This window comes from Halovivax limisalsi (genome assembly GCF_023093535.1).
Classification (GTDB): Archaea; Halobacteriota; Halobacteria; order Halobacteriales; family Natrialbaceae; genus Halovivax; species Halovivax limisalsi.
The window spans coordinates 2336041-2391219 of sequence record NZ_CP095757.1 but is presented as its reverse complement, the minus strand read 5'-3'; the positions used below and the strand labels follow the sequence as shown (position 1 = coordinate 2391219).

At 66.1% G+C, this 55179-nt stretch carries 57 protein-coding genes and 1 pseudogene (1 of these 58 only partly in view); 32 read left to right on the top strand and 26 right to left on the bottom strand.

Annotated features, from left to right (window positions below):
- Nucleotides 1-67, top strand: partial view of a DUF7838 family putative zinc beta-ribbon protein gene (locus MXA07_RS10955; RefSeq protein WP_247728642.1) — the final stretch only. 98 nt of this gene lie to the left of the window's left edge; 67 of the gene's 165 nt are visible here — the last part of the coding sequence; the start codon falls outside the window, past its left edge; its stop codon occupies nucleotides 65-67.
- A 227-nt stretch (nucleotides 68-294) separates the two neighbouring features.
- On the opposite strand, the gene MXA07_RS10950 is transcribed toward MXA07_RS10955, so the two are convergent.
- Together MXA07_RS10950 and MXA07_RS10945 are read right to left on the bottom strand one after the other, a co-directional pair.
- Entirely contained in the window at nucleotides 295-747 is a 453-nt protein-coding gene (locus MXA07_RS10950; protein ID WP_247728641.1) for a response regulator, read from the bottom strand.
- A gap of 80 nt (nucleotides 748-827) precedes the next feature.
- Nucleotides 828-2318, bottom strand: coding sequence for a sensor histidine kinase (locus MXA07_RS10945; RefSeq protein WP_247728640.1), 1491 nt, complete (start codon nucleotides 2316-2318; stop codon nucleotides 828-830).
- 246 nt (nucleotides 2319-2564) lie between these two features.
- Here MXA07_RS10945 and MXA07_RS10940 point away from each other — a divergent pair, with 246 nt between their 5' ends.
- The 7 genes from MXA07_RS10940 to MXA07_RS10910 all read left to right on the top strand — a co-directional run bounded on the left by MXA07_RS10940 (nucleotide 2565) and on the right by MXA07_RS10910 (nucleotide 7917).
- Entirely contained in the window at nucleotides 2565-4376 is a 1812-nt protein-coding gene (locus tag MXA07_RS10940) for an NAD(+)/NADH kinase (RefSeq protein ID WP_247728639.1), read from the top strand.
- A gap of 219 nt (nucleotides 4377-4595) precedes the next feature.
- Nucleotides 4596-5537, top strand: coding sequence for a 1,2-phenylacetyl-CoA epoxidase subunit PaaA (gene paaA / locus MXA07_RS10935; RefSeq protein ID WP_247728638.1), 942 nt, complete (start codon nucleotides 4596-4598; stop codon nucleotides 5535-5537).
- Nucleotides 5538-5539: 2 nt separating this feature from the next.
- Complete coding sequence (gene paaB, locus MXA07_RS10930; RefSeq protein ID WP_247728637.1) at nucleotides 5540-5860, top strand: 1,2-phenylacetyl-CoA epoxidase subunit PaaB; 321 nt, start codon at nucleotides 5540-5542, stop codon at nucleotides 5858-5860.
- Nucleotides 5860-6777, top strand: coding sequence for a 1,2-phenylacetyl-CoA epoxidase subunit PaaC (paaC, locus tag MXA07_RS10925; RefSeq protein ID WP_247728636.1), 918 nt, complete (start codon nucleotides 5860-5862; stop codon nucleotides 6775-6777). The genes paaB and paaC overlap by 1 nt, the downstream gene beginning before the upstream one ends.
- 41 nt (nucleotides 6778-6818) lie before the next feature.
- Entirely contained in the window at nucleotides 6819-7235 is a 417-nt protein-coding gene (paaD, locus tag MXA07_RS10920; RefSeq protein ID WP_247728635.1) for a 1,2-phenylacetyl-CoA epoxidase subunit PaaD, read from the top strand.
- Between the two features lie 2 nt (nucleotides 7236-7237).
- Nucleotides 7238-7405 carry a 1,2-phenylacetyl-CoA epoxidase subunit PaaE gene (gene paaE, locus MXA07_RS10915; RefSeq protein WP_247728634.1) on the top strand — a complete coding sequence of 56 codons (168 nt, stop codon included), beginning with the start codon at nucleotides 7238-7240 and terminating at the stop codon, nucleotides 7403-7405.
- 83 nt (nucleotides 7406-7488) lie between these two features.
- Nucleotides 7489-7917, top strand: a complete 429-nt coding sequence (locus MXA07_RS10910; protein WP_247728633.1) for a PaaI family thioesterase — start codon at nucleotides 7489-7491, stop codon at nucleotides 7915-7917.
- Between the two features lie 97 nt (nucleotides 7918-8014).
- On the opposite strand, the gene MXA07_RS10905 is transcribed toward MXA07_RS10910, so the two are convergent.
- Nucleotides 8015-8332, bottom strand: a complete 318-nt coding sequence (locus MXA07_RS10905) for a DUF7344 domain-containing protein (protein WP_247728632.1) — start codon at nucleotides 8330-8332, stop codon at nucleotides 8015-8017.
- 260 nt (nucleotides 8333-8592) lie between these two features.
- Between MXA07_RS10905 and MXA07_RS10900 the strand changes: the two genes are divergently transcribed.
- The gene (locus MXA07_RS10900; RefSeq protein WP_247728631.1) at nucleotides 8593-11097 is read left to right on the top strand and encodes a GAF domain-containing protein; all 2505 of its coding nucleotides are present in this window, start codon (nucleotides 8593-8595) and stop codon (nucleotides 11095-11097) included.
- A 45-nt stretch (nucleotides 11098-11142) separates the two neighbouring features.
- Nucleotides 11143-11331: a helix-turn-helix domain-containing protein gene (locus MXA07_RS10895; RefSeq protein WP_282102553.1), complete on the top strand. Its 189-nt coding sequence runs from the start codon at nucleotides 11143-11145 to the stop codon at nucleotides 11329-11331.
- A 409-nt stretch (nucleotides 11332-11740) separates the two neighbouring features.
- Here MXA07_RS10895 and MXA07_RS10890 read toward each other — a convergent pair.
- The 3 genes and pseudogenes from MXA07_RS10890 to MXA07_RS10880 form a co-directional block, all read right to left on the bottom strand.
- Nucleotides 11741-12208, bottom strand: a pseudogene (locus tag MXA07_RS10890) (GNAT family N-acetyltransferase); the annotation flags it as partial.
- Between the two features lie 39 nt (nucleotides 12209-12247).
- The gene (locus tag MXA07_RS10885; RefSeq protein ID WP_247728630.1) at nucleotides 12248-13252 is read right to left on the bottom strand and encodes an LLM class flavin-dependent oxidoreductase; all 1005 of its coding nucleotides are present in this window, start codon (nucleotides 13250-13252) and stop codon (nucleotides 12248-12250) included.
- Nucleotides 13253-13378: 126 nt separating this feature from the next.
- On the bottom strand, nucleotides 13379-14653 hold the full coding sequence (locus MXA07_RS10880) for a M24 family metallopeptidase (RefSeq protein WP_247728629.1): 1275 nt from the start codon (nucleotides 14651-14653) through the stop codon (nucleotides 13379-13381).
- 315 nt (nucleotides 14654-14968) lie between these two features.
- Here MXA07_RS10880 and MXA07_RS10875 point away from each other — a divergent pair, with 315 nt between their 5' ends.
- Complete coding sequence (locus MXA07_RS10875; RefSeq protein ID WP_247728628.1) at nucleotides 14969-16681, top strand: thiamine pyrophosphate-binding protein; 1713 nt, start codon at nucleotides 14969-14971, stop codon at nucleotides 16679-16681.
- A 110-nt stretch (nucleotides 16682-16791) separates the two neighbouring features.
- On the top strand, nucleotides 16792-17754 hold the full coding sequence (locus MXA07_RS10870) for an NAD-dependent epimerase/dehydratase family protein (protein WP_247728627.1): 963 nt from the start codon (nucleotides 16792-16794) through the stop codon (nucleotides 17752-17754).
- Nucleotides 17755-17936: 182 nt separating this feature from the next.
- Here the strand turns inward: MXA07_RS10870 and MXA07_RS10865 are convergent, their stop codons facing one another.
- Nucleotides 17937-18125 (bottom strand): hypothetical protein, encoded by a 189-nt coding sequence (locus MXA07_RS10865; protein WP_247728626.1) that lies wholly within the window; start codon nucleotides 18123-18125, stop codon nucleotides 17937-17939.
- Between the two features lie 431 nt (nucleotides 18126-18556).
- Between MXA07_RS10865 and MXA07_RS10860 the strand changes: the two genes are divergently transcribed.
- Nucleotides 18557-19339: a mechanosensitive ion channel family protein gene (locus MXA07_RS10860; RefSeq protein ID WP_247728625.1), complete on the top strand. Its 783-nt coding sequence runs from the start codon at nucleotides 18557-18559 to the stop codon at nucleotides 19337-19339.
- Between the two features lie 39 nt (nucleotides 19340-19378).
- Here the strand turns inward: MXA07_RS10860 and MXA07_RS10855 are convergent, their stop codons facing one another.
- Nucleotides 19379-19816, bottom strand: coding sequence for a hypothetical protein (locus MXA07_RS10855; protein WP_247728624.1), 438 nt, complete (start codon nucleotides 19814-19816; stop codon nucleotides 19379-19381).
- Nucleotides 19817-20094: 278 nt separating this feature from the next.
- On the opposite strand from MXA07_RS10855, the gene MXA07_RS10850 reads away from it, so the two are divergent.
- Nucleotides 20095-20565, top strand: coding sequence for a DUF1467 domain-containing protein (locus MXA07_RS10850; RefSeq protein WP_247728623.1), 471 nt, complete (start codon nucleotides 20095-20097; stop codon nucleotides 20563-20565).
- 111 nt (nucleotides 20566-20676) lie between these two features.
- On the opposite strand, the gene MXA07_RS10845 is transcribed toward MXA07_RS10850, so the two are convergent.
- Both MXA07_RS10845 and MXA07_RS10840 read right to left on the bottom strand, forming a co-directional pair.
- Nucleotides 20677-21264: an HD domain-containing protein gene (locus MXA07_RS10845; RefSeq protein WP_247728622.1), complete on the bottom strand. Its 588-nt coding sequence runs from the start codon at nucleotides 21262-21264 to the stop codon at nucleotides 20677-20679.
- A 5-nt stretch (nucleotides 21265-21269) separates the two neighbouring features.
- Entirely contained in the window at nucleotides 21270-21950 is a 681-nt protein-coding gene (locus tag MXA07_RS10840; protein ID WP_247728621.1) for an EthD domain-containing protein, read from the bottom strand.
- Between the two features lie 326 nt (nucleotides 21951-22276).
- Here MXA07_RS10840 and MXA07_RS10835 point away from each other — a divergent pair, with 326 nt between their 5' ends.
- Nucleotides 22277-23344 carry a hypothetical protein gene (locus MXA07_RS10835; RefSeq protein ID WP_247728620.1) on the top strand — a complete coding sequence of 356 codons (1068 nt, stop codon included), beginning with the start codon at nucleotides 22277-22279 and terminating at the stop codon, nucleotides 23342-23344.
- A gap of 926 nt (nucleotides 23345-24270) precedes the next feature.
- Here the strand turns inward: MXA07_RS10835 and MXA07_RS10825 are convergent.
- Nucleotides 24271-24972, bottom strand: coding sequence for an HAD family hydrolase (locus MXA07_RS10825; RefSeq protein ID WP_247728618.1), 702 nt, complete (start codon nucleotides 24970-24972; stop codon nucleotides 24271-24273).
- Nucleotides 24973-25298: 326 nt separating this feature from the next.
- Here MXA07_RS10825 and MXA07_RS10820 point away from each other — a divergent pair, with 326 nt between their 5' ends.
- Nucleotides 25299-25916, top strand: coding sequence for a hypothetical protein (locus MXA07_RS10820; protein WP_247728617.1), 618 nt, complete (start codon nucleotides 25299-25301; stop codon nucleotides 25914-25916).
- Nucleotides 25917-26206: 290 nt separating this feature from the next.
- Here the strand turns inward: MXA07_RS10820 and MXA07_RS10815 are convergent, their stop codons facing one another.
- From MXA07_RS10815 to MXA07_RS10775, 9 genes are all read right to left on the bottom strand, one after another.
- Nucleotides 26207-26764, bottom strand: coding sequence for a PIN domain-containing protein (locus tag MXA07_RS10815; RefSeq protein ID WP_247728616.1), 558 nt, complete (start codon nucleotides 26762-26764; stop codon nucleotides 26207-26209).
- Nucleotide 26765: 1 nt separating this feature from the next.
- Nucleotides 26766-27155, bottom strand: coding sequence for a hypothetical protein (locus tag MXA07_RS10810; protein ID WP_247728615.1), 390 nt, complete (start codon nucleotides 27153-27155; stop codon nucleotides 26766-26768).
- A gap of 136 nt (nucleotides 27156-27291) precedes the next feature.
- Nucleotides 27292-28833, bottom strand: coding sequence for an aminomethyl-transferring glycine dehydrogenase subunit GcvPB (gcvPB, locus tag MXA07_RS10805; RefSeq protein ID WP_247728614.1), 1542 nt, complete (start codon nucleotides 28831-28833; stop codon nucleotides 27292-27294).
- Nucleotides 28830-30167, bottom strand: a complete 1338-nt coding sequence (gene gcvPA / locus MXA07_RS10800) for an aminomethyl-transferring glycine dehydrogenase subunit GcvPA (protein ID WP_247728613.1) — start codon at nucleotides 30165-30167, stop codon at nucleotides 28830-28832. Before gcvPA ends, gcvPB begins: the two co-directional genes overlap by 4 nt.
- 183 nt (nucleotides 30168-30350) lie before the next feature.
- Nucleotides 30351-31469, bottom strand: coding sequence for an AI-2E family transporter (locus tag MXA07_RS10795; RefSeq protein ID WP_247728612.1), 1119 nt, complete (start codon nucleotides 31467-31469; stop codon nucleotides 30351-30353).
- A gap of 506 nt (nucleotides 31470-31975) precedes the next feature.
- A complete protein-coding gene (hmgB, locus tag MXA07_RS10790) occupies nucleotides 31976-33319 on the bottom strand; it encodes a hydroxymethylglutaryl-CoA synthase (protein WP_247728611.1) in 1344 nt (447 codons plus the stop codon).
- Nucleotides 33320-33399: 80 nt separating this feature from the next.
- The gene (locus MXA07_RS10785; protein ID WP_247728610.1) at nucleotides 33400-35337 is read right to left on the bottom strand and encodes a hypothetical protein; all 1938 of its coding nucleotides are present in this window, start codon (nucleotides 35335-35337) and stop codon (nucleotides 33400-33402) included.
- A gap of 64 nt (nucleotides 35338-35401) precedes the next feature.
- Nucleotides 35402-35983 (bottom strand): DUF2150 family protein, encoded by a 582-nt coding sequence (locus tag MXA07_RS10780; protein WP_247728609.1) that lies wholly within the window; start codon nucleotides 35981-35983, stop codon nucleotides 35402-35404.
- Between the two features lie 56 nt (nucleotides 35984-36039).
- Complete coding sequence (locus MXA07_RS10775) at nucleotides 36040-36894, bottom strand: TatD family hydrolase (protein ID WP_247728608.1); 855 nt, start codon at nucleotides 36892-36894, stop codon at nucleotides 36040-36042.
- 364 nt (nucleotides 36895-37258) lie between these two features.
- On the opposite strand from MXA07_RS10775, the gene MXA07_RS10770 reads away from it, so the two are divergent.
- On the top strand, nucleotides 37259-38827 hold the full coding sequence (locus tag MXA07_RS10770; RefSeq protein WP_247728607.1) for a S8 family serine peptidase: 1569 nt from the start codon (nucleotides 37259-37261) through the stop codon (nucleotides 38825-38827).
- Nucleotides 38828-39010: 183 nt separating this feature from the next.
- On the opposite strand, the gene MXA07_RS10765 is transcribed toward MXA07_RS10770, so the two are convergent.
- Nucleotides 39011-39469 carry an NYN domain-containing protein gene (locus tag MXA07_RS10765; RefSeq protein WP_247728606.1) on the bottom strand — a complete coding sequence of 153 codons (459 nt, stop codon included), beginning with the start codon at nucleotides 39467-39469 and terminating at the stop codon, nucleotides 39011-39013.
- A gap of 146 nt (nucleotides 39470-39615) precedes the next feature.
- Between MXA07_RS10765 and gcvT the strand changes: the two genes are divergently transcribed.
- Both gcvT and gcvH read left to right on the top strand, forming a co-directional pair.
- Nucleotides 39616-40722, top strand: a complete 1107-nt coding sequence (gene gcvT / locus MXA07_RS10760; RefSeq protein WP_247728605.1) for a glycine cleavage system aminomethyltransferase GcvT — start codon at nucleotides 39616-39618, stop codon at nucleotides 40720-40722.
- Complete coding sequence (gcvH, locus tag MXA07_RS10755; protein WP_247728604.1) at nucleotides 40722-41105, top strand: glycine cleavage system protein GcvH; 384 nt, start codon at nucleotides 40722-40724, stop codon at nucleotides 41103-41105. The genes gcvT and gcvH overlap by 1 nt, the downstream gene beginning before the upstream one ends.
- A gap of 84 nt (nucleotides 41106-41189) precedes the next feature.
- Here the strand turns inward: gcvH and MXA07_RS10750 are convergent, their stop codons facing one another.
- Nucleotides 41190-41900, bottom strand: coding sequence for a helix-turn-helix domain-containing protein (locus MXA07_RS10750; protein ID WP_247731740.1), 711 nt, complete (start codon nucleotides 41898-41900; stop codon nucleotides 41190-41192).
- Nucleotides 41901-42021: 121 nt separating this feature from the next.
- Here MXA07_RS10750 and MXA07_RS10745 point away from each other — a divergent pair, with 121 nt between their 5' ends.
- Complete coding sequence (locus MXA07_RS10745) at nucleotides 42022-42678, top strand: metal-dependent hydrolase (RefSeq protein WP_247728603.1); 657 nt, start codon at nucleotides 42022-42024, stop codon at nucleotides 42676-42678.
- Nucleotides 42679-42745: 67 nt separating this feature from the next.
- Nucleotides 42746-43240 carry a GNAT family N-acetyltransferase gene (locus tag MXA07_RS10740; RefSeq protein ID WP_247728602.1) on the top strand — a complete coding sequence of 165 codons (495 nt, stop codon included), beginning with the start codon at nucleotides 42746-42748 and terminating at the stop codon, nucleotides 43238-43240.
- A gap of 29 nt (nucleotides 43241-43269) precedes the next feature.
- On the opposite strand, the gene MXA07_RS10735 is transcribed toward MXA07_RS10740, so the two are convergent.
- The gene (locus MXA07_RS10735) at nucleotides 43270-44022 is read right to left on the bottom strand and encodes a competence/damage-inducible protein A (protein WP_247728601.1); all 753 of its coding nucleotides are present in this window, start codon (nucleotides 44020-44022) and stop codon (nucleotides 43270-43272) included.
- Nucleotides 44023-44291: 269 nt separating this feature from the next.
- On the opposite strand from MXA07_RS10735, the gene MXA07_RS10730 reads away from it, so the two are divergent.
- From MXA07_RS10730 to MXA07_RS10690, 9 genes are all read left to right on the top strand, one after another.
- Nucleotides 44292-44948 (top strand): hypothetical protein, encoded by a 657-nt coding sequence (locus MXA07_RS10730; RefSeq protein WP_247728600.1) that lies wholly within the window; start codon nucleotides 44292-44294, stop codon nucleotides 44946-44948.
- A 99-nt stretch (nucleotides 44949-45047) separates the two neighbouring features.
- Entirely contained in the window at nucleotides 45048-45200 is a 153-nt protein-coding gene (locus MXA07_RS10725; RefSeq protein ID WP_425492153.1) for a hypothetical protein, read from the top strand.
- 42 nt (nucleotides 45201-45242) lie between these two features.
- Complete coding sequence (locus tag MXA07_RS10720; protein WP_247728599.1) at nucleotides 45243-46775, top strand: replication factor C large subunit; 1533 nt, start codon at nucleotides 45243-45245, stop codon at nucleotides 46773-46775.
- A 75-nt stretch (nucleotides 46776-46850) separates the two neighbouring features.
- Nucleotides 46851-47984 (top strand): histidinol-phosphate transaminase, encoded by a 1134-nt coding sequence (hisC, locus tag MXA07_RS10715; protein WP_247728598.1) that lies wholly within the window; start codon nucleotides 46851-46853, stop codon nucleotides 47982-47984.
- The gene (locus MXA07_RS10710) at nucleotides 47981-48499 is read left to right on the top strand and encodes an adenylate kinase family protein (protein WP_247728597.1); all 519 of its coding nucleotides are present in this window, start codon (nucleotides 47981-47983) and stop codon (nucleotides 48497-48499) included. Before hisC ends, MXA07_RS10710 begins: the two co-directional genes overlap by 4 nt.
- Nucleotides 48496-49107 (top strand): CDP-alcohol phosphatidyltransferase family protein, encoded by a 612-nt coding sequence (locus MXA07_RS10705; RefSeq protein WP_247728596.1) that lies wholly within the window; start codon nucleotides 48496-48498, stop codon nucleotides 49105-49107. Before MXA07_RS10710 ends, MXA07_RS10705 begins: the two co-directional genes overlap by 4 nt.
- Before the next feature lie 172 nt (nucleotides 49108-49279).
- A complete protein-coding gene (locus tag MXA07_RS10700; protein WP_247728595.1) occupies nucleotides 49280-49822 on the top strand; it encodes a multiprotein bridging factor aMBF1 in 543 nt (180 codons plus the stop codon).
- A 92-nt stretch (nucleotides 49823-49914) separates the two neighbouring features.
- Nucleotides 49915-50559: a triose-phosphate isomerase gene (gene tpiA, locus MXA07_RS10695; RefSeq protein ID WP_247728594.1), complete on the top strand. Its 645-nt coding sequence runs from the start codon at nucleotides 49915-49917 to the stop codon at nucleotides 50557-50559.
- Nucleotides 50560-50744: 185 nt separating this feature from the next.
- Nucleotides 50745-51404, top strand: coding sequence for a toll/interleukin-1 receptor domain-containing protein (locus MXA07_RS10690; RefSeq protein WP_247728593.1), 660 nt, complete (start codon nucleotides 50745-50747; stop codon nucleotides 51402-51404).
- Here the strand turns inward: MXA07_RS10690 and MXA07_RS10685 are convergent.
- On the bottom strand, nucleotides 51383-52036 hold the full coding sequence (locus MXA07_RS10685; protein WP_247728592.1) for a J domain-containing protein: 654 nt from the start codon (nucleotides 52034-52036) through the stop codon (nucleotides 51383-51385). The genes MXA07_RS10690 and MXA07_RS10685 overlap by 22 nt on opposite strands.
- Nucleotides 52037-52227: 191 nt before the next feature.
- Here MXA07_RS10685 and MXA07_RS10680 point away from each other — a divergent pair, with 191 nt between their 5' ends.
- A complete protein-coding gene (locus tag MXA07_RS10680; protein WP_247728591.1) occupies nucleotides 52228-52659 on the top strand; it encodes a DUF3054 domain-containing protein in 432 nt (143 codons plus the stop codon).
- Between the two features lie 313 nt (nucleotides 52660-52972).
- Nucleotides 52973-53206, top strand: a complete 234-nt coding sequence (locus MXA07_RS10675) for a DUF8015 family protein (RefSeq protein ID WP_247728590.1) — start codon at nucleotides 52973-52975, stop codon at nucleotides 53204-53206.
- Nucleotides 53207-53400: 194 nt separating this feature from the next.
- On the opposite strand, the gene MXA07_RS10670 is transcribed toward MXA07_RS10675, so the two are convergent.
- Nucleotides 53401-54222, bottom strand: a complete 822-nt coding sequence (locus tag MXA07_RS10670; RefSeq protein WP_247728589.1) for an enoyl-CoA hydratase/isomerase family protein — start codon at nucleotides 54220-54222, stop codon at nucleotides 53401-53403.
- The gene (locus MXA07_RS10665) at nucleotides 54215-55120 is read right to left on the bottom strand and encodes a 3-hydroxyacyl-CoA dehydrogenase family protein (protein ID WP_247728588.1); all 906 of its coding nucleotides are present in this window, start codon (nucleotides 55118-55120) and stop codon (nucleotides 54215-54217) included. The genes MXA07_RS10670 and MXA07_RS10665 overlap by 8 nt, the downstream gene beginning before the upstream one ends.
- Nucleotides 55121-55179: the final 59 nt, after the last annotated feature.

Below are 55179 nucleotides of genomic sequence, written 5' to 3'. Positions count from 1 at the left end.
GTGGCACTGCCCGGATTGTGCGTACGGATTCGTCAGGATCGACGGCATCGACTCCTCGACGGCCTGACCCCGAAGGCGGAGTTTCTGCCCGCCCGACTCGTCCCCGGTGTCTTCGATCGAGGCGGGGCAATCGGTCCTCTCGCGGAGCGGCGAAACCGAGCGCGTCCTCGAGGCGTTCGTCGACGACGAAACCGTCACTGACACGCGGTAAGCCCGCGGGCGCGAGATCGGAGACTGGAGTCGATGGCTGTGAGTGGAACACGTCCAGCAGGACCGGCCGGTCCAACCCACCGATCACGTCGGCGACTCGATTTCGGCGTGTTCGCCGGGCGGGACCGTTCCGGAGTCGGCGACAGAGCGGACGACCGATCCGATCAGCGAGATGAACTCCTGGGGATCGACCGGTTTGACGGCGTACCCGTCGGCACCGAGCGCCAGCGTCTCCCGGATGTGCTCGTCCGACCGGGAGCCGGACAGGACGAGCGTCGGCATCGGACACGACGCCGACGCCGCCTGGAGAGCGGCGAGCACGTCTCGACCGGTCCGTTTCGGAATGTTTAGATCCAGCAAGAGGAGGTCCGGTTTCGCGTCGGCCGGCGGATCGAGCAATCGATCGAGGGCCGCTTCTCCGTCGGTGACGACGGTCGGTTCGATCGGTACGTCGCTTTCGTCGAGACCGTTCTCGATCAACCGGACGTCGCCTTCGTTGTCCTCGACGATCAGGACCGAGAGCGGTAGATCACTCATCTAGTATCGGCCGCCAGCAGTTAGTTGGTCGGCTGCACTGATTCGAACGCCGCTGGCGATGGCTGGACCGGCCGTCGACCTCACGGACCGGCCGTCGGGAGGGTGAAGTGAAACGTCGTCCCCTCGCCGGGCTCGGAATCGACCCAGATGTCGCCGCCGTGCGCGTCGACGATCTTGCGACACAGGGTGAGTCCGATGCCGGTCCCCTCGAAGTCGCCGTTCGAGTGGAGGCGATTGAACAGCTGGAAGATCTGGTCCTCGTAGTCGCGGTCGATCCCGATCCCCTCGTCTTCGACCGCGAACACGCACCGGTCGCCCTGCCGTTCGGCCGTCACCGAGACCGACGGCGGGCCGTCGCCGGCGTACTTGATCGCGTTCGAGAGGAGGTTCGAGAACAGTTGCTCGAGTTGCTGGGCGTCGCCCTGGACCACCGGCAGCGTTCCGACGTCGATCGCGGCGTCGGTTTCCTCGATACATACCTGGTGGTCGGTTAGCACGTCACCGACGACGGACGCCGTCTCGACCGGCTCCGCGTTCGCGTCGTCGATGTCGATTCGGGAGTACGCGAGGAGGCCCTCGACCATCTCGCGCATCCGGTCCGCACCGTCGACCGCGAAGTCGATGTACTCGCTCGCGTCCTCGTCGAGCGCGTCGCCGTACTGGCTCTCGAGGAGCCGGAGGTAGCTCGAGACCATCCGCAGGGGCTCTTGCAGGTCGTGCGAGGCGACGTAGGCGAATCGCCTGAGTCGCTCGTTGGACTCCGCGAGTTCCTCGACGGTGTCGCCGAGTTCGGCGCGGGCCTGTGATCGGTCGACGAGCGTGTTGAGCATCCGCTCGACGTCCCGGCTCGGCTCGTCGGGTCCGAAGAACTCCGCCGGCGGCGTGTAGTAGAAGTTGTGACAGACCGTCCCCTCGTAGACGATGTGGGGGTGCGTTCGGATGACGTCGGTGAGAACGTCCGGTGGAATCCGCTCGCGATCGTAGTGACAGAGGGCGATGCAGTCCTCGCCCTCGAAGAGTTCGTTCACGCGGCTCTCGTAGGCCATGAAGTCGTCGACCGTCGCGTAGTCGTCGAGAATGAAGTTCGTGTTCGCGGTGACGCGAAGGCCCGGATACTGGTCTTTGGCCTCCTCGATCGCGTCGCCGTAGACGGAGAGCATATCGTCGGGGTCGAACCGACCCGTGCGGAGGTACGTCTCCTCGAGGGAGTGAAAGGTCAGTTGTCCGGATTCGAGGGCTCCGTCCACGTCCACGTCGCCGCCGCGGAGCTCGGCGAGGATCTCGGCCTTCGAAAGGACGTCGTGGACGTACATGACGCGCTCGCCGCGCTCGATCCCCTGGCGGACGAACGGGGCGACCGTCGCGAACCGTTCCTGGCGGTCCTCGTAGAATAGCGCGATGTGCTCGCAGGTAACCATCTGGTCGAGATCGTCGAGCGGTTCGACGGTCCCGCGGAACTCCGGGCTCTCGCGGAGGGCTTCGAGGCCACTTTCTATGGTGAGCGGGTCCCCGCGCGTCGTTTCGGTGGGGGCCGATTGTAGCGAAGCGGGCGGCGGTGCCTCGTGACTCATCGTCAGGGAACTGGCCGCCGACGGATAAGTAAGCTATGTCGCGAAAGATTACCTGATCGATGTGTGGACATACGCGAATCCCTCCCACTCTGGTCGTCGATTCCCCTTCGCGAGGAGTCGACGGTCGGTTCTCGATCGCGACGGGAGGTCGGCCGATACCCCCACGCAGCCGTCGAAGTCGCCCGACGGCGCGTTGACGCGGGCGACAGTACTTTATTCGACAGCCTCCACACCCAAGACGACAGGATGCAGGGACGCAGGCTGGCGACGACGGACGAGGTGATCGCGATCGTCAGTCCGGACGCCGGCGGCGCGCTCGGACGGCTGGAGGCGTGGTGTACCGACCGGGGAATCGGGCTCTCGACGGTCGACGTCGGTGACGACATCGCGAGGGTCTACGACGAGAACCGCGCGACGCTCGGGGTCACGCTCGGCGGTGACGGCACCTTCCTGGAGGGGATCAAGACGTTCGCGCCGCGGAACGTGCCGTTGCTCGGCATCGACCTGGGGACGCTCTCCTTTCTCGCCAGGGTCGACCCCGACGACATGGAAGCGGCGCTCGACGAGGCGATCCACGGGCGGGCGCGGGTCGAGAGTCGCCAGCAGGTCGCGATCGAGGCGCCGGGGATGGAAAGCACGGGGATAAACGACGTCATGATCGAGCACGTCCCGCCCGAGAGCCCCATCGGACGCAAGGTCACGACGCTCGACGTCGCGGTCGACGACGAGTACGTCGGTACGTTCGAGGGGACCGGCCTCGCCGTCTCCACGCCGACGGGGTCGACCGGCGTCTCGCTGTCGGCCAACGGGCCGCTGCACTACCCGGCGAACAACTACGCGATGCAACTGGTTCCCTTACAGACCCACGCCCTCGGCGTGCGGCCGATCGTCTGCGCGTCGACCGCCGAGATTCACGTCCAGGCTGGCGGCGAGACGAACCTCACCGTCGACGGCGGGCGCGATCACACCGTCCTCGAGCCGAACGACGACGTGCTGATCACGGGCGCGGACACGCGCGCGCACATCGTCCGTACCTCCTACGGGTACGGCTTTTTCACCGCGATCGCGAAGAAACTCGGCTGGTCCATCCGCGACGCGGACGCGGAACCGCCCGCGGGGTTCAGCCGGCGCGCCGAGGCCCGACCGGAGTCCATGCTCGAACGCGCCCGTCGGATCGCGATCGAGGCCGCCCACAGCGCGGCGGAACCGCTGTGTGAACTGCACGGCCGCGTCGAGGATATCACGTACAAATCCGACAAGTCGGACATCGTCACCGAGGCCGACCACCAGGCCGACCGGATCATCTCGACCGTCATCGCCAACGAGTTTCCCGATCACGCCATCGTCTCGGAGGAGAGCGAGGGCAGCGCCGGCGCGGACGAGCGGGCGTCGACGCGATCCGCCGGTGCGGCTGACCTCCCCGACGGGATCGAATCCTATCAGGACGGAACCACCGCCGACACGACCGACCTCGACGAAGCGTTGCCGTCCGACCGGCCGACGTACACCTGGGTCGTCGATCCGCTCGACGGAACGGGCAACTTCGCCCACGGGAACCCGAACTACGCCGTCTCGATCGCGCTCGTGGCCGACGCGGAGCCCGTCCTCGGCGTGGTCCACGTCCCGGAAACGGGCGAGACGTTCAGCGCGATCACGGGCGAGGGCGCCTACGCCGACGGCACGCCGCTGGGGACGACCGACCGGTCCCGCCTCGACGAGAGCATGCTCCTGTCGGGGTACGACCCGGACGGCTCGTTCCTCACCCGGTTCTACCAGGAAGCCCGCGGCGTTCGCCGGCTGGGCTGTGCCGCCTTGCACCTCTGTTACCTCGCCAGCGGCAGCGCGGACGCCATCTGGGAGTACGACACCTACCCCTGGGACGTCGCCGCCGGCATCGTGATCGCGCGCGAGGCGGGGGCGACCATCACCGACGACGCGGGCGACCCCTACCCGTTCACCCTGGAACGCAACGGCCGGGCGCCGCTTCTGGGATCGAACGGCCCGCTCCACGACCACTTGCTCGAGCATCTGGCGGAGGCGCCCGGCACCGACGACTGACCGGCTCACCGACTCGTACTCCGGCGCGCGGTCGGCCGCACCGAAAACTGGTGCAGCGATCTCGTTCCCCCTCGCGTCTGTCGACGGGCCGCGATCGTCACGACGCTCCGGGATCGGCTCGGAACGACAACGGTTCGGTGACCGGCCCCGGTAATATTTAAAACCCGTATATACACGGGAGAATTGCTTACGGGACGGCACCAGTAGCTAGGCCTAGCAATGGACGTCGAAACCGTCAAAGAGCGGGCGGCGCCGCGGGCGTTCTCGCCCGCCGACGACATGCCCGAGGAGTACCGCGAGGCGGCGACGCGGATGATCCAGTTCCACGCCAACAGCGAGATTATGGGGGCGTACCTGGAGAAGCCGTTCATCCGCCAGGCGCCGTCGATCGACCGCAAGCTGGCCTTCTCCGCGAAGGTTCAGGACGAGATCGGCCACGGACAGCTGCTCTACCGCGCGGCGGAGTCGCTGGGCATCAAGACGCGCGAGGAGATGCTGGACGAACTGGCCAACGGGGAGGGCAAGTTCCTCAACTGTTTCCACTATCCGATGGAGTCGTGGGCCGAGGTGCCGATGATCGCCTTCTTCGTCGACGGCGCGGCGATGCGCCGGCAGGCGACGCTGAAGTCCTCGAGCTGGGAACCTTACGCGCACGCGATGGACAAGGTGTGCTTCGAGGAGGGCTTTCACGTCAAGCACGGCGAGGACATCATGGCCCGCATGGCGACGGGTTCGCGCAAGGAACAGCGGATGCTCCAGGACGCGTTCGAGGAGTGGTGGCCCCGCATCATCCAGTTCTTCGGCCCGACCGACGACCAGTCGACCCACCACGACTTCTCGGCCGAAGTCGGACTCAAGCAGAAGACCAACGACGAGCTGCGAGACGCCTTCCTCGACGCCTACGTCCCGAAGGCCAAGGCCTACGGCCTCGAGATTCCGGAGTACCCGCGAATCCGCGAACTCGGCGACGGCAAGTACGACGTCGAGGAAGACGACCTCGACTGGGACGAGTTCTTCACCGTCTCGAAGAACGAGTACGAACCCGGCAAGGGTCAGATCGACGCGCGCAAGGCCGCCCAGGAGGCCGTCGACTGGGTCCGCGACACGATCGACGGCGACGCCAACCTGCCCGGAGGCCAAGCGGCCCCGGCTGCTGACTGACCATGATCTGGGAAGTCTTCCGCCAGGAGAAAGCCGGCGACTACCACACCCACTGCGGGAACGTCCACGCGCCCGACCGCGAGATGGCAAAGCAGTTCGCGGTCATCCAGCACGGCCGGCGCAAGCCGACCGAGAGCCTCTGGGTCGTCCCCCAGGCGGAAGTAGGTGAAGTGGACGCCGACGAGGTCGCCTTCGGCGGCACGACCGACAAATCCTACCGCTGGGCGATGGCCTACACCTCCAGCACCGAACACGCCAAGGAGGTCATCGAGTCCGAGCGCGAACAGTCCGAGGCCGAGAAACGGCGAGGGGGTGACGACTGATGGCGACCGCCGAGACCGAACTGACGGCCGACCAGCGCCTCGCGCTGGAGACCGAACTCCGCGCGCTGGCCGACGACGAGTTCGTCCTCGCCGAGCGCTACACCGAGTGGCAGGTCCACGCGCCCACGCTCGAATCCGACCTCGCGCTCGCGAACATCGCCCAGGACGAACTCGGCCACGCGCGCCTCTGGTACGACCTGCTCGAGGACCTGGGCTACGACGAGACCGACCTCCTATGGGAGCGCGACCCCGCGTCATTCCGCCACGCCGCCCTCGCGGAACTGCCGTTCCCCGAGGGCGAGTGGGCGGACGCGATCGTCCGCTCGTACTGCTTCGACGTCGCGGAGGGGCTTCGTCTCGAAGCCCTCGAGGGGTCGAGCTACCCCGGTATCGCGGACCGAGTGGGCAAGATCCAGCGCGAGGAGGGCTACCACACCGAACACGCCGAGAACTGGCTCGAGCGGCTGGCCGACGGCGAAGCGGGATCCGACCACCTCCAGGCCGCCGTCGACCGGCTCTTTCCGCACGCCCTGGCCCTGTTCGTCCCGGCCGAACCCGTCCCGTTCGGTGCCGAGACCGTCGACGGGGACGGACCGGGAGCCGACTACGCGGACGCCGACGCGCTCCCCGACGCCGCGGCCGTCGAGGAGACGATCGTCGACGAGGGCTACCGCACCGACTCGCTCGCCACGCTCGGCGAACGCTGGCTCGACCGCGTCGTCCCGACGCTCGAATCCCACGGGCTCCGGACGCCGGTGCCGGCCGACGGCGAGATCACAGACGAGCTTCTGCCCGACGCGACCGGCCGCGACGGGACCCACACCGACCACTGGCACGCTCTCTACGAGGAGTTCACCCACACCTACCGCGAACTCGGCCGCGACGACGCCACGACGATCATGGACCGCCCCGAATGACGAACGACCGGCGGCGAACTCGCGCACACGACACTCCGAACATGACACCCGAAACCCACCCCGAGACCGACGCGACGCCCTGCGCCTACACCGAGTACCGCGAGGGCCCCGCAATCGACGACCTGCCCGCGACCGGCGCCGACGCCACCGGGCTCGAAGCCGACGTCTGGGACGCCCTCTACGCGGTCGAAGACCCGGAGATGCCCGTCAGCATCGTCGACCTGGGTTTGATCTACGACGTCGCGGTGGCCGACGGAACCGTCCACGTCGACATGACGCTGACCTACAGCGGCTGTCCCGCGCGCGATATGCTCCAGGACGACGTCAGGGAGGCCGTCGAGTCCGTCGAGGGCGTCGACGACGTCGATCTCCGGCTGGTCTGGAGCCCGGAGTGGTCCGTCGAACTGGTCACGGAATCGGGCACGGAAGCCCTGCGAGAATTCGGACTGAGCGTCTAACCATGAGAGGGTTCGATCCGAGCGTATCGACGAGCGGGGAGGAATCGGGCGCCGAGTGTCCGTACTGCGGTTCGACGGAGACCGAGCGCGAGCACCCGAAGGGGCCGTCGCTCTGTCGCTCCATGCACTTCTGTAACGCCTGCGAGCAGCCCTTCGAAAAGTTCGAGTAGGTCACTCGACGCCGACCACTGATGGCGACGGATTTCGAACCGTTTCTATTCCTTTTATGAGTTAGCCGTCGATACCTGCAAGTATGGACACGCAAGCGTTCTTCGAGGGGATGCCGTTCGCGTCGTTGCTCGGAATCGAGGTCACCGAGTGTGCGGATGGCCACGCCGAAGGCGAACTGGAGATGACCGAGGAACTCTCCTGGAACGAGGATCGGCTGATGGCCCACGGCGGCGTCACGTTCACGCTCGCCGATACAGTCGGCGGCGCGGCGCTGGTCTCGCTGGTCGATCAACCGGTGCCGACGATCGACATGCGCATCGACTACCTGAACGCGGGCACCGGCGACCTCTACGCGGAGGCGGACGTCGTTCGGCAGGGCGGCGACGTCGGCGTCGTCGACGTGGACGTCTATGCGGCGGACGACGGCGAGACTCCATCGGAGTCTCGAGAAGACGGCGCAGCCGTCGGATCGCTCATCGCGGACGCCCGCGGCGTCTACAAGACCGGATAGTCCGTCCGTCTCCACCCACGGAGTCATCTCGAATTCTCTTCACGCGTCCCGTCACCGCTGAACGTGACGGGAGGCCTCGACCGATACCGAGGGTGGCTCAGAGCGACCGGCTTTCGACCAGGGTGGTCGTCGGGTCGTAGTCGACGACGCCGAGTTCGTCCATCACGGGCAAGTGACAGTGGTGGAGCGAGATTCGCACCGTCCGCAGCGCTTCGTCCGGCGGGTCCGCCCGGCCGTGTTCGGCGACGGCGAGCAGGTTCGCCAGTGCCGAACAGGAGATCGGGGCGGTTCGATTCGACAGGATCGCGAGCACGCGACGCCGACGCTCGGAGGAGAGCAGTCGGTGGCGTTCGGATTCGTCGAGGTCGGTCCGTGCAGCGAGTTCGATCGTCGGTTGGGGTTGTGCCTGTGTCATGTCGATGGATCGTCGGTGGGTCGTCTGACAGTACCGTTCGGGTCAATCCGGTGGTACGGGGACCAATTTCGTATTACGAACAACGATGGCGGTGACCCTAAGCGGAAAGCCCCAACGATTGGGGGCGGTTCGCGTGACCGTCGTCGGCACCCCGATCGATTCGGTCGGCACGGGTGTGGCTGAAACGACCGTCCGAATTCGTGACCGTCCCTGCGTCCGCCGGCGGAGGGTTAACGGACGACCCGTTCGTCGGACCGGTCATGAACAACCCGTCGCTTACCGAGGCGCTCCGGGAGACGCTCACCGCGTTCGACGGGAGCACGGAACCGCTGACGACCGTCGAGGTCGCCCAGCGGCTCGACGTCGGTCGCCGGTCGGCCTACGAGCGACTCGAACGCCTCGCGGATCGGGACGTCATCGAGACGAAGAAAGTTGGAGCGAGCGCCCGCGTCTGGTGGTCCACGCCCCGGGAACGGGGCGAGTCGCGCGAATCGACCGACGCCCACCGAAACTGTCAGGTTTCGAATACCGCGACGCAGTTCGACCGGTTCGTCGAGGCCGTTACGGAGTACGCGATCTTTACCCTCGATCCGGACGGCCGCGTCGAGAGTTGGAACGCCGGCGCCGAGCGGATCAAAGGCTACGCCGCGGACGAGATCGTGGGTCGACACATCGAGACCTTCTACACCGACGAGGCCGTCGCCGACGACGTCCCGGAGCGAAACCTGGCGGCAGCTGCCCGCGAGGGATCGATCGAGGACGAGGGCTGGCGCGTCCGCGCCGACGGGAGTCGGTTCTGGGCGAACGTCACGATCACGGCGATTCGAGCGCCGGACGGGACCTTGCAAGGCTATACGAAAGTGACCCGCGATATGACGGACCGACGCAACTACGAACGCGAACTCGAGGATCGGGCCGAACGCTTCCAGCGGCAGCGAGACGAACTCGAGCGCGAACTCGAGGCGGTCTTCTCGCGAATCTCGGACGGCGTCTACGGACTCGACGAGGACCGGCGGTTGACGTACGCGAACGCGCAGGCGAAGTCACTGCTCGACGTGGACGCCGAGGTGCAAGGAGTGCCACTCGAGGAGGCTGTCGACGTGACGGAGACGTTCGACGCGGCCCTCGAACGAGCGCGCGCCCGGCAGGAACCGATCGTCGAGGAAGAGCAGTACGGTCCGTCGGAAACCTGGTTCGAGTACACGATCTACCCGTCCGAATCCGGCGTCTCGGTGTACGTGCGCGACGTCTCGGCGCGAAAACGCCGCGAACGCCGCCTCCGAAAGCGCGTCGAACAGCAGGACGTGATCGCTCGGCTCGGCCAGCGCGCCCTCGACGTACACGACCTGGACGCGTTGCTCGCGGATGCGGCGGAGGCGGTCGCCGAGACCCTCGATAACGAGTACTGCAAGGTTCTGGACCTGCGGGCGGACGACGACGAACTCCTGTTGCGCCAGGGCGTCGGCTGGGACGAGGGGATCGTCGGCGAGGCGACGGTCTCGGCGACGGCGAACGAGTCGCAGGCGGCCTACACGCTCGCGACGGACGAACCGGTCGTGGTCGAATCGCTGGCCGACGAGGAGCGCTTCAGCGGACCCGCCCTGCTCACCGATCACGACGTCGAAAGCGGCATCAGCGTCGTCATCGGCCAGTCGGACGACCCTTGGGGCATTCTCGGCGTGCACGACACCGAGGAGCGATCGATCAGCGAGAACGACGCCAGCTTCGTCCGGGCCGTCGCAGCGATCCTCGCCTCGGCGATCGACCGGAACGGCTACGAGCGCGAACTCCTCGAACGGCGAGAGCGACTGGAAGCGATCAACGGGCTGAACGAGGTCGTCCGCGACCTCACGAACGCCATCATCGACCAGTCGACGCGCGAGGAGATCGAGCGCACGGTCGTCGAACGACTCGCCGACGCGGAGAGTTACGAGTTCGCCTGGGTCGGCGACGCCGATCTCGACACCGGGACGGTAACGATGCGCGCGGAAGCCGGCGTCGAGGATTACCTCGACGGGACGATCATCTCGATCGATCCGGACGACGCGCACAGCGCGGGTCCGACGGGGCGGGCGTTCCGAACGGGGACCGTCCAGGTGACCCGCGACGTCGACGCGGACGAGCGCTACGGCCCGTGGCGCGATCACGCGGCCACGCACGACTTCCGCGCTTCGGCCGCCATCCCGATCGTCCACGAGGAGACGGTCTACGGCGTTCTCAACGTCTACGCCGATCGGCAGCAAGCGTTCGCCGACGAGGAGCGCGCCGTCGTCGAACTGATCGGCGAGGTGATCGGCCACGCGATCGCGGCGACCGAACGAAAGCAGGCGCTCGTGAGCGACGAGGTCGTCGAACTCGAATTTCGCCTCCCGAACGCGTTCCGAACCGTCGACGCCGACATCGACATGGCGGGATCGATCACGGTCGAAAACGTCGTCCAGCGCGCGGCGGACGAGTTCTCGGTCTACGGAACGGTGACGCCGGACGGCGTTTCGTCCCTCGAAGCGCTCGCCGAGTCCGCCCCGGACTGGTACGATCTCACGATTCGGCGATCGGACGAGACGATTCGATTCGGGGTGCGCCTCTCGGAGCCGACGATCCTCTCGACGATCGCCAGCCGGGGCGGGTACGTCGAGGAGGCGGTCGTCGAGGACGGCGCCATCCAGCTGACGGTCCAGCTCTCGCCCCACGTCGACGTCAGGGCGTTCGTGTACGCGATGGAATCCATCCGGCCCGAGATCGAACTCCTGCGTCGAACGCAGTGAACCCGCTCGCCCGACGGTTCGAACGGCACCGGCGCCGGGCCGGGAATCGACCTCACAAAGCAGCAACGACGCAGTCTGGAGACGGCCTACTACGAGGGGTTCTTCGAGTGGCCGCGAGACGTTTCCGGCGAGGAGGTCGCATCGTCGCTCGACATCGCCCCGTCGACGTTCCACCAGCACCTGCGCAAAGCCGAGCGAAAAGTCTTCGACTCGGTACTCCCCGTGAGCGCCTGATCCGGGTAGCAGTGTCCCACGGTGGTCGGAACAGCCGGCTCGGAGGGCGTCGGCCTCAGCAGGGACCGCTCGGACGACGGGACGTCGGGTCGGTCGTTCCACGGCGATCGCGGGACGGTGGGTTCGCAAACGAGGTGTAGTGGAGTGTCTACCGCTGACGTGCCGCGCCGGGTGCGACCCATCAGTTATCTCCACGCCGATCGCCCTAAGGCCACGCTAGAAGATATTGGGCTCGAAACGGGGAGGCATCGACAGCACTCGAGAGTGATCGCTCCCGCTCCGGACTCGAAACCGGCGACGCCGGGAGCCTCCGTCGGTGGAAGAGACCGAGCGGGTCAACCAGTCGATTCGAGGGCGGGCGTCCCCGAACGGCCGGTCGACCGCCGAGGGCCGCTCGGCGACGACCCGGTTACGACGATCGCCCGTCGAGTCGCTTGTCCATCTTGTAGCGTCGGACCTCGTATCCGCACGATTCGTAGCAGGCCCGGGCGGTCCCGTTGCGTTCGTCGACCGAGAGCGTCGCGTACTCGCAGTCCCGGGAGTCGGCCCACGATTCCGCGCGATCCATGAGCGCCGTCGCGATGCCCGACCCGCGGTGGTCTGGGGAGACGTAGACCTCTCCGATCGTCGCTTCGCGGTCACGAGCAAACACCGGCGGCGATTCGTCGACCCGTATCACCGTGGAGCCCGCGAATTCGTCCTCGTCCGTCGCGATGAACGTTGCCGTTTCGGGATCTTCAAGGTTCGACTGTCGGTAGGCGCGGGCGTCCGCCCGGACGTCCTCGGCGAGGGCGTTGTACGGGTCGAGCTCGGCCATTTCACGCGCGAACGGGAGCCAGAGCTCTTCGATCAGCCGGTCGACGTCGGCGGCTCGAAGGGGCCGAAAGCACTCGCGGTCCGTCCGAAACCCCTTCCATCACAGGTTCGGCGCGACGTCCTCACCCAGACGGGTCACGCACTCTGTCAGCGCCTCGGTCCCGGTGCCCGGATGGTACGTCCGGAAAATGAAGTGGATGTCGTCGCCGAGCGCATCCCGGTAGGCCTCGAGTTCCTCGGTCACCTGGTCGGGCGTCCCGAAGATGGCCTGCTCTTTCAGCTCCCGTTTGCGCTCGTCGTCGAGTTCGGCCACGGGTTCGCCGGAGAAAATCTCCGCGTAGCGACGCTGGATGAAGAGATAGCCCTCGCGCATTGCCTCCCAGGCTTCCTCGCGCGAGTCGTCGACCCAGCCGTGCTGGAGGACGTATATCGTGAAGTCGCCCTCGATCCCTTCGTCGTCGCGGACGCTCCTGATGTCCTCGACGCGCTTGCGAACGCCCTCGACCGACAGCGATGAGGGTGCACACCAGCCCTCGGCGGTCCTGGCAGCGCGCCGGACGGCCGGTTTCGAGGCCCCGCCGAGCATCAGCGGGACGTGGCCGTCGTCCGGTTTCGGCGTGATCGAAACGTCAGTCGGCACGTCGTGGAACTCTGACTCGTAGTCGAGTTCGCCCTCGCTCCAGGCGCCACGCAGGAAGGGAACGAGGTCGGCCAGGCGCTCGGCTCGTTCCGCGCGAGGGACGCCGAAGACGTCGAACTCGCGGGGGTTCGATCCGATCGCCAGTCCGAGGGTGCTCCGGCCGCCCGAGAGGAGATCGACCGTCGCGGCGTCCTCGGCCAGGTGGATCGGATCGTACAGCGGCCCGAGCGCGACGCAGGAGCCGATCTCGATCTCGTCGGTGGCCGCGGCCATCGCGCCGAGGGTCGGCAGCGTGCCCGAGAGGTACTCGTCCTCGAGGAAGTGGTGTTCGGAGACCCACGCGCTGTCGAGGCCGACGTCTTCGATCGTCTCCGCGAGGGACAGGATCTCGTCGTAGATCGCACTCGACGGGCGATCGTCGTCCGGTCGGCGCTGTGCGGTAAAGAGCCCGGTGCCGAGTTGCATACGCGAACAAACCGGCGGCGGCCATAATACGTTTCCCATCCGGTGAGCGTCAGCCCGTGGAACCGGTCGACGACCGGACCGAGACGATCCGGACCGCCGACGCCGTGCGTGTCCGGCGCCCGGATCTCAGTAGTCGATCGCCGTGATCTCCTCGACGGGCCACTGGCTGAGGATCTCGACGCCGTTCTCGCGGACGACGACCATCTCCTCGACGCGGACGCCCTGGCGGTCGGCGGGTTCCTGGGTCTCGACGGCCATCGTCATCCCCTCCTCGATCTCGATGGGATGGTCGGGCGAGAGGCCGCGCCAGATGAGCGGCACCTCGTAGAGCTGGAGGCCGAGGCCGTGGGCCCAGTGGTTGGTCGTCAGCTGCCAGTGCTCGTCGGCGTCGTAGAAGTCCGCGTGCTCGCCCGCCATGTCCGGAAACCCCTGCGCGATCTCGTCGGTCGTCGCCCCGGGCTCGATCCGTTCGAGGACGTCGTAGAGGTTATCGCGGGCGGTTTCGTAGGCATCCTGCTGGGCCCGAGTCGGCTCGCCCATGGAGAACGTGCGGTAGTAACACGAGCGGTAGCCGAGGTAGCCGATATTGTACATATCGGCGTAGACCAGGTCGCCCGGGCGGATCATCCGGTCCGTGGTGTTTGCCTGGTGCTTGGGCCAGGTGTTCGGCCCCGAGGTGAGGTAGCCGCCGCCGACGAACGCGCCGTGGCGCCAGAGTTCGGAGACGGCCTCGCCCCAGACTTCCGTCTCGCGCTTCCCCGGACGGGCGGTCTCCGTAATCGTCTGGAACCCCGCCTCGCAGATCGCCGCCACCATCCGCAGACATTCTATCTCGTCCTCGGTTTTCACCTTCCGTGCGTCCTCCATGACGGCGTTGCAGGTCTCGACGTCGACCTCGACGCCCGCGTCTTCGAATCCGGAGACCAGACCCGAGTTGCCGACGTCGAGGCCGAGCGTCTCGTTCGCGACGCCGTACTCGTCCATGGCGGTCGTCACCGTCTCGACCATCTTCGAGAGCAAGAACCGCCGCGCGGAGTCGCTGCCCGACGCCCGCGGGACGTTGCCGAGTCCGGGACAGGCGTACCGGACGTCCTGCAGCCACGGACAGTTCGCACGCTGGTTGCTCGCGTGATCCGCCGTGTCCCAGTGGACGACGTCGCCCTCCTCGGTCAGGAGCGTGTAGTGGTCCGCGCCGCTCCCGCCGGTCATCGCGAGTCCGGTGACGTAGCGGATGTTCGGATCCGAAACCAGCAGCATCGCGCCGAGCTCGGTCTCCTGCAAGCGCTCCAGGGCGCGTTCTTTACGATCCTCGCGCAGCCGCCGAGTGTCGATGCGACCCTCCCAGTCGACCGCCTGCGTCCCCAGGGTCCCCTCCATGTAGTCGCGTTCGTGGAACGTCATCGCTAGTCGATTCGGTCGCGCGACCGGCCAAAAAGCCTACCGTTCGGTCGTCGGGGCAGCGGACCGTTCGACCGACAGCGGAGACACGTCTGACCCTCCACGTCGCGCGCCACCCGTTTCGTTCCGGGTCGTTTTGATCCGGCATCAATAGAGCAAAGGCCCCGTACAATCGAGTACGGGTATGCATCCGTTGTGGGGAGTGAGCCCTTCGACTATCGGGATGGGAGAGACGGGACGCCACAATCCGTCGACCACCGGAGCTGGTAGGACGAGACACGACGACCGTGCCGATGGCGTGACGGAGGTGGCGAGTCGATGACCAAGACGACCGAAGCCATCGTCGAGACGCTCGAAGCGCTGGACGTCGAGTACGTCTTCGGCTACCCGGGCGGTCGCGTCATCGAGGTGCTCGACGAACTGCCCGACTCGTCGATCACGCTCGTGCGCCCGCGCGACGAACGGGAGGCAAGCGTCATGGCCGAAGTCCACGGGCGCCTCACGCAGGGACCCGGCGTGCTCACCGGACAGGGGCCCTGGATCGGCAGTCTCGGGGCGATCGGTCAGATGGAAGCGCGACTGTCCTCCTCCCCGATGGTCGTCATCACGGAGGCCTCCGAGCGCGGGCAGTACTCGACGCTCGCCCCGTACCAGCAATCGCGCGGCGACTACGGCGGGCTCGACCTGCCGAACATCCTCGATTCGATCACCAAGGAACACTGGTTCCCCCGCTCGGGGCCGGAGACGATCCGCAGCCTCCAGCTCGCGTTCAAACACGCCGTCGCGGGCCGACCGGGACCGACCGCCGTCATCCTCGACGGCGACGCCGTCCACGAGGAACTCACCGGGGACGCGACGCCGCCCGTCTGGGACGCCACAGCGCAGGTCGAGACCTGGAAATCCGCTCCGGCCGCGGGCGACCTCGACGAGGCGGCCGCCGCGCTCGCGGACGCCGAGCGCCCGGTCATCGTCGCGGGCAACGGCGTCCACGCGGCCCAGGCCTACGACGAACTGCAGGCGACCGCCGACGCGTACGACGCCGTCGTCGTCACCTCCTACCTCGGCAAGTCGACGATCCCCGAGACGCACGAGCTGGCCGGCGGCGTCATCGGCTCGTTCAGCCACGAAGGCGCGAACCAGCTGGTCAGCGACGCGGACGTCCTCTGCGTGGTCGGCTGCCGACTCAACCCGATGGACACCAACTGGCAGGCCCCGTCGTTCATCCGCCCGGACGAACAGACGATCGTCCACGCCGACATCGACGCCCGAAACGCCGGCTGGGTCTACCCCGCCGACGTCGGCCTCGTCGGCGACGCGACCCACGCGCTCGCGGGGCTCGCCGAGCGCGCTGACGACGATGCGGGCGCGGAGCCCGAGGCGGCGCGCGACCGCGCTGCAGACGCCAGCGAGGACTTCCACGCGCCAGCCTGCGATTCCGACGCGTCGCCGATCAAACCGCAGCGAGCGGTCAAAGAGATCGAGGCCGTCGTCGACGCCGGCACCATCGTCACCGCCGACTCCGGGAACAACCGATTCTGGCTGCTCAACTACCTCCAGACGCCGGGCGTTCGCACCTACTTCGGGAGCGGCGGCGTCGGCGGGATGGGCTGGTCGGTGCCGGCGGGCGTGAGCGCGGCGCTAACGACCGATCGCGACGTGATCTCCGTCGCGGGCGACGGCGGCTTCGCGATGACGATGAACTCCGTCGAGACCGCCGTCGAGTACGGCGTCGCGCCCACCTTCGTCGTCCTCAACGACACGAGTCTTGGGATGGTCCGCCAGATGCAGGAGGCGGACGGTGACATCGCCGGCGTCGAGTTCCACGACACCGACTTCGTCCGCGTCGCCGAGGCGTTCGGCGCCGTCGGCGAGCGCGTCACCGACCCCGACGCCCTCGCGACGGCGCTCGTCGCCGCGAAGGAGCGCCGCGACGTGCCGACCGTCATCGACGTCCGCATCGACCGCGACGAAGCGATGGAAACGGAACTGACCTCCTCGTTCTACGAGGAGGTCGGCGGCCTCCACGAGTAACCAGCCCGATACCAAGTCGGGCGGTATCGTGGACGCGGTACTATCGTCCCGTGCCGTCGGCGGTCCAATCTGGATACACTTTTTACGGTGGAGCGGATTTTCTCGGACGAATGTCCGACGAAACTGTACTCGTCACCGGGGGCACCGGCTTCATCGGCTCGTACGTCTGCGCCGACCTCCTCGAGCACGGTCACGACGTCGTTGCGTACGATCTCTCGACCGATACGCAGATTCTCGAGAAGCTGGACGTCGCCGACGACGTCGAGGTCGTCCGCGGTGACGTGAGCGACCCGACCGACGTCGTCCGGACCGTTCGCGAAACGGGGTCGACCCGGATCGTCCACCTCGCCGCGATGTTGACGACGACGGCCCGGGAGCATCCGCGCTCGGCGATCGACGTCAACGTCATGGGGACGAACAACGTCTTCGAAGCCGCCCGCACGCTCGACGACCAGGTCGAACGCGTCGCGTGGGCCTCCTCGGCCGCGGTCTTCGCCCCGCCGGCGAACTACGACGACGACTGGGTCACGGAGGACGACCTCGTCTATCCCGACACGCTCTACGGCGCGACGAAGGAGTACAACGAGCACCAGGCTCGCGTCTACCACGAGGACTACGGCCTCGACCACGTCGCGCTGCGGCCGACGGTGGCGTACGGACCGTACCGAGAGACCGGCGGCTCCGCCTTCCTGGCGAACATCATCGAGAAACCCGCCCTCGGGGAGTCCTTCAGCGTGGAGTACGGCGATCAGGTCATCGACTGGCAGTACGTCGAGGACATCGCCCAGGCGTTCCGCCTGGCCGCCTTCGCCGACGAGTCGGCCCTCTCCCGACGCGTCTACAACGTCCGCGGCACGGTCGCGACGATCCGCGAAGCCGTCGAGACGGTCAGGGAGATCGTTCCCGACGCGGACCTCACGGTCAGCGACGACGGCGAACTCCCCTGGACCCAGTGCCTCGACATGACGGCGATCCAGGACGATATCGGCTACGACCCCGACTACGATCTCGAAACCGGCTTCCGGACGTACATCAACACGCTGCGCCGCGACGCCGGACTCGAACCGGTCTGAATCGGTTCGGACACGTCGGTCGGTGACCCCGGTTCGAACCGGTCGGCTCGACGGTCGTCGGTCACGCCTCGTCGCGCTACGGGCGTCTGCAAGAAGGTTCCCTGATCCGAGTCTGGAAAAGCCGGTCAGAACGCCGCGAAGGAGCTCGGTCGTCCGCGGACGGACCGATGGCCGCCGGCGACTTATTTCTCCGTGGATTCCGGAAGGGCCGTGTCGGTATCCATGATTCGAAGGTCGCCATCCCCGCACGGACACCCGGCTTCGGACCCGATCCCCAGCGGCCGAATTTCGCCGTCGGATCGGCGACGAACGGCGTGAACGGTCCCGCAGGTTTCACAGATCGCCGCCGCCCGTTGGTTGTTCTCGGTCATCTCCACTATTACTGTGTGAGGATACGGGTTAATCGTTGTTCACGGTGAACGCGACAGACACTCCACGCGATCAGTTCGTATGCATAGTTACCGACACGCCGGTAATATCCGCGAAATATGACGATAAATATACACCGAATCGGTCACGATCTTCACACTATCGGAGAAGTCGCGTATCATTTCAAGAACGTTGGTTCGGATTCTAATCTGTGATTATCTGGCGTGTGACACCAGCCCACCTGACCGCGGTGAAGCGAGAGCAACGAAGACGGCCTCTGGTCGCCGTGTTCGACCGGAAACGCGGTCGACGTCGCGACCATCGACGTAATCGGTAGTTCAATCGATTGCCACCGTCGTCCGAGCGATCGTTTCAGCGGCCGTTTTTTTGTAGCCGCACAATTACGAAACCTGGGGCGGGACTGTCTGTGGGTATGGAAGAGACACAGATCGTCCTCCAGCAAGTCGACGTACCGGAGTACCTGCAGGATCCGATCGCGGAGATCGTCACGTTCCTCCCGCGACTCGTCGGCGCCGTCGTCATCCTCCTGATCGGATGGATCGTCGGCCGCCTCGCCGGCCGCGTCGTGCGCGGGATCGCGGATGGCGTCGAACTCGATCGGATGGTCCTGGAGACGCCGCTCGGTCGTATCCTCGGCGGGACCGAACGAGCAGTGTCCGGCGCGTTCGGCAAGCTCGCGAAGTGGTTCGTCTACGCGCTGGCGATCCTCGCCGCGGCCAACGCGCTCGCGATTCCGACGCTGTCGGAGTGGATCGCGACGGCCGTCTCGTACCTGCCCGCGTTCATCGCTGGACTGGTGGTCATCACGCTCGGCTTCGTCGTCGCGGACTTCGTCGGCGACGTGATCGAGCGGACTCGTTCGGCGACGGGTGATGTAATGACGAGCTGGTTCGCAAGCGGCGCGCGCGTATTCCTTTACGCGACGGCGCTGGTCATCGGCCTCGATACGATGGGGATCGACGTCGGCATCCTCTACGTCTTCGCGCGCGCACTCGCCTGGGGCCTCGCGGCCGCAGTCGCAATCGGTGCCGGCATCGCGCTGGGCTGGGGCGGCAAGGACTACGTCGCCGAGAACATCGATCGCTGGATGGGTCGGGCGGACGCGATGACGCCGGAGGAATCGACGACGGCCACCGATCGAACCGGCACCGGCAGCCCCGACCGCGGGACGGAACGCGGCGATACGGACGACTGAACCGCGACAGCGCCAGTCCCACCGTCGATCGCCGGTCGATTACCTCGCCGTGATGGGTTTCGAGGGCCGGTCGTCCGGGTCCGTTCCGGGCGGAAAGAGCGGTCGAACCGGGACGGCCACGAACGATTTGACCAGTCGACCGTCGATCGATCGCCACTTCGTCACCGTCGCGAGCGCGTGCGTCTCCTCGTACGCCGCTTCGATCCGATCGAGGACGGTCCGGAGGTTCGACGGATCGAAGCGATCCGTCCGGACCGGATCCGACACGGCCGCGAGGCGCGACCGACGCGCGTAGACGTCGAGTCGACCCTCGAAGACGCGTTCGAGGGCTTCGACGTGTTCCGCGACTCGCCCGTCGGTCGCGCCTCGCCGGCCGACGGGAAACGACACGTAGGCCTGGTACCGATCGGGCTCCCCGGTGACGTGTCGCTTCCAGGCCGTCCGGAGTTCCGAGCGGAGTCGTCCGCGCAGCGTCATCGCCACACGCTCCGGCCGGCGTGGTAACCGATCGTTAGCCGATTCGCCGGGTCGCGGTCGGCGAGGAGACGATTGTTTGACCGGCGGTTCGATGGGGTCGCCAGACGGGGAGGCGTACCAGCGACGCGTCCACGCTGATGGGGGCCGACGGTTGGGCGGGCCATTGTCTCGTTGACGTGGTCGCATGGTGGGGTAATACGTCCTTTGCTTGTCGACGCTCACGATCGCGTGAGAGTCGTCTCAGCCGTCCTATCGGCGCTTCGCGAGAGTTTTGTGTAATGGCTCGCTACCACAGCGCAGTGATCCTCCCTCGCCTTCCCCCGCGACTGATGATCGTCGGGTCGGTCGCGCTTACGATCGCCGGCGCGGCCGTCGCCACCGACCCGACGCCGTCGGCCCGAACGCTGGCCGCCTTCGGACTCGTCTCGATCGGCGTCGCCGGCCTCACTCGCGCGCTGGTCCATCGATCGGTCGACGCGCTCGAACGCGCGACGAAACGGTGGTGGATCGCGGCCTTCGTGACCTTCGTTCCCTACGGACTCGCGACCGCGCCGTCGACGGCCGCCGCAGCGACGGTGGGCGACCCCCTGAGCGGCCCGCTGGCGAGTGCGGCGCTGGAGAGCATCGCCGGCGGGCTCGTCCTCTGTGCGGTGACCGTGACCGTCCTGTACACCATCGCGCGCCACGGAATCCACCCGGGTGCACCGACGCCCGAAGAGCGGATCCTCGAGGATCCGTTCGACGATTGAGGCGGCGTCGGCGATCGGGCAGCGCCGGAAATCGGTACCCGAGATCGGACAGCAAGAGACGGAGGCCGAGAACGGACGCCGACGAAGCGGGCGGACGGGCGTAGCGTAGATTCAGGACGTCTGCGAGTACTCCTCGACCCACTCCTGCAGCGTGATTCCCATCGCGGCCTCGGTGATCGCGTTCGAGGACGCCGAGTTCGCGCTCTTGACCAGTTCCGCTTCGAGCGTCCGCGTCGGCACCTCGCCCAGGAAGTGCGGGATCGCGCGCTGGACGTCCAGGGGACAGCCCACCTCGTGGGCGAGCGCGTAACCCGAGATCGAGTGCGGGACCTCCTCGCTCACGTAGGTCGGATCGGGGTCGGCGAGCAGGTCGTCGTCGACGAAGTCGGGGTACTCGTAGCACTTGCCGACATCGTGGAGGAGGCAGGCGGCGACGATGACGTCGAGGTCAGGGTCCGCGCCGTGGAACTCGCGCTGGAGCTCGGCGGACTCGATCGCGATCTTGGTGACGCCGCGGACGTGCTCGACGTTGCTCACCTCGTGGATGTTCCACGCGTAGGGGATGTCCGTGACGTCCCGCCAGCCCCCGCGTTCGAGGCCGAGCGTCCAGGCCTCGACGACCCGATCCCGGAGGGCCTCGTCCGCGATCTCGGCGAGTTCCGGGAACGCCTCGCGGACCTGCGCGTCGAAGTCGGGCACGTCGATCACCGCCGGTCCGCGCGGACGCGTTCCTGCCCGATGAAGCGCGGGCGCTCGTCGATCGCGAGGAAGTTGTCGACGTCCTCGCGGGCCTTCTCGGCCATCTCGCCGACCGCCTCGTAGTCCCGGGACCCCTCGCTGCCCAGCGCGTCGTAGAGGTCGTCGATCTCCGAAAAGTACAACTCCGCGATGCCGTCGAAGGGCTGGGCGGCGGGATCGGTCGGGACGACGGTGTCGTACTTCACGACGCCGGTGATCTCGCGCGCAATCGGCGTGTGGTTGTGCTGCCAGTGATCGATGAAGGCCTCGTGGGTGAGGTCGTCCTTGCGAACGAGGAACGCAGAGTGCTTGTACAGCTCGTCGGAGTCGCCGTCGACCTCGTCGCGCTGGACGATCGGCTCGCCCGCCATGCCGCGCTCGGCCGCGATGGCCTCGGCGAGGTCGCCGCCGGTGTCGGTGACGAGGGAGTCTGGGTCGGCGACGGCGGACCGGTAGGATTCCTCGTCCGCGAAGAAGAACTCCGCCAGGCCGTCGAATTCCGCGTGCTCGGGCATCGTCGGCAGGACCTCGTGATAGCGGACGACGCCGTCGATCCGGGCGGCGAGGTCGGCGGCCTCCCAGCGGTCGACGAACGCGTCGTGCGAGACGGCCTCGTCGCGAGTCAGCAGTGCAACGTGTTTGTGCATAGTCGAACGTTCACGACGGGGCAAATAAATCGTACCGATACGGGTTGGTTTGTTTGGGAAACGATTGTGGCAGGGTCAGTGTAGGACTTCCCGTACCCCAACATCACCGCATGGCGTGTCCCCAAGGGGACAGAGCCAAAAAATTACACAGCCCCCGCCCAACCCCGCACCGCGATTCTCCAGTAGAACCAGTCGAAACGGACCTCTTTACGGGATGCTATAACTCTGAAGAGGTATCCGCCTGAACCATAGTCAGAAGCGGACTGTGGATAGGTAAAGGTCGAAGCAGTACGGAGCTTTATCACCGAAGAATGATATGTGATGGCATGGAAACAGAAAAAATCGTTGTCCGGTTTCAGATACCATTTCTGATCCGGGTTGGAGATCCTAGTTCGGATGATTTAGAAACGTATGAGATACCATTTGAGAATTATACAGCAGAAATTGGGTTCAATATGGTTCCAGGTGGAGGAGAAGGTGGGATAACCACTGCAACTGGCGCCGAAGAAGATCGTCTAGGGAATTTGTCCAGAACTAACACACAAGTAGTATTTGGGGAAGACTTCATCGAAACAATCCCTGAGGATATCCTTGAGGTTCCTGGATCGCCCGTTTTACAGATTTCCGGTGGTGGGCAGAAGAAGGACAAGAACGAATATATCGTTGAAGAAGCCACACAATGTGTAAATAGGTTTGTTAATGCATATAAATCAGTTACAGATAGTTACTGGATGAGAAATTTGCTCCCTCACGATATTTTTGACTTTGTTATTATTGAGAAAGATGGTTCAGGCGAACACACTCAACAACACTACAAGAAAAATGCGGGAATAATGAGAGGAATGGGGTCGACAATTGATAATGAAGATGATGGTTTAATAAGAGGTATGTTAAAAAGTAGGATCGATCCTAGCGTCTACACTAGGTTACAACTGCGGATACGTGACCAAATGTCATTAAAGGAGTTTGACTTAGCGGTGACGGATTCACATAGATTGATGGAGAGATGGTTGAAAGAAGCGTGTGAACAGTTATTACAGGATTATTACGGAATGGACAGCGAGGAGGCCGTCGAGACTGCTCGACGAGAGGATGGCACATTCATGAAATTCGATAATATTCTGGATCAGTATTCGTCAAAGCTCGACTTCCAGATTAAAGAGTTGAAGGAGTATAAAGAATGGAATAATGGCGTGCGAGACCTGCGGAATGATATAGTTCACGAGGGCTATAACCCAACAGAAGAGGAAGCCATTGAAGCTGCAAAAGCTTGTAATCGGTTAGTAATGGCCGTCAAATCAGAATTTGATGAATATTTGATTGGGAAACTATCGGCCATTTCGGGACTCCCCGAGGATGGCATTGGACGGACTGAGACATTTGATGATACATGACCAACAATCCTGGTTGCTTCATTAATATTTGAGGTATGTCTAAGTCTCTAACCCCACGGTTCCTAGCTCGGTAAAACCCATTTCTCGAATATGCACACGAGGTCGGGATGTTGGTGTTCACGAAAGCATCGCAACAGGACAGATCACGAGTCTCTCCTCTAAAGCATAGCCCTCAGAGAAGCCGCCTAAAAGCAGCACCAAATCTTCGAAAGGCAAGTCTCCCAATATCAGTACCTCGTGTTCACAGCCCATTCCTTCCGCGAACCGAGATGATACCCGAAGATCAGTTAGCTTCCCACACCCCGGATCGGCTTGAACCGGTCGTGCAGCCTATCACTCACCTCATCCTCAGACGTACTCATCTAAATTTCCAGCATTCCCAGCGCAGCAAGGCAATCCACGCAGATTCGCATCTCCGAATCCCGATATCGCTCGTTCGGCGCCCCCTGATGGCACGCCATGAGTCGCACCCAGTGAGCACCCTTCAACTCTACCCCGCACCGCTCGCACGCAGATTCCGCCGACAGTCCGTCGTAATCGTATCGACCCATCAGCGTCCCTCCGCCGAGTAGTTATGAACTTGGCTACCGACTTTCGAATCCAAGCCAAAATCCGAGAATAGCTGACGCTGACTGTACCACGGACGTGCGAGACCTTTTTGTCTCAGTGGTTTGTACGCAAACATGGCTGATGAAAACCTCCACCGGTTTTCGGAAGCCGCGTCTCGGGTGCCCTTAACACCCGGGACATTCGCTATATCCCCGTACGCTCGACGGAGCGCGGCTTCCGTTCTGTCCGTTGACGTGAGACGATAAATAATTACTGGTGGAGCCATGGTTGCAATTTCCGATCGACCGAGCGAACCACGACGGGCAGCCGTCGCCACTCGGTGTCGAAACGCCCTCCTCGCCCTGCTGTCCCCAACCTCAGAGAATCGTCGACAAGTCCGCCGGCGATTCGAGCCGGTACGTCGGGGTCGGCTCGGGAGCGCTCGGCGTCGTCCCGGTGGGGCGATCCAGCGGCAGCCACGCCGACTGCAGCCCGGCCGCGTGCGCGCCGACCACGTCGGCGCTGTGGTCGTTGCCGACGTACAGCGTGGTCGCGGCGGACGCGGTGAGCCCCGCGAGCGCCCGTCGGAACGGCTCCGTCGCCGGCTTCGGGTCGATTCCCGCCGTCGGGTCGCAGTACACCGCGACGTCGAAGGCGTCCGCGATGCCGAGCGTTTCGAGTTTCGCCCGCTGCGTCTCCTTCCCGCCGTTCGTGATCAGCCCCACGTCGTACCGGTCGCGGGCGGACGCGAGCATCTCTTCGGCGCCCGGCCGAAACGACACGTCAGTCTGGTCGACGACCTCCGCGGTGATCTCGCCGAGTTCGTCGAGCAGCGACGGGTCGACGTCGCGAGCCGTCGAGCAGTTCGCGACCGTCGCCCGGTAGAGGTTTGCGTAGAACTCGGCGTCGGTTTCGGCCGTCTCGACGTCGGCCGAATCGACGGCGCGGACGTCTTCGGGCGAAAAGAGCGGGTCGATGCCCGCGCGGTCGAACACCGCGGCGTGGACGTCGCCGTCGGACTGATTGGATACGCACAGGGTGCTGTCCAGATCGAAACAGACTGCGTCGATGTCTGACACGTTCCGACCGTCGGAATCGAATTCGCATAATCGTTTTGGCCCCAGACGACGGAATGGAGGAGTGACCTCGACTCGAGGTGACCTTCGACGCGTCCCACGGTGTGGGCGACCCGGTCGGCGTGGCGACCCGCGTCCGCGTATCGCTCGACGGCGTGGCGTGACTGCGGGTCGACCTCGCCGCCGGGGATCGACCGATGAAGACTTGCAGGCGATCGGCCTGGCACGGTACGGCACCCGACGATGACCTTCATCACGGTCGGTGCGCATCCCCCGAAGTGCGATAATCTGGGAACAAGGCTATCCGGCACAATCCATTACGTACCAGTATGAAACGGACGGCCGACGCCTACAACGCGTTCCGCCGGCGCGTCCTTCCGGGGATCCACAACGTGCTGGACGTGTTGATCGGTGGCTACGCCCTCAGTGACACGCCACCGGAGGAGTACGTCGCGACGCTACGCAGTTCCGAGCCCGAAATCGAGGAATTGCTTGACTCGCTTGGCTTCACCCGCAACCTCGTCGCATCGCTGAAGGTGCGCGTCGACGGAAACGTCTCCGACGGGTCGTGGGTCTACCGGAAGTCGCTCCTGACCGACTACCAGTTACACGTGATCCTCCACGAAACCGAGGACGGCGTCGAGACCTACGCCCACTGGGAGTACTCGTCGATACGTCACCCGTATCGCCACTACCTGGCGCGCGAGTACGATGCCGAGAAAGGCGTCCGGATCATGCGGTCGATCCTGATGGACGCGGCCGATCAAAATGACCTCTCCTATACGATCGAACCGCCGTTCGGTCGACACAACTGGTATATCAGTCTCCTGCGGACGGTGTCGGATGGTCTGGCCCGGCGGCTGTTCGGCGTCCGAGAGCGCTTCTCTGGCGGGTTGACACCGGAGACGCCCGGGCTCGTCCAGCGGGCGGGGGCGCTCCTCCGCTGAGGTGAGCTGAATCCGGCTGGCCTCGATCGAGTGGGGTCAGAGGATTCGGGAGTGCAGTCGCCGCCGCGATCTACGCTCAGGGTCGCATTCCGGCCTGTTCTCATGTGCGGAAACCGAATTTGACTGCCATCGAACGCGACTTCTACGCAGAACGACTCACCGAGGCAATCGAGCGAGTCAGGAACGACGGATGACACCAGCCCTTCGGTCGGAGAGCGGGCGGGCTCGGACGGTGCGGCTCGGTCCGTCCGAGCATCGATCGGTAGCCGCATAGCCACCATCTCGATCGGTCACGGTAGATACGTGGCCCGAAGGCGATCGATGTACCCCCGATCCCAGTCTTTCGTCTCGACGAAGTAGGTCAAAACCGCATCGACGTACTCCGGCGGCAGCATCGCACGATCGGCCAGCGCGCAGAGGACGTGCGGGGTCGTAAACAGCGTGTTGCGGTCTTCGAGGGCGAGCGAGACGAACAGGTAATTCGTCGAGTTGAACTCGTCGGTGACGAACATGTCGGCATCGAGGTCGTTCGCGAGCCGGATCCCGCGGGACTCGCCGGCGTCGAGGCCGTACGCGAGCGGGTCGTCGACCGTCCCGGCGACGTCGTGCGTGGTGACGTGATCCGCCGCGTCGAGAACCAGCCGCGCTGCCGTCCCGAGGAGATCGTCGTCACCCGCCGCCTCGCTGACCTCGCCGAGTACGGTCGCCGGAACGTGGACGTCGTAGGCGGTGAGAACCGTCTTGAGCGGATCGGCGCCGCTCGGCGCGCGCTCTCGCCCGTCGACGACCGGCCGGGCGAGGTGCAAGAGCACGTTCGTATCGACCACGACGAGGGCGCGTTCGTCCATCTCAGGCGCGGGTTTCTTCGCCGTCGTCATCCTCGCCCGGTACCCATTCCGGAGCGTCGCCACCGTAAAACGCGTCGTCGGTCGGTAGTTCGCCGGTCAGTTCCGGCTCGGGCGGGTCGCGGTCGAGCGAGGCTCGCACCAGTTTCATCCGCATCGCCTCCTCCGAGCCGAGGATCGATTCGACGGTCTCGAAGTCGATCTCGTCCGCGTAGTAGGCGTCCCGTAGCCGGCGCTTGAACCCCTCGTCGGCGGCGAGCTCGTCGATCTCGTCGCGCAACGCCTCGATGAGCAACTGCGTCCTGGAGACGTCGAGCAGGCTCGCGATCCGATCGGCTCGCTCGACCAGGGAGGTCGGGGCGTTGAAATCCACCCGCGTCTTCTCCTGGGACATCGTACTCGTGTGTAGACCGTACACACGAATAAGCCTGCTGGAGAACTGTCGCTGGACGTGGCACGATCTCCGAGTTCGAACGGGTGTAGCGACCCCGACGGCATCTTTCGAACCGCGTGGCGAAACGAGACAGTCGCTACTCTTCGCCGTCGTCGAGCGCCTGCCACGAGAGCCGCGGGGTCCGCGCCGCGCTCGTCTGGTCGATGCGTTTCGCGGTGGTCCGGTTTGGCGCGTCCTCGAGCGTCGCGTCGTCCTCCGCGGCTACCGCGTCGAACGCCGCGGCGAGTTGGTCGAGCGTCGACTTCGTCTCGACCTCCGTGGGTTCGGTCATCAGGGCCTCGGGGACGATTTCGGGCCACTTGGTCGTCGGCGGGTGGACGCCGTAGTCGAGCATCCGCTTGGCCACGTCGGCGGCGTCCTGCTCGCCCGCGCTCGCGACGAACTCGTGGTGGAAGGGGCCGTAGGGAATCTCGTAGTCGATCCGGCTCCCCAGGTAGTTCGCGTTGAGGACCGCCTTCGCGCTCGCGTCCGTCAGGCCCTCGTCGCCCAGCCGGGCGATGTACGCGAAGGCCTTCACCAGGACGAGCCAGTTGCCCTGGAAGCCGTGGACCTTGCCGATCGTGTGCTCGGGGTCGAAGAGTTCGTACTCCGCGCCGGTGCTCGCCGTCGTCGGATCCGATCCGTTCCGCCCCGCCGTCGCTTCCCGAACGCGCGGGGCCGGCAAGAAGGGCGCCAGGTCGTCGACCACGCCGACCGGGCCGGCGCCGGGGCCACCGCCGCCGTGGGGCGTCGCGAACGTCTTGTGGACGTTGTAGTGCATCACGTCGAAGCCCATGTCGCCCGGTCGGGCCCGACCCAGCAGGGCGTTCAGGTTCGCGCCGTCGTAGTAGAGCAGCCCCCCGACGTCGTGGACCATTTCGGCGATCTCCTCGATGTCGCGCTCGAAGAGCCCCAGCGTGTTCGGGTTGGTGAGCATGAGCGCCGCGGTGTTCTCCGAGAGCGCCGCGTCGAGCGCGTCGAGGTCGACCCGGCCTTCGTCGTCGCTCGGCAGCGAGACCACGTCGTAGCCGGCCAGCGCCGCCGTCGCGAAGTTCGTCCCGTGAGCGCTCTCGGGGACGACCACCTCGTCGCGGTGGCCCTCGCCGTTGTGCTCGTGGTAGGCCGCGGCGACGCGGATCCCGACGAACTCGCCGGCCGCACCCGCCGGGGGCTGCAGGGTCACGGCGTCCATGCCGCCGATCCGCGCGAGGTAGTCCTGCAGACGGTAGCACAGTTCGAGCGTGCCCTGGATCGAGTCCTCGGAGCGGTCCGGGTGGACCGCGGCGCCGGGGAGCGCGGCGACGTCCTCGGTGAACGGCGGGTTGTACTTCATCGTACAGGAGCCGAGCGGGTACGGGCCGCTGGTGATCCCGTAGGTGTGCTGGGAGAGGCGGGTGTAGTGGCGCGCGAGCTCCGACTCGGAGAGGCCGGGCAGTTCGAGCGAGTCCCGCGTCAGCTCGTCGGGAAGCCCCGCTTCCTCGGCGTCGACCGACACTTCGGTCTGGTCCTTCTCGGAGAGCAGGGGCTCGTAAGTCCCGTCGGTCGACCAGCGGGCCTGGTCGAACCGGACCTCGTTCGCGTCGTCCGCAGCCGCGTCGTGCCGGTCGTCCGATCGCGCACTCGCGGAATCGCCGCTCATCGGCTCACCTCCGCGAGGGCGTCGACGAAGTCGTCGAGTTCGTCGTCCGTCGCGCCGGAGACGCACACCTGGATCCGGTGGTCGTCGAGGGTGTGGACGGCGTAGCCCCGATCCTCGAGGTCCGACGCGATCGCCCCCGCGGGCTGGTCGACGCGCGCGACGAACTCCCGGAAGTGGTGCCGGTCGTGGACCGGGGCTTTGACGCCCATCAGGTCGTCGACCCGTTCGGCCAGGTCGCGCGCTCGGCGGACGTCCCGCGTGCCGAGGTCGACCATGCCCCCGGGGCCGAGGGCGGCCGCGTGGATCGCCGTCCGGAGCGCGACCCACGCCTGGTTGGTGCAGATGTTACTCGTCGCGCGTTCTCGCCGGATGTGCTGCTCGCGCGTCTGGAGGGTGAGCGTGAACGCACGCCGGTCGTCGGCGTCCTCGCTGACGCCGACCAGTCTGCCGGGCACCTGCCGGAGGTAGTCTTCCTTCGTGGCGAAGATGCCGAGGCCCATGCCGTAGGCGGTCGGCAGCCCGAGAACGCTCGCATCGCCGACGACAACGTCGGCGCCCACGTCGGCCGGCCGCTGCAGGACGGAGAGCGCGACCGGGTCGGAGCCGAGGACGAACAGCGCGTCCGCGGCCGCGGCGGCCTCGCCCATCGCCGTTAGCCCCTCCTCGATCGTCCCGCGGACCGTCGGATTCTCGGCGTAGAGCATGACGACGTCGTCGCCGAGACGAGCCTCGATCGCGTCGACGTCGGCGGCGCCGTCCGCGGTCGGATACGCCTCGATCGCGAGATCGGTCCCGGCCGTGTAGTTCTCGAGCGTCGAACGCTTGGCGTCGGCCAGCAATTCGGGGACGAGAACGGTCGACCCGGAGACGCTCCGGACTCGCTCCGCCAGCGTCGCGGCCTCGCCCAGCGCCGTCGCCGCGTCGTACATCGAGCAGTTGGCGATCTCGAGGCCCGTCAGTTCGACGAGCAGCGACTGGTACTCGAAGAGCGCCTGGAGAAAGCCCTGCGAGACCTCGGGCTGGTACTGGGTGTAGGAGGTGAGAAACTCGGATCGATCCGAGAGGTGATCGACCAGCGAGGGGACGTAGTAGCTGTAGTGACCGCGCCCGAGCAGTTCGACCAGGTCGTCGTTCCGATCGAGGACGGCGCCGACGAGTTCGCGAGTGTCCCGTTCCGTTCGGGCCTCGATCCCGAACGACTCGTCGAACCGGACCGACTCCGGAATGTCGAAGAGGTCCTCGACCGAGTCGACGCCCACCTCGTCGAGCATCGCCGCCGTCTCCGTCGCCGTGTGAGGAGCGAACGGACTCCCCGTCGTGCGTGAGCCGTGCATGGTATGTTACGTTCCCGCGAACCGACTGCCGGCGCCCCCAGCGCGTGGGTCGTCTCGGCCAGTGACGGACGGGAACACGTTGTCCGACTGTTGCGTCGCGGGCCTTATGAACGCACCTTTTCGCGTCGATACCGGCCGGTATGCACCTCGGGGACGTATGTCGTACCCGCCGTCCGGTCGTCGTCACTCCGACGATCCGTGGTCCTCAATTTCGTCACCGGTCGCGTCCTGGCGGTTCGAGATGATCTCCTCGACTCCACGGGTCTCGGGTCCTGACGCGCCGGTTCGCTCCTCGGCGAACGCGTCGAGGGCGAGCTTCGCCCCGCCGAGGACGACGGGACCGAGGAACAACCCGACCGGGCCGAAGGCGACCAGCCCGCCAAAGATGCCGACGGTGACGGTGACGGCGTTGTAGGCCTCCGTCCGGCCGATCAACGCCGGTCGAATGTACGTATCGGAGAGGGTGACGAAGAGGCCGAAGACGGCGATACCGACGGCGGCGACCGGTCGGCCGACGGCGAGGAGGTACGCCGAGACCGGGACCCAGACTGCGAACGCGCCCACGAGCGGAAGGAGCGTGAGGACGAACGTCGCGACGGTGAGAAAGATCACGGACGGCACGCCCGCGACGGCCAGCCCGACGCCGAGCAGCACCGCCTGGATGGCGGCGACGGCGACGTTCCCGACGATCGACGCCCACATGAGTTCGTCGAGCCCCGCCCAGAGGGAACCGAGATCCTCGTCGTCCGCGGGGATCACCCACGTGAGCCAGGCCAGCAGTCGACCGCCGTCCCGCAGCAGTCCGAAGAGCACGAACAGCGCGATCGTCGCCCCGATGAAGAAGCCGGGCGCGCCGCCGACCACGCCGAGCGCCGCGTTCCCGATCCCTTCGAGCGCCGTCGCGATGCGGCCCTGGTTGGACTCGTAGAGCGTCATCAGGTCGACGGAGAGGCCGATATTCGCGAGTTCCCCCTCGATCGCTTCGACGTCGATAGATCCGTCGCGGATCGCTCGAACGACGCCGAACGACTGTCGGATCGCGATCGACAGCACGACGACAAGCGGTACGAGGACGACCACCAGCGTGGCGATCACCAGACTCACGGCGGCCATCGTCGGCCCGAGGTAGCGTTCGAGCCGTCGCTGCGCGGGCGCCAGCGCGTAGGCGAGGACGACGCCGAAGAGGACGTACTGCAGGTACGGGAGGATGAGCCAGGCGGCGAGGAGCGCCGCACCCACGGCGAGCACCGTCAGGCCGACCCGATCCGGTGGCCAGGTCGTTCGGCCGGAGCGTCCGGACATAGGGATCGTACGTCGGCCGGACACAAGATGGGACGACCTCGGGCCTCCAGGAAATCCATCGGATTCCACGTCCCGTTCGAGGCTGCGGGCGGGGCCGACGAATTACCGTACCGGTTGCTATAACGACGACTTCGGTAATCGCAGTGAGACGAGCGGTTCGTGTCCAATAGGAAACCAGGTGGATCGACCAGTACTGACACCAGCATCCGCCGAGCGAAGCGAGGCGTTTTGCTACGAGAGAGCGAGCTCTCTCGGCATCTCGGAAGACCAACGGTCTTCCGATGACTCGTCGAAGTGTCCGGCACTTCGAGATGACGAAAGAGCGCTTGCGCTCTTTCGAACCACACCGCCGGAGCGGGCTTCGCCCGCGGAGGCGGTCTTTTTCATCGAAGTTTTTGCGCGAGCGAGTTGCGGGCCAGGGGCCCGCAACTGAATGCCGTGGCGGCGAAGCCGCCACGCGGTTCCGCGCACAGCGCGGAACCCGAGGCGGAAAAAGTTCGGTTCGCCTACTCGACGTAGCGATACTTGCGTTCGCCCATTCGCCCCCAGCCGTCGAAGACGAACTCCCGGCTCGGGGTGGTGAGTTCGGCCGTTTCGACGTCCTTGTCGTGGTTGTGGGCGTCGTGGACCGCCTCGTACTCCGTGAAGGTGAGGTCGTAGCGTTCCGCGAGCTGGTCGTCGAGGTGGTCCGACACCGCCTCGATCTCTTCGTGCCAGCCGTCGGCGACGAGCTCGGCGTGGACCTCGGCCTGGGCGCCGCTCCCGTAGGAGCCGACGCCGAGGGCCGAGCCGGCGAGGTCGCGATCGGTCTCGGCGGCGTGGATGAGCGCGCTCGCGCGGGCGAGGTGAACGGAGCCGGTGTACCAGTTGCCGACCTCGCGCGAGATCGTCAGCGTCGGCTCGATGGTCGTCTCGTACCAGGTCTGGTAGCGCTCGGTCGCTTTCAGGTCGTCGACGTAGCCGCGAATCGCCTCGTCGTAACCCGCCTTGTCGTCGAAGTCTTCACGTCGAGGCTGGCGGCCGATCTCCTCGGCCAGGTCCGCTTCGATCGGCGTGTCCCGGATGGTGTGTCGGTACGCGAGCACGGCCGCCTTGCGGACCATGCCGGGGAAGGGCGTGTGGAACGGGACGTACGCGAAGTCGTCCGGGTGGCTGGCACCCGCGACGGACTCGTAGTCCTCGAGCGCTTCGCGCATGCGAGCGAGGTAGACCTGCATCGAGCGCTTGCCGTCGACGCTCGGGAACTGCTGCTGGGGCTTCAGGAAGTCGGTCTCGTCGGCGCTGCCGTAGCCCTGCTCCGCGCTCAGTTCGACGAGATTCGGATCCTCGTCGATCAGCATCGCGACGGCGCCCGCGCCCTGGGTCGCCTCGCCGGGGTCGTCGCGCTCGTAGAGGGCGGTGTCGGTCGCGATCACGAGCGCGGCGCGCCCGCGGCTGCGCCCCGCCCGGATCCAGTTGTAGGCGTCGTCCAGACACTGCGTGCCGGCGATGCAGGCGAACTTGCGCTCGCCCTTGTTCGCGTGGTGGAAGTCGCCCTCGTAGACCTGCTCGAGACAGCCGGCCACGTACGTCGAGATCGGTTTGGACTTGTCGAAGGAACTCTCGGTCGCGACGTCGATCCGACCGATGTCCTCGGGCGTGAGCCCCTTGCGTTCCATCAGCCGGTGGGCGGCGTTGGCTCCCATCGTGACGATGTCCTCGTAGCTGTCGGGGAACGAACTCGCGTTGAGCCCGAGTCCCTTGGTGTACTTCTCCGGATCCTCGCCCTGGGCCGGAGCGAACGTGTTGGGGAGGTCGAGTACCAGATTCCCCGTCCAGATTTCGAACGCGTCGATACCGACACTGGTCATGGAAGAGAGGTGACGGAGCCGCTATTTGGTATTGTCGTTTGTAGTTTCGACGGTCGTCGATATCCGCGGATCGGACAGCGTTACAGGTCGTCGATCGTGAACTGGACGCTTCGTTCCGTCCCATCGGCTTCTTCGTAGTAGAGGACGACCGTCACCGATTCGCCGCCCATCGAAACCGTCTCGCCGTTATTCCGGAACTCGCCGACGTTGTACCGCGCCTCGGAACCGCTCGTGAGCGTGGGCTGGCTGTCGAATGACATGCGTTCGCCGATCGAAAATTGCTGATTGCTGTTGGCGGTCGCGTCCGCGAACCCATCGCCGTTTACGTCCACCGCCGCTTCCGGATCGGCGTTGGTACCGCGCCCTGCTCCGTCGATCTCGTTCGCCGGTGCGGACGTCGAGGCGATCTCGATTGCGGTCAGCGTGACGTCGTCCGATCGATCGTTCGCGACGTCGAACGCGATCAACGAGTCGACGCCGTCACCGTTCCGATCGAAGGTCCCGTCACCGCCGGCGAACGACAGATCGGCGACCGTGAGGCTCTCGGCGGCATCGTCGTCCTCGCTCTGTACCAGGGCGGTGTACTCGCCGCCGTCACCGGTCGTCGTCTGCCAGGATAGCGACACGACCGTGCTCGCGGAACCGCCGACCGTCACGGTCGTCGAATCCCGGAGTACGCCGTCCGTTTCCAGCGTGATATCCTGGGTTTGCTCGGTGTCACCGGTGTTCGTTACGTTCACGGACACCGTGTACGTCTCGCCGACGTTTATCGGCGCGTTCGAATCCTGGATCGAGACGGCGAGGCCACCCGACGGGCCCGACGCTTCGGTGACGGTTACCGGGAGGGCATCCGTTCCGTCGCCGCTCGATCCGTAGATCGTACCGTCACCTTCCGCGGTCGCCTCGACCCAGACCGTCGCCCGTCCCCGATCGTCCGTTCTCGTCCGCGTGTTCGGATGGGAGTGCTCGATCGAAAGTACGCCGCCGCCGGCGCTCGAATACGAGACCGACGCGTTACTGATCGGTTCGCCGCTCTGGCGATCAGTGACGGTGAGGTTGAACTGTTCGTGCGAACCCGCCTCCATCTCCTGTGGCGGTTCGTGATCCCACTCGACGTCGAACGTCGAATTGCTCCGTTGCTGAGTCCCGTCGTCCGTTCGGCTGATATCGAAGTCGTCGCTCGAAACGGTCCCCTCGCCGACGCCGACGCGACTCATCTGCAGGTCGTAGGACTCCCCTCTGTAGGCGATGACGACGTACTCGTCGCCGTCGGGCGTCGCTGTCATATTGTTCTCGCCCCACGTCGTTCCGATCTCTTCGACCCAGTGGGCGGGGTTTCGAGTCGGAACCCGGATCGAAATATTCTTGCCGGGTGCCGGCTCGATCGTCACCGGATCGCTCGGTCCGCTCAGCGTCTCGGTATCGATACTGAGTGAATCCGTCCCCGACTCGTCGAGGGTCCCGTTCAAGACGACGACCGAGATGGTGTCGCCAGTCAGTAGCTGCTCTGGAGCGAGCGTTCGGTTGTACGTCTCCGTCTGCTCGCGATAGAGCAACGAGTGATCGAGGACGGTCCGAAGCTGGCCGTCGATCTCGCTGTAGTCGGGTTCGTAGACGATCGACGTGGTGTTGTGAGGCGCGAAGAGTTCGCTCAGGTTCCCGTCGTACGATCCGGGGTCCGAGACGGTCGCGTTCCTGATTTCGAGCGGTCGTGGCTCGGTCGTACGCAACCTCCCCCGCGGATCGGGCGGGTTGATCGCCCACGTTCGGGCTGGATACTGAGTCCCCAGTTGAACGCGGACCGCTCGGTCGGTCCCGTCCCCGGCCGTGTTTACGATCGCGTTCCGGAGGTCCTGCAGGTCGCCGTCGACGGTCTGGCTGTGTTGGAACTCGATCTCCGTGTTCTGGTTCGGGACCACGCTCGCCTGGTACATCGCGAGCGCGGAGACGAGGATGCCGAGCATGAGCACCGCTCCGACGACGACGGACACGGCGCGCTCGTCACCCCCGAAGGGCATGGAGGAGAGAAGGTACTAGGCGGTTAAACGTGTGGTGGCCACCGCGGCGTCGAAAATCCCCCGCCTACTCGTCGTCTTCCTCGACGACCTCCGGATCGCTCATCGCGTTCTGGAGGCTGTCGAGTCCGTTCACCCACTCCGTGACGAGGCCGTACTCGATCTCTTCGGCGACGGCGATGTCGATCTCCTCGCCGTCGATGACGAGCGTGCCGGCCTGGGCGACGTAGCCCAGCGCCGCGTCCAAGTCGTCCTCGGCCTCGGCGTCGGCCGCCGCGCGGATGTACTCGCCCACCTCGGCGTCCGTCGCCGGACCGCCGGCGACGTACTCCTCGGCGGCGTAGAAGACGCAGACCAGGCTCGTCTGGACGCCGTCGACGAGCATCAGGGTCTCCTCGTCGTCGATGTCCACGTCCGAGAGCACGATCTCGCGCACTTCGGCGAGTTTCTCGAGGACGTCCTCCTCGTCCAGTTGCCCGTCGTCGTAGGCCGAGACGATCTTCGCGACGGCGATCGCCGTGTCGTCCTGCAGGTTCAGAAGCAGGCGGGCCGATTCCTCGTCCTCCGGATCGATCTCCTCGTCGTCGATTCGTTCGATCCAGTTCTGCCAGCGTTCGGCCGAGTAGAATTCGGTCGGGGGATTGCTCATACTCGAACCAACACCGGCCGCTTCAAATGCCTTTCTCTACCGCTCCGGGTGCGAATTCACGTCTCATGCCCGGATTCGAGCGTCTCCACTGTGTCTATCCCGTATACGCGCGCCGGCGTCTCGACGTGGGCGAGTTCGATCGCCGCGTCGCGTCCGTTCTCGCCCAGCCACGACACCCGCCGCGGCACCGTCTTCGGGCCGAGAACGGCGCCCGGCCGGTCGGGATCGTCGACGAAGTCGGTTTCCATGAGAAATGGGTCGCCGCGCTCGGCCGCTCGTTCGAGTCGATCACGATCGCTCATCACGCTCGGCGTGACGCCCTCGAGTCGACCGCCGGCGTAGTGCTTGACGACGCGGTGGGGCTCGAGACCCGCTTCGACCGCCCACCTCGACACGTCGGTCAGATCCTCGGTGGCCTCCGTGTGTAACTGGAGTGCACAGTCGACGTCGCTCGCCAGGTCGAGCGCGCGTCGAATGCACGCGTTCGATTCCTCCCACACCGCTGGCGAGACGTCGTAGTGGGGGCGCCCGGACTTGAGCGCGAGCGCCCGGCCGTCGGCGACGAACGACGCCGCCCGCTCCAGGCCCGTTCGAATGCGTTCCCCGGCCGTCTCCGGATCCAGTCCCGCGTCCGTCAATCGCGAAATCAGCGTGGGATGGACGCCCAGGACGGCCCAGGCCCGGCCGGGGAGTTCGGCCGACGCCGCCTCGACGATCTCGATCGTCCGCTCGAAGACCGAATCGAAGTGGTCGGGCCCCTCCGGGAGCGGTCCGAGGTGCCAGGACGGTTTGTTGACGACCAGAAGGTGCGTGCCCCCGGAGCGCGCGAACGCTCGAACGGCATCGATTCCGCGCCCCGCCTCCGGATCCAGATGGAGGTGGTTGTCGAGCACTGGCGCGTCGTCGGTCATACGAGAGCGTTGGGCGCCGAGGGCAAAAGGTGTCGGATCCACCGTTTCGACGCGATATGCTCGACATCGGTACTCGGTCCCGGTACCCGCGCCGGAGTGTGTTGTTCGGCGACGTCCGGCGAGACCCAGGGGATTGAGGAGGTGCCACCGTTCGCGTGTAAACGTGACCGCGGTTTACTCCGGTCCGGTACGCTCGTCTAACATGGAAAAGCACGGTAATTTTCGACGGATCAAGCACTCGATCTAAATAGAGGCGGGCTAATATAATATTACCCAAACCGAGTAGTTAATTGTATTAGTAATCCAATAGTAATTTAATCGTTTCCGAACTCATATTAACCCCCAGCAGCTATCCTAAACTGGAATGTCTGGTGAACATAACCGATCGATGAATCGGCGTACGATCCTGAAAGCAGCCGGTGGAGCCGGTGCCGCCCTCGGATTGGGTGGCATCGTCAGCGCGACACCGGGTCGCGAACCCGGTCCGAAAGAAGACGAGATCCTCGTCGGCGTGGCGGACGATACCGCCCTCGCGAGCGTTCGATCGACCGTTACGACGGCCGTGCCGGACGACGCGTCGATCGTTCACGAGAACGAGACGCTCGAATACGTGGCCGTTCGGCTCGCCGACGACGAACCGCGCGCGATGGAGTCGACGATCGAACGACTCGAACGCCAGCCGGGAGTCGAGTACGCGGAACCCAACGTGACGAGATACCCGCTGGAGCGGCCGAACGATCCCGGTTTCGATCAGCAGTACGCGCCCCAGCAGGTGCGGGCCGACCAGGCCTGGAATACCGAGGTCGGCTCGATGGACGTCACGATCGCCGTCATCGATCAGGGCGTCCAGTACGACCACGACGATCTCGCGGATCGCTTCCAGGGCGGCAACGGCTACGACTTCGTCGACAGGGATGGTGATCCCTATCCCGCCGGCGCAAGCGAAAATCACGGAACGCACGTCAGCGGCTGTGCGGCGGCGACGACGGGGAACGGAGCCGGCACCGCGGGTATCTCGAACTGTCGGCTCATCTCCGGTCGCGCGCTCGGAAACGGCGGCGGATCGATGGGCGACATCGCCGACGCGATCCAATGGGCAGCCGATCAGGGGGCCGACATCATCAACATGTCCCTCGGTGGCGCAGGCCCCAGCCAGACGGGCCGCCGGGCGATCAATTACGCGTTCCAGAACGGCGCGCTCCCGATCGCGGCGGCGGGCAACGACGGCGGTTCGGTCTCGTACCCGGCGGCGTACCAGAACTGCGTGGCGGTCTCGGCGATCGACGAGAACGAGAACCTCGCGAGCTTCTCGAACCGCGGCCCGGAGATCAACGTCGCCGCGCCGGGCGTCGACGTCCTCGCCCCCGTTCCCTTCGGCGAGTACGAGACCATGTCGGGCACATCGATGGCGTGTCCGGTCGCCTCCGGTGTCGCAGCTCTCGGCAAATCCGCCAATCCCAACCTCTCGCCCCAGCAACTCTGGAACCTGCTGGAACAGACGGCCGTCGACATCGGCCTCCCCCCGCGATACCAGGGCGCCGGTCGCGTCGACGCGCTGAACATCGTCGGCGGCGACGGCGGTGGCGGCGATCCGGGCGACTGCGGCGAGGAGCGCGAGACCGCCTCGGCCGACGGTGAACTGAGCGGCGGCTGGTGGGGCGACAGCGACACGTACTCGTACTCGCTTCGCACGTCGAACCCGTGCGAAGCGACCGTCTCGATCTCCGGACCGTCCAACGCGGACTTCGACCTCTACCTCACCCTGGACGGGAGAGAGCCGACGACGTCCGATTACGACGAAGCGTCCCGGAACCAGGGCAGTCAGGAGTCGATCACCGTCGACCTCACCGGCAACGAGGAACTGGGACTGCTCGTCGACGCATACAGCGGCAGCGGGTCCTACACTATCCAGTTGGAGGAACTCGGCAAGTAAGCCCGTCCCCCCGATTGGCTTCGATTCGTCCTTTTTTCGCCGTAATCGGCCCTCGTAACGGCTCCGAGTCGGGAGACCGCTTCTTGGCCACTCGGACCATCAACGACGATGGCGGCCGAGATCGTCCGCGGTTACCCGAGAACGCGGCGGACCGTCGGTCGGCCGGCACCGGTTTTTGTTCGACTACGAGTCGGGGTCGAGCGTCGTCGCGCGGTTGGCGGCGTTCGCGAGCGCGTCGGATCGGCCGTACTCCCCGGGCGCGATCGCGACCGTCTCCACGCCCCTGGCGTTCGCGTGCTCGAGGACGGGTTTGAAGTCGGTGTCCCGCGAGACGACGGCCAGCGTGGAGAGTCGTCCGTCCGCGACGAACGCCGTCGCGTCGACGGCGAGTTTGACGTCCACGTCGCCGCTCGTGACGACGACCTCGAAGCCGCGGGCTTCCCCGGCCCGAACGAATCCCGGCGGCGCGTGCTCGTCGACATAGAGGCGGGCCGTCGCGATCCGACCGATATCGGCGCCGATGTCGCGGACGTCGTCCAGGTCCACGTCGAACTCGTCGCGAAAGACGTTCGGGCCGTCCACGAAGAGGCCAACCCCGTCCGCCGCGTCGCGACCGAAGAGCCCCCGGAGTGGGTTTCGCATGCCCGGACCTTCGTGGGAGCCCAAAAAAGACTGGCGTCACGGCGCCCGGTGAACCCCGCTGTCGGACGGAGACGCGGACGATGGACGGCGGATTCCAGCCCGTCGCGACGAAAAGACATTACTACGCCCGTCTGAATTGCTCGACCATGTCGTTACAGACGCCGCCGCTGTACGCGGCCCACGACGAGCGGGGTGCCAGCTTCACCGAGTTCGGAGGCTGGGAGATGCCGGTCGAGTTCGACTCCATCCGGACCGAACACGAGGCCGTCAGGGAGGACGCGGGGATCTTCGACGTCTCGCACATGGGCCAGATCGAAGTCGCTGGACCCGACGCCCGGACGCTGATGGATCGGCTGACGACGAACGACGTCTCCCGCCTCGAACCGGGTGACTCCCAGTACGCCGCCATCACCGACGCGGACGGCGTGATGCTCGACGACACCGTCGTCTACCGGCGGCCGGACCGCGACGACGAGCGCGTCTACCTGTTCGTCCCGAACGCGGGCGCGGACGAGACGATGGACGCGCGCTGGCGTGACCACCGCGACGAGTGGGACCTCGACGCGACGGTCGAGAACCTGACTCGCGAGTACGGCATGATCGCCGTCCAGGGACCGAACGCGCCGGGGCTCGTCGCCGACGCGGTGGCCGACTCAGAGACGGTGGCGGAGCTGGACCGCTTTACCGCGACTGACGCGACGGTCGACGGCGTCACCTGCTGGACTGCGCGGACCGGCTACACCGGCGAGGACGGCTTCGAACTCATCTTCCCCGCGGCCGATGCCGAAACGGTGTGGGACGCCTTCGCGGACGACGCCCAGCCCTGCGGACTCGGGTCGCGGGACACGCTGCGCCTCGAAGCGGGTCTGTTGCTCTCGGGCCAGGACTTCGACGCCGAGTCGAACCCGCGAACGCCCTACGAGGCCGGCATCGGCTTCACCGTCTCGCTCGACACCGAGTTCGTCGGGCGGGACGCGCTCGCGACCCAGAAGGAGGCGGGCGTGGAGGAGCGACTGATCGGCTTCTCGCTCGAAGAGCGCGGCGTCGCCCGCCACGGCCACGCCGTCGAGGACGACGGGACCGTCATCGGCACCGTCACCAGCGGGACGATGAGTCCGACGCTCGACCGGGCGATCGGCCTCGCGTACGTGCCCGTCGGCTACGCGGACCCGGACACCGAGATTCAGGTCTCGGTCCGCGGTCGAACGAAAAGAGCAAAGGTCGAACGCATCCCCTTCATCGATACGGTATAATGAGTTTCGACGTTCCAGCGGATCGACGGTACCTCGAATCGCACGAGTGGGCGGCCGAATCCGACGGCACGGCCAGGATCGGCATCTCCGACTTCGCCCAGGACGAACTCGGCGACGTCGTCTTCGTCGAACTCCCGGAGGCGGGCGACACGATCGAGGCCGACGAGACCTTCGGCGTCGTCGAATCGATCAAGGCCGTCTCGGACCTCTACGCACCAGTCAGCGGCGAGGTCGTCGCCGTCAACGAGGCGCTCTTCGACGCGCCGGAGCTGGTCAACGAGGATCCGTACGGGGAGGGGTGGATGCTGGAGGTCGACCTCGACGACGAGTCCGAACTGGACGCCCTCCTCACGGCGGAGGCGTACGAGGACCAGATCGCATGAGCGGGGATCGGCTCCTCCAGTGAGACCCGGCTCGCGTACCACCATATCGCATAGACGCGGTGGCACGCCCGCCCGAGCGCGGTCTCACTCGATCGACGCCAGGTCGTCGAGCATCGCATCGATGGGCGTCGTCGTCACCGCGAGCGAGTAGCCGTCGATCCGCGCGAGGTCGGCCGCGTGCTCCCAGAGATCTTCCCGGTCGATTCCGTGTAAGACGACAGCGTTCGGGGTCGGCGACACGACGCGGAGTGCGACGAGGGGCGACTCACCGCGGGTGACGCCCGTGAAGACGAGGACGCGGCTGGTCGACTGCCCGTAGAGTCGAATGAATTCCTCGCTCGAGAGCCGCGTGATCGCCCGGATGCTGTCGATGACGGTGTGGCCGGTGATCCGATCCGCCTCGCCCGCGGCGATTTCCTCGGCGCCGATCTGTCGGTAGACGGAAGAGAGCGACCGTGCGGTCGGATACTCGCGGAGGTCGTAGACGACGTCGCTCTCGAAGCCCGCCGAGAGGACGCGCCCGTACTGCCTGATGCGCTCGCCGCCGCGTCGCTCGTCGATCGCGAGGAGCCCGGTGACGAGTCGACGCACGACGCCGATTCCCGGGCTCTCGCGCCGCCCGCTCTCGTAATCCGAGATGACCGACGAGGACACCTCGAGTTCCGACGCCAGGGTCGTCTGGGAGACGTCGAAGTCGGTCCGCCACTTGCGCAGCGTCGCGCCGGGGTCGTCGCTGAGGGTGATCTCCCCGGCGATCTTCTCGGCGAGCGCGTCTCGCGTCCCGCGGTTCGGCATGGTCGTGCTCTGGAACCGATGGTGCAAGTAGCTACCGAAGGGACGACGGCCGGCGTTCGTATCCATCGGTCCGTGCGAGGAACGCAAAGGTCCAAGACGTCGCCGGACAATACCCTGTTCTATGCCCTCGACGCTAATTCACGTGGGCCTGGCGGGGCTCCTCGGCGTCGCCCTCCTCGGTGATCGGTTCAGCGCGCGCGCCATCCTGGTGGTGCTGGCAGCGGCTGCGGTCATCGACCTCGACACGATCGTCGGGATGTACTGGCAGGGGACTCATCGAGCGGCGTTTCACAACCTGTTCGTCGTCGCGGTCCCCGCCCTCGTGCTCGTCTGGGACGGGTCGCTACGCGAGCGCTCGGCCGTCCGCGAGCGGTGGGGATCGACCGGAGTCCGCGTCGGCTGGGTGGCGCTCGTCTGCGTGCTCTTCGCCCACCTGCTGCTCGACGCGTTCTTCAACGGCATCAACCTCTTCTGGCCGCTGCAGGATCAGTTCTACGACCTCTCCGGCGAGCTCTACTACTCCAACCAGGACGGACTGGTCCAGACGTTCGTCGAGTTCACGACGGAGGAAGGGACGAGCCAGCTCTCGGAATCGACCGCGACGGGGACGACGAGCGATACCCACTACTACACCGGGTTCGACCCCGGTCCCGGCGCCCAGCCGGACACCGAACGGATCTACCACCTCGCCTCCTCCGGCGAGCTGCTGATCACCGGCCTGGTCGGCTACCTCGCCGTCGGCTATCGAATCCTGGACGAGCGCGCGACGGCGAACTGAGTTCGCGACGCGTCGGTCCCTTCCGGGAATCGATACACCGAAGACGATTACTTCCGAGGGGTTCGCCATGACCGTCGACCTACGACCGTACGACCCGACGACGGACCGAAGCGCGCTGTGGCGGCTCAAGCGCTCGTTCGAGCTCGAACTGGGCGGGGAGACGGGCGACGACGCGAAGGAGGATCGGTACGCAACCAAACTCGACGACGGCTATCGCGAGCGCTACCTGGCGTGGGTCGACCGGTGCGTCGACGACGAACCCGGGGCGATTACGCTCGCCGAGGCCGACGGGACGCCCGTCGGATACGTCTTCGTCCTCCCCGATCGGCTCGCGATGATCTGGGACGCGGCGGTCCTGAACGAAATCTACGTCGAGCCGACCCACCGGGGAACCGGCGTCGCGGACGAATTGATCGAACGAGCGGTCGACGTCGTTTCGGACCAATCGCTCCCGCTCTCTCGACTCGTTCTCGACGTCGATCCGGACAACGAGCGGGCGTCCGATTTCTACCGCCGACACGGCTTCGAGACGTGGGGCGAACTGGTCTCGCTCGACCTCTGAGTGACGCCGCCTCGAACGGATACGCCGTTTCAGTTGTCCGTCTCGACGGGCGGGTCGACCGTCTCGATCGTCGATTCGAGCCACTCGATCGCCGCCGCAACGCTCGACGGCTCGCTCGCCGAGACGCGGATCCGACCCGGGGCGGCGTCTGCGCCCGGGTAGCTGCCGACGGCGACGTCGAACCGATCGCGGACCGTTTCGAGCACGCTCGGAAGCGCACCCTCCGGGAGGGGAGTGAAGATCGAGCGGCTGATCGCGTCACCGTCGAAGTCGGTCGCGACGCGCTCGAACGCCGCTTCCATCTCAGCGGGGATGCCGGGAAGCACGTAGACGCGATCGACGACGAACGCCGGAGCCCAGCCCGCGTCGGTGACGACGGGTCGGGCACCGGTCGGCACGCGAGCGGCAGCTTCGGCGTCGAGTTCGAGATCGTGCTCCTCGAACAGTTCGGGTCGCTCCTCTCGCACGCGGGCGGCCTTCTCGCGGAGGCGTTCTTGGAGCGATTCGGGCGCGACGAGGTCGCGATCCAACGCCGCCGCGACGGCCTCGGCGGTCACGTCGTCGTGCGTGTTGCCGAGCCCGCCGGTGACGAGCACGGCGTCGAATTCCTCGCGGAAACGAGACACGTACTCGCCGATGGCGGCTCGATCGTCGGGGACGGTCGCGATCCGACGAGTCCGCGCGCCGCGGTCGGCCAGCCGCCCGGCGAGCCACGACGCGTTCGTATTCGTCGTTTCCCCGGCGAGCAACTCGTCGCCGACGGTGAGAATTGCAACGTCCATACGGATCCGATCGGCTTCCGTGGAGTTAGGGACGTCGCACGACGGCCACCCGTTCAACCGGGCGACGATTTGAGGAGCGACGTACCCCGCGGCTGTCCACGCACCGCGCTGGACCGCCGAGACGAACTCTGCCGTGAGACCTCAGCGCCCAGATGGATACTATATCAAATTTCACTCAATTAAGTATGATATCTGAAGGACATCCCCCTCTCGTTTCCAATAAGAAAATAGAAATGTTTTATACCAACGAGTGAAAAGTAACTACTGCAATGTCCGATACTAATAGGCGCGGCTTCCTCCGTGGAGTCACGGCGACTGGACTCGGTGCATCGACGCTCGTCGGATCCGCGGCTGCCAGCACGACCTCGGCCAACACGATCGTCGTCGAAGACTACTTCCACTACGAGATCGGCGACGAGTGGACGATCGACTCGGACCTTCCGACTCAACCGGGCGGTTCCGAACCGATCGAACACCATCTGACCCACCACACTGGTCAGACCGCGAGTAAATGGTTCGGTGGCTGTTTCGAAGCCGGTCTCAGCGGGGACGCCGACGATGGCACCATCTGGATCGAGCAGCCGGTCGACGTCGACCCGAACACGACGTACGACGTGACCCTCGAGTTCGCGGGATACAACCAGGAACAGAGCTACAACAAGATCGTCTCGGGGAACGCGTACTTCGGGAACGACAACCCCGAGACGGAAGCCGACATTCTGAGCCGTAACAACGACAACGCCCTCGCCATCGAGGGTGACCTCCACTCTGCGGACGATCAGTGGGTCTACTACGATACCACCGGCGAGTTCACGAGCGACGGAAGTTCGACGGCCTGGGTCGCGCTCGGGATGAACATCTTCTGGGAGACGAGTTACTATACGAACCTATTCGACGACCTCTATCTCGAGCTGACGCCGAAGTAACGACGCGACGATGGCGCCGCGACTCCGGATCGGTGGGCCCACCACCGACCGTTTTCGAGGACGTGCGCGTGCCGAGAGGGACGCGATGAATGGATAAACGTGTACGCGACGACGGTCATCGAGGACCACGGCTTCACGCCGCTCGTCGGGTTCCACCTCGTCGAATCGAACGGTGACGGCATCGGCTCGAGCGACGATGCGTACGCGGATGTAACGTCTCGGCTAGACCTGAAGACGGCCGACGACGAGTGACGCTCCGCAATCCCTAAACGCGACTCACGCCAATACTCGCCAATGAGCGACTGGACGGAGACGTACCGCCCCGACACCCTGTCGGCGGTCCGGGGCAACGACAAGGCTCGCGATCAGCTGCGCGAGTGGGCCGAGACCTGGGACGAGCACCGCGAGGCCGTGATCGTCCACGGGAGCCCCGGCGTGGGCAAGACCTCCGCGGCGCACGCGCTCGCGAACGACATGGGGTGGCCGGTGATGGAACTCAACGCGAGCGACCACCGTGGGAAGGAAGTGATCGAGCGCGTCGCCGGCGAGGCGTCGAAGACGGGGACGCTCACCGCCGGGACGAGCGGGCGCCGGCTGCTGATTCTCGACGAGGCCGACAACTTCCACGGGAACGCCGACTACGGCGGATCGCGGGCCGTCACGAACGTCGTCAAATCCGCCGACCAGCCCATGGTTCTCGTCGCGAACGAGTTCTACGACATGAGTAACTCGCTGCGAAACGCCTGTCGGTCGATCGAGTTCCGCGACGTCTCGGCGCGCTCGATCGTGCCCGTCCTGCGCGACATCTGCCGCAAGGAGGACGTCGAGTTCGAACCGGAGGCGCTCGAGGCCATCGCCGAGAGCACGAGCGGGGACCTCCGGTCGGCGGTCAACGACCTCCAGGCGGTCGCCGAAGACGCGGAGCGGCTCACCCGCGAGGACGTCGTCACCGGCGAGCGCGATCGAACGGAGGGCATCTTCGACTTCCTCGACGCGCTCATCAAGGAGGAAGACGCGGAGGGTGCCCTGCAGGCCGCCTACGACGTCGACGAGACGCCGGACGACCTGATCAACTGGATCGAGGACAACGTCCCGAAGGACTACCACGGCGCGGAGCTCGCCGACGCCTACGGCTACCTGGCCAACGGCGACCGCTGGCTCGGTCGCGTCCGCTCGACGCAGGAGTACTCCTACTGGCGCTACGTGACCGACAACATCACCGCCGGCGTGGCCGCCTCTCGCCGCGAGCCGAAGGGCGGCTGGACGCGCTACGGCCCGCCGAGTTACTGGTCGAAACTCGGTCGCACCCGCGGGAGCCGGGACACGCGCGACGCCATCGCCGAGCGCATCGCCGAGCGGGAGGGCATCAGCGTCGCGACGGCGCGAAACGACGTCCTGCCGTACCTCTCGGCGATGACCCACCACTGTCACAACCGCGACCTGACCGTCGCGATGACCGCCGCCTACGAACTCGACGAGGCGGAGGTCTCGTTCGTCACCGGCAGCGGCAAGACGACCAACAAGGTCGAGAACGTCGTCGCGGACGCCGAAGACCGCCGCGAAGAGCGCGTCGTCTCGAACGCGGGCGACGCCTTCCTCGACGCGACGCGCGGGGACGCACCGGCCGAGCCGACGGACGGCTCGGACGACCAGGAGACGCTCGACGGCGAGCCGTCCCCGAACGGCGGGGGGGACGAGGCGGTCGGTTCCTCGAAGGCGGACACCGAATCGAGTGCGGACGCCGTCGACGAACCGTCCGACGACGACAATCCGTCCGACGGGGGCGAATCGGACGAGGATCAGGCGGGACTCGGCGACTTCGTCTAGTCGATCGGGCCGGCGAGTCGCGGCGACGCAACTCGTTGCGGTTTCCTTAAGCGTCGGGGGTGTCACTGATCCAGTATGCACACGCGTGATCTCTCGACCCACGACGTCTACGAGGCGGGTCGGGGAATCGAGGAGGTCGCACGCGAACTCGGGCGCGAGCCCGACGAGTTCGTCAAACTGGCCTCCAACGAGAATCCCCACGGGCCCTCGCCGAACGCCGTCGAGGCCCTCCGGGCCACTGCGGACGAGGTGAATTCGTACCCGAAGGCCGTCCACGCGGACCTGACGGACGCGCTCGCCGAACGATGGGGCGTCGACGCCGCGCAGATCTGGCTCTCGGCGGGCGGTGACGGGGCGATCGATTACCTCTCGCGAGCCACGCTCGAGCCCGGCGACTCGGTGCTCGTACCCGAGCCCGGCTTCGCGTACTACGGGATGAGCGCCCGGTATCACCACGGAACGGTCGAGACGTACGAGCTCTCGAAGGCCTCGGACTTCGAACAGAACGCCGAGACCGTGCTATCGGCGTACGACGGGCAGCGCGTCGTCTACCTCACCAGCCCGCACAACCCGGCCGGGTCGACCGCGTCGCTCGCGGATATCGAACGAATCGCCGCCGAAACCCACGACCGGACGCTCGTCGTCGTCGACGAGGCGTACGGTGAATACGCGGACGCGAACAGCGCCGTGGCGCTTCTCGATGGGCGAGACGGCTTCGACGCGCGCGACGACGTCGCGGTAGTTCGGACGTTCTCGAAAGCGTACGGTCTCGCCGGGTTGCGCCTCGGCTACGCGATCGTGCCGGCCGACTGGGCGGACGCCTACGCCCGGGTCAACACGCCCTTCGCCGTGAGCGTCCCGGCTTGCCGGGCCGGTCTCGCCGCCCTCTCCGACGACGAACACGTCGAGCGCTCGGTCGAGACGGCCCGCTGGGCGCGCGAGTACCTCGCGGACGAAGTCGACGCGCCGGTCCGGACGGGGGAGGGTAACTTCGTCCTCGTCGACGTCGGCGACGCGGGTGTCGTCGCGTCACGACTACGGGAGCGAGGGATCATCGTCCGGGACTGCACGAGCTTCGGCCTTCCATCCTGCATTCGCGTGACGTGCGGGACCGAGGCCGAAACGAAACGCGCCGCCGCGACGCTCAACGAGGTGCTCGCGTCGGTGGACGCCGAGCGAGACGGGCGACCGGAGGTGTCGGACGCGTGAGAGTCGCCGTGACCGGGACGCCGGGAACCGGGAAGACGACGGCGACGGCGCGCCTGGCCGACCGCCTCGACGAGCACGACCTCGTCCACCTGAACGAGGTGATCGAGGACGAGTCGCTCTACACCGACGTCGACGACGAGCGCGACAGCGTGATCGCCGACCTGGACGCCCTCGACGCCGTCCTGGCGGACCGGCGCGACGTCGTCTTCGAGTCGCACCTTGCTCACCACCTCGACGCGGACCGCGTCGTCGTCCTTCGCTGCGAGCCGGCGACGCTCGAGCGGCGACTCCGCGAGCGGGGCGAGTCCGAGGCGAAGGCCCGAGAGAACGCGGAGAGCGAGGCGCTCGACGTGATACTGTCGGAAGCGGTCGAGGCCCACGGTCTCGATTCGGTCTACGAGATCGAGACGACGGAGGAACCGCCGGACTCGGTGGCGCGTTCGATCGAGGCGGTCCTCGCTGGCGACCGGGCGCCGAGTGCCGGCGAGGTGGACTACGTGGGGTACCTGCAATGACGCTCGATCAGCTCCGCCCGTACGTGTCGGGGGCGATCAGGCCGTTCGTCGTCGGGTTCGATCGCGCCGGGCTCTCGCCCGACGGCGTGAGCGTCATCGCGTTCGGCGCGGCGGGCGCGGCGGCGGTCGCGTTCTACCTCGGCGGTGTGGAGGCGCGCTGGTGGTACGCGGTCGCCTCGCTGCTCGTCCTCCTGAACGGCTGGCTCGACGTCGTCGACGGCGCGCTCGCCCGCGAACAGGAGGTCTCCTCGAAGCGCGGCGACATGCTCGATCACGTGCTGGATCGGTACGCCGACGTGGTCGTCATCGGCGGACTCGCCGCGGGGATCGGCGCGTACGCGCTCGGGCTGGCGGCCGTGACCGGCGTCCTGCTGACGTCGTACCTCGGGACGCAGGCCCAGGCGGTCGGCCTCGACCGGGTGTACGGCGGGCTGGTCGGTCGAGCGGATCGCCTGGCGATCATCGGGCTCGTCGGCTTCCTCGCGGTCCCGCTCCCGGCGACCTACGGTCCGTACGGGATCGTCGGCTGGCTGCTGGTGTTTCTGGCGGCGGTCGGACACCTCACGGCGCTGCAGCGCTTCTACTACGCCTGGCGAGCACTCTCCTGACGGTTCGACCGGAGGGACGGTCGACGCTCGTCGGATCGCCAGCGATTCGAGACGCCGCGGTCCCCGTCGGTTGGCCCGTCATCGATAGCAACTCGCGGGCGACTCAGGTCGCTGTTCACGCGGCGTACGGCGGGGCGTATGCTTTATCTGGCGTGACGCAATACCCACACGTATGGTTCAGTGTGAGATGTGTGGCGCCGAGACGACGGCCCCGAAGAAGATCAAGGTCGAGGGTGCGAAACTCGACGTCTGCGCCGACTGTACCGACTTCGGAACGGAGGTGCAGACGGCGAGCTCGACGTCGAGCACGTCCACGAAGTACTCGACCGGGTCGAGCGACTCCGGGGGCGGCGACGGGTCGGCGTCGACGGCCAGCTCGGCCGGCGGGCGGTCCGGAGGCGGGTCGTCCCGATCGGACATGTTCGACGAGATGGACGAACTCGTCTCCGATTACGACGATCGGATCCGGCGGGCGCGCGAGGACGCGGAGCTCAGCCAGTCCGACCTCGCCAACGAGTTAAACGAGAAGGCGAGTCTCATCAGGAAGCTCGAACGCGGCGAGACGCTCCCGAGCGACAGCGTGCAGTCGAAACTCGAACGGTTCCTCGATATCAGCCTGACCGGTGGCGCCGGCGCGGACGCCGAGGCCGACTGGGAGGGCGGTTCCTCGACGGGCAGCTACACGCTCGGCGACGTCGTCAAGCGGAAGGATTGACCCCGCACTCGTCTCGCGGGCCGGACCACTATCGGAACCGATCCGCCGCGTAGTCTCGGAATCTTTTTGCAGCCGCCGGGGGCACCTTCTGTATGTTCGTTCTCGTCAACTGTAAGACCTACCCGTGCGATCCGGTCGCGGTCGCCGAGGCGGCCGCGTCGGTCGGGCGCGGTACCGACGCCAGACTCGCGATCGCACCGCCGACGACGCACCTCCGCGCGGTTGCGGAGACGGGGGTCGAAACCTGGGCCCAGCACGTCGACGCCGTCGACCCGGGCAGCAACACCGGCCACACGCTGGCCGAGAACGCGGCCGACGCCGGTGCGACCGGGACGCTACTCAACCACTCCGAACGGCGACTCACGCTCGCCTCGATCGACGGCGCCGTCGCGGCGAGTCGCGAGGCGGGGCTGGAGACGATCGTCTGTGCGAACAACCCGGACCAAGTCGCCGCCGCGTGCGCGCTCGGGCCCGACGCCGTCGCCGTCGAACCGCCCGAGCTCATCGGGACCGGGACGCCCGTCAGTCAGGGGGACCCCGACGTCGTCGAAGACGCCGTGGCCGCGGCGGCTCGCGTCGACGAATCGGTCTCGGTCCTCTGCGGCGCCGGCATCTCGACGGGCGCCGACGTCGACGCGGCACGAGCGCTCGGCGCGGATGGCGTATTGCTCGCAAGCGGCGTCGCGAAAGCGTCCGATCCCGGAGCCGCGCTCGACGACCTCGTATCGTCAATCTAAGGTGTTACCCCGTTCCTCCGATCGGAACTGAACAGAATTGGCGTGATGATCCCGAGAATGTTACCTCCAACGGACGAATGCCCTGATGAAACTATAGATAATTAGCGTAGCGAACGCAAACTAAACTATCTACACCGAGGTAGATACATTAATAACGGTCAGTGCGCTTGCTAGGGTAACTGACGATGTCCGGTGAACAGGTGTTCGTCTCGCACGATCCGACGGACCTCGAACTGGTCCAGGAGCTCTTCTCGACGGTCAAGAATTTCCCGTTCGGCGTCCACCTCGCGCTCGAGGAGATCGAATCCGGTCGCAGTCGCGATCGGCTCGAAGGTCGGCTGGCGAATTCGGACATCGTCGTCGCGGTTCTGACGGACGATGCGGTCCGTAGTCAGTGGATCAATCAAGAGGTGGGGTACGCGATCGCGAAGGGCATTCCGGTCCTACCGATGTACGATACCGAAGCGACGGTGGGCGGGTTCATCGACGGCGTCGAAGGCGTCTCGATCGATCGCGAGAATCCGTCGGTGACGATCTTCAATCTCCTCTGTCGGCTCCGCTCCGAACTCGCGCCCATCGGTGCGCTCTCGGTGCCGAACTGGTACATCCGGTTCCCGTGTACGCTCGCGGACTGCGGGCACCCGGTCACGCTCGAACTCGAGATCGGGCAGACGAAACTGTGGAAGCTGCACACGCACGGTCAGCTGCTCGAGACGGACTGTGACGTCTGCGAGACGTCTTATTACTTCGATCCAGCGACGATCGGATTCGTTCGCCGGGCAGAGCCGGGCGGGGAGAGCCCGACGAACGTTGTGGGAACGAATCAGTCGGAGAGTCGATCGTAAGCCGCTTTGACGAGGCGGAAGGCGTCCGTACTGCCGGTCGAGCGATCGGGGTGGGCCTGCTTGATCCGTCCGAGAAACGCGCGTCGAATTTCGCGTTCGCTCGCACCTTCCTCCACGTCGAGAATGTCTCTCGCTTCCGTCTTTCGCATCTGTACGTCGACGACGATTCCCTCCCGTTCCGCCGCGCGCTTGCACGATTCACAGAGCGTCTCGGTCCGGTCGTGGATCAGCGTCACGCGGTAGAGTTCCGCCGAGTGCCACTCGTGACACTGGCTACAGAGATTCTTCCGGCGGGCGATCTCGGTCGTCTCGGCCGGTTCCGCCGAGTCGTCGGTGCCCGAGGAGCCGGGCGCGTCACGACGACACGACTGACAGAGGGTCACGACGGTCCCGTCGGTGAGTACCACGTCGTCGAGCGAGGTCGTCGGGAACGTATCGGTACAGCCGTCACACTGGTCGCGATTCGTCTCGAGTTCGGCGAGTTTCTTCGCGGCGGACCGGGCGTGTGGTTCACACTGGGGGCAGCAGGCGAGCGAGCTGCCGTCCGGCATCGAGACGGTCCGGAGATTCTCGACGGCGACGGTCCGATCGCACCCATCACACCCCGGTTGCCGATCGTCGGCCACTCCCATCTGTCGACTTCTACGGGTTACTGATATATTAGTTCTGCTCTCCGTATGATTGATCGCCCCCGCCGGGTGGGAATCGATCGGGCGACGGAATCACGTCGCCGTCGATAGCACCGCCGCTCGAGCGGGACGACGAGACGGTCGAGCGGGATCGGTTCGAGAAATCTATACGTGGGCGCCCGGTGGATCCGAGTATGGGTACTCGGACGTCGGCCGGATCCGTCGCGCGATGGGGACCCGTCCTCCTCCTCGATTGTATCGCGATCGTCGGGCTCGTGGTTGTCGGCCAACAAACACACGGGGGCGATCCGTTCGGCAACCTGCTCAGGACCGGAGAGACCGTCGCGCCGTTCCTCCTCGGCTGGCTCACGATATCGGTCCTCGGCGGTCTCTATCCGAACCCGCCCGCCGGTGCCGTCGATCGACTCCGGTTGCTCGTCGTCTGCTGGTTCGCGGCCGCGAACGTCGGATTCCTGCTGCGCGGGTCGCCACCGCTCCCTGGCGGCGTTCCGTGGGAGTTCACCGCGGTCTTCACCGGGTTCGGCGCCATCATCCTCGTCGGCGTGCACGCCGGCGACGTCCTGGTTCGCGCCTACCGTCACCGCGTTGGGGCGACGACCCCGTGATCGACGCCGGAACGAAACTGGAGTCCGCGGTGAACCGACGACTTCCGGGGACACTCGGGATGGGTATCGCTCATGACTCGATAGCGGGCATCGTCTCGACGTCTGACGTGCGATCCTCCGATCCGATGTGCCCGTACCACGGTAGCGCCGACCGTATTCGTCCAACGCCCGGTGGACAGGCGCACCGAACTCATCCATCGAGTCCAGATAAGTTATGGGTACAATCCCTCGTGGATAGCCATGTGGATCGTATCGAGTACGACCCCATTATGCCGAATCTTTATATACCTGTTTCCCGTTGTTTGCACTAGCTATGGCTCACTATTACGACATCGTCCTGACGCTGATCCCGACGTCACTGCTCGGAACCGCCGCGCTGCTCAGCATCGTCGGTTTGCCCACGTCAGTCGCCGTGCCGCTGGGGGCGATGGTGGCCGCCGTCTTCATCGGCCACGCCATGTTCGTCAACGGTCCGGAGACGGCGTCCGACGACGCCTCCGGGACCGCGAGCCAGACCGGCAGCGCGACGCCCATCTCGGCGGATTGAGCCACCGCCGTTCGTCCGATCGCCTCTGCGGACTCGACTCTCACGTAACTTCGGTCCGAACGGGCTCCTCGAGGACGCGTCCCGGTTCGGGCCACTATTCCTTCGGGCCACGATTCCGATTCGTTCGGGCCCACCATTCCCGTCGATATCGGGCGTACCGTCTCCCACCCGATTCGAGCTCACGGATGCAGAACCTACCGTCCGGACCACTCGGGGTCGCGATCCTCGAAGAACGCGTCGATACCCTCGTTCTTGTCCTCGGTCGCGAACAGTTGCACGAAGAGGGATTTCTCGTACTCGAGACCCGCCTCCAGCGGCTGGCGCGCGCTCGCTCTGACCGCCTGCGTCGCGTACTGGAGCGCCAGCGGACTGTTCTCCGCCATCGACCCGGCGAGGTCGTAGACGGCGTCGTCGAGTTCATCGGGCGCACAGACGTCCTCCACCAGGCCGATCCGCCCCGCCTCGTCTGCGTCGACGAGTTCGCCGGAGCAGATGAGTCGCATCGCGTGGCCTTCGCCGATCAGCCTCGGGAGCCGCTGGGTGGCCCCGCCGCCCGGGATCAACCCGAGGGTGATCTCCGGCTGGCCGAGTTTGGCACGCTCGTCGGCGATGCGGACGTCGCAGGCGACCGCCAGTTCGCACCCGCCGCCGAGGGCGTGACCGTTGATCCGGGCGAGCACGGGGAGGTCGAGTTCGTCGACCGTCTCGTAGACCCGCGGCCGTTTGCTCTTTTCGCGCTGTTCGACGAGCGTTCGCTCGCGCAGTTCGGCGACGTCGGCGCCGGCGACGAACGCCTTGGCCTCGTCGGAGCCGGTGAGGACGACGACCCGCGCGCGCTCGTCGGCTTCGAGGGCGGTCAGCGCGTCGACGAGTTCCTCGCGAACGGTCGCGTTCAGCGCGTTGCGCGCCTCCGGTCGGTCGATCGTCACCGTCGCGACGAAGTCGGCGTGCTCGCCGATCGCGACGCCGATGGTCTCGTAGGCTCGCTCCAGCACGTCGGCCTCGGACTCAGACACCGTTCTCACCTCCGCACTGGGCGGCGACAGCGTCGCTCACGCCGACGATCTCGCCGTCCTCCCAGACGTAGAATCCCTCGCCGGACTTCTTCCCGAGCGCGCCGGCCCGAACCCGCTGGCGGAGCAGTTGCGGCGGCCGAAATCGCTCGCCCAGCTCCGAGCGGAGGTGTTCGAGGATGTCGAGTCGCACGTCGAGCCCGACGACGTCGGTGAGTTCGATCGGCCCCATCGGGTGATTGTACCCCAGCGTCATCGCGCGGTCGAGATCCCGCGGTCCCGCAACCCCGGTCTCGAGCATCCGGATCGCTTCGACGCCGAGCGCTACGCCGAGGCGCGACGACGCGAATCCGGCGGCGTCCCTGACCGTGATCGGCTCCTTTTCGATACCCTCGACGAACGTCTCCGCGACGTCGACCGTCTCCCCGCTCGCCTGTTGCGGGACGACGATCTCGACCAGCGACATGAGATGGACCGGATTGAAGAAGTGCAGCCCGATCGCGCGCTCGGGCTGATCGAGGACGCTGGCGATGGCCGACAGCGAGAGCGACGAGGTGTTCGAAGCGATGATCGTTTCGGCCGACACGACCGGTTCGACGCGCTCGAACGTCTGTTGCTTGAGTTCGAGGTCCTCCGGCACCGCCTCGATCACGAGATCCGCGCCGGTGACAGCGTCCTCGAGGTCCGTCGTCCCGGACAGCCGCGCCATCGTCTCGTCGCGCGCCGTCGGCGTAACCTTCTCGCGATCGACGCCCTCCTGCAACGTCGATTCGATTCCGTCGAGCCCCGCCTCGACGAGGTCGGGGTCGAGATCGCGGACGACCACCTCGTGGCCCGCCTGCGCGGACACCTGGGCGATACCGCGTCCCATCGTACCGGCTCCGAGTACCGTTACGTCCATGCGCGGAGCATGGATCGCCACGCCGATTAAGCGGTTCGATTCAGGCGGTCAACACCGTC

Bases quoted from the DNA above. Each gene is read 5' to 3' on its own strand.
- MXA07_RS10950 (WP_247728641.1), bottom strand. From the start codon at position 747: ATGAGTGATCTACCGCTCTCGGTCCTGATCGTCGAGGACAACGAAGGC.
- MXA07_RS10945 (WP_247728640.1), bottom strand. From the start codon at position 2,318: ATGAGTCACGAGGCACCGCCGCCCGCTTCGCTACAATCGGCCCCCACC.
- MXA07_RS10940 (WP_247728639.1), top strand. From the start codon at position 2,565: ATGCAGGGACGCAGGCTGGCGACGACGGACGAGGTGATCGCGATCGTC.
- paaA (WP_247728638.1), top strand. From the start codon at position 4,596: ATGGACGTCGAAACCGTCAAAGAGCGGGCGGCGCCGCGGGCGTTCTCG.
- paaB (WP_247728637.1), top strand. From the start codon at position 5,540: ATGATCTGGGAAGTCTTCCGCCAGGAGAAAGCCGGCGACTACCACACC.
- paaC (WP_247728636.1), top strand. From the start codon at position 5,860: ATGGCGACCGCCGAGACCGAACTGACGGCCGACCAGCGCCTCGCGCTG.
- paaD (WP_247728635.1), top strand. From the start codon at position 6,819: ATGACACCCGAAACCCACCCCGAGACCGACGCGACGCCCTGCGCCTAC.
- paaE (WP_247728634.1), top strand. From the start codon at position 7,238: ATGAGAGGGTTCGATCCGAGCGTATCGACGAGCGGGGAGGAATCGGGC.
- MXA07_RS10910 (WP_247728633.1), top strand. From the start codon at position 7,489: ATGGACACGCAAGCGTTCTTCGAGGGGATGCCGTTCGCGTCGTTGCTC.
- MXA07_RS10905 (WP_247728632.1), bottom strand. From the start codon at position 8,332: ATGACACAGGCACAACCCCAACCGACGATCGAACTCGCTGCACGGACC.
- MXA07_RS10900 (WP_247728631.1), top strand. From the start codon at position 8,593: ATGAACAACCCGTCGCTTACCGAGGCGCTCCGGGAGACGCTCACCGCG.
- MXA07_RS10885 (WP_247728630.1), bottom strand. From the start codon at position 13,252: ATGCAACTCGGCACCGGGCTCTTTACCGCACAGCGCCGACCGGACGAC.
- MXA07_RS10880 (WP_247728629.1), bottom strand. From the start codon at position 14,653: ATGACGTTCCACGAACGCGACTACATGGAGGGGACCCTGGGGACGCAG.
- MXA07_RS10875 (WP_247728628.1), top strand. From the start codon at position 14,969: ATGACCAAGACGACCGAAGCCATCGTCGAGACGCTCGAAGCGCTGGAC.
- MXA07_RS10870 (WP_247728627.1), top strand. From the start codon at position 16,792: ATGTCCGACGAAACTGTACTCGTCACCGGGGGCACCGGCTTCATCGGC.
- MXA07_RS10865 (WP_247728626.1), bottom strand. From the start codon at position 18,125: ATGACCGAGAACAACCAACGGGCGGCGGCGATCTGTGAAACCTGCGGG.
- MXA07_RS10860 (WP_247728625.1), top strand. From the start codon at position 18,557: ATGGAAGAGACACAGATCGTCCTCCAGCAAGTCGACGTACCGGAGTAC.
- MXA07_RS10855 (WP_247728624.1), bottom strand. From the start codon at position 19,816: ATGACGCTGCGCGGACGACTCCGCTCGGAACTCCGGACGGCCTGGAAG.
- MXA07_RS10850 (WP_247728623.1), top strand. From the start codon at position 20,095: ATGGCTCGCTACCACAGCGCAGTGATCCTCCCTCGCCTTCCCCCGCGA.
- MXA07_RS10840 (WP_247728621.1), bottom strand. From the start codon at position 21,950: ATGCACAAACACGTTGCACTGCTGACTCGCGACGAGGCCGTCTCGCAC.
- MXA07_RS10835 (WP_247728620.1), top strand. From the start codon at position 22,277: ATGGAAACAGAAAAAATCGTTGTCCGGTTTCAGATACCATTTCTGATC.
- MXA07_RS10820 (WP_247728617.1), top strand. From the start codon at position 25,299: ATGAAACGGACGGCCGACGCCTACAACGCGTTCCGCCGGCGCGTCCTT.
- MXA07_RS10815 (WP_247728616.1), bottom strand. From the start codon at position 26,764: ATGGACGAACGCGCCCTCGTCGTGGTCGATACGAACGTGCTCTTGCAC.
- MXA07_RS10810 (WP_247728615.1), bottom strand. From the start codon at position 27,155: ATGTCCCAGGAGAAGACGCGGGTGGATTTCAACGCCCCGACCTCCCTG.
- gcvPB (WP_247728614.1), bottom strand. From the start codon at position 28,833: ATGAGCGGCGATTCCGCGAGTGCGCGATCGGACGACCGGCACGACGCG.
- gcvPA (WP_247728613.1), bottom strand. From the start codon at position 30,167: ATGCACGGCTCACGCACGACGGGGAGTCCGTTCGCTCCTCACACGGCG.
- MXA07_RS10795 (WP_247728612.1), bottom strand. From the start codon at position 31,469: ATGTCCGGACGCTCCGGCCGAACGACCTGGCCACCGGATCGGGTCGGC.
- hmgB (WP_247728611.1), bottom strand. From the start codon at position 33,319: ATGACCAGTGTCGGTATCGACGCGTTCGAAATCTGGACGGGGAATCTG.
- MXA07_RS10785 (WP_247728610.1), bottom strand. From the start codon at position 35,337: ATGCCCTTCGGGGGTGACGAGCGCGCCGTGTCCGTCGTCGTCGGAGCG.
- MXA07_RS10780 (WP_247728609.1), bottom strand. From the start codon at position 35,983: ATGAGCAATCCCCCGACCGAATTCTACTCGGCCGAACGCTGGCAGAAC.
- MXA07_RS10775 (WP_247728608.1), bottom strand. From the start codon at position 36,894: ATGACCGACGACGCGCCAGTGCTCGACAACCACCTCCATCTGGATCCG.
- MXA07_RS10770 (WP_247728607.1), top strand. From the start codon at position 37,259: ATGTCTGGTGAACATAACCGATCGATGAATCGGCGTACGATCCTGAAA.
- MXA07_RS10765 (WP_247728606.1), bottom strand. From the start codon at position 39,469: ATGCGAAACCCACTCCGGGGGCTCTTCGGTCGCGACGCGGCGGACGGG.
- gcvT (WP_247728605.1), top strand. From the start codon at position 39,616: ATGTCGTTACAGACGCCGCCGCTGTACGCGGCCCACGACGAGCGGGGT.
- gcvH (WP_247728604.1), top strand. From the start codon at position 40,722: ATGAGTTTCGACGTTCCAGCGGATCGACGGTACCTCGAATCGCACGAG.
- MXA07_RS10750 (WP_247731740.1), bottom strand. From the start codon at position 41,900: ATGCCGAACCGCGGGACGCGAGACGCGCTCGCCGAGAAGATCGCCGGG.
- MXA07_RS10745 (WP_247728603.1), top strand. From the start codon at position 42,022: ATGCCCTCGACGCTAATTCACGTGGGCCTGGCGGGGCTCCTCGGCGTC.
- MXA07_RS10740 (WP_247728602.1), top strand. From the start codon at position 42,746: ATGACCGTCGACCTACGACCGTACGACCCGACGACGGACCGAAGCGCG.
- MXA07_RS10735 (WP_247728601.1), bottom strand. From the start codon at position 44,022: ATGGACGTTGCAATTCTCACCGTCGGCGACGAGTTGCTCGCCGGGGAA.
- MXA07_RS10730 (WP_247728600.1), top strand. From the start codon at position 44,292: ATGTCCGATACTAATAGGCGCGGCTTCCTCCGTGGAGTCACGGCGACT.
- MXA07_RS10720 (WP_247728599.1), top strand. From the start codon at position 45,243: ATGAGCGACTGGACGGAGACGTACCGCCCCGACACCCTGTCGGCGGTC.
- hisC (WP_247728598.1), top strand. From the start codon at position 46,851: ATGCACACGCGTGATCTCTCGACCCACGACGTCTACGAGGCGGGTCGG.
- MXA07_RS10705 (WP_247728596.1), top strand. From the start codon at position 48,496: ATGACGCTCGATCAGCTCCGCCCGTACGTGTCGGGGGCGATCAGGCCG.
- MXA07_RS10700 (WP_247728595.1), top strand. From the start codon at position 49,280: ATGGTTCAGTGTGAGATGTGTGGCGCCGAGACGACGGCCCCGAAGAAG.
- tpiA (WP_247728594.1), top strand. From the start codon at position 49,915: ATGTTCGTTCTCGTCAACTGTAAGACCTACCCGTGCGATCCGGTCGCG.
- MXA07_RS10690 (WP_247728593.1), top strand. From the start codon at position 50,745: ATGTCCGGTGAACAGGTGTTCGTCTCGCACGATCCGACGGACCTCGAA.
- MXA07_RS10685 (WP_247728592.1), bottom strand. From the start codon at position 52,036: ATGGGAGTGGCCGACGATCGGCAACCGGGGTGTGATGGGTGCGATCGG.
- MXA07_RS10680 (WP_247728591.1), top strand. From the start codon at position 52,228: ATGGGTACTCGGACGTCGGCCGGATCCGTCGCGCGATGGGGACCCGTC.
- MXA07_RS10675 (WP_247728590.1), top strand. From the start codon at position 52,973: ATGGCTCACTATTACGACATCGTCCTGACGCTGATCCCGACGTCACTG.
- MXA07_RS10665 (WP_247728588.1), bottom strand. From the start codon at position 55,120: ATGGACGTAACGGTACTCGGAGCCGGTACGATGGGACGCGGTATCGCC.